This window comes from Pseudomonas sp. Marseille-Q7302, from assembly GCF_965111925.1.
Genome location: NZ_CBCOPK010000001.1, coordinates 1,064,998 through 1,107,500 on the forward strand (window position 1 = coordinate 1,064,998; position 42,503 = coordinate 1,107,500).

Sequence of the window (42,503 nt, forward strand, 5' to 3'; positions counted from 1 at the left end):
AAGAAGAACGCTTCGTGCGCGACAAGCATGCCAAGAATCGCATGCCCTACGAGTCGGCCAAGTTCTGCCTGGAGCAGGCCGGGATCATCCCCGCGGATGTCGACGTGGTGGCCATCCCCTATGCGCCCATCAGCCTCTTCGGTGAAGCCCGTTGGCACTACGCCAAGCGCTACGCCTATGCCCCGGATCGTGCCCTGGACGCCATCCTGTTCGGCAATCGCCGCTACCACCGCTACCAGAAGCGCATCGAGTGGTGCCTGGTGCAACTGGGCTTCGACCTGAAGAAGGTCAAGCTGGAGGCCGTCGAGCACCACCTGGCCCACGCGTCCAGTGCCTATCACTGCTCGGGTTTCAGCGAGAAGACCGCCATCCTCGGCATCGACGGCAAGGGCGAGTACGCCACCACCTTCTTCGGCTACGGCGAGAACGGCAAGATCCACAAGATCAAAGAGTTCTACGATCCGGACTCCCTGGGCGGCCTCTATGGCGCCCTCACCGAATTCCTCGGCTTCGAGATGCTCGACGGCGAATTCAAGGTCATGGGCATGGCGCCCTATGGCGACGCCAGCAAGTACGATTTCTCGCGCCTGGCAAAATTCGAGAACGGCGAGCTGATCATCAACACCGACTACGCCAACGTCATCGGCTTCCGTCGCTACAAGGAAAAGGGCAAGGGCTACTACTTCTCGCCCAAGCTCATCGAGTGGCTGGGGCCCAAGCGCGAAGGCGACATCGCCGACGATCCCTACATCCATTACGCCGCCAGCATGCAGGCGCTGTTCGAACGCCTGGCGCTGGAGATGATGGACTACTACCTGGGCGACATCATCCGCGAAACCGGCAAGATCGCCTTCGCTGGCGGCTGCGCGCTCAACGTCAAGCTCAACCAGAAGATCATCGCCCGTCCCGAGGTCAAGGAACTGTTCGTCCAGCCCGCGTCGGGCGATGCCGGTACCGCCGTTGGCGCCGCGGCCTACGTCTCCCACGCCCGTGGCGTGCCGGTGGAGAAGATGGAGCACGTCTATCTCGGCCCTGGCTACAGCAACGAAGACGTCATCGCCGCCTGCGCTCGTCACCCCAAGGCGCCCAAGTGGGAGCGGATCGAGAACATGCCCCAGCGCATCGCCGAGATCATGGTGGCCGGCAATCCGGTGGCCTGGTTCCAGGGGCGCCTGGAGTTCGGGCCGCGTGCCCTCGGCGGTCGCTCCATCATCGGTTGCCCCAGCGTGCCGGGCGTGGCCGACCGCATCAACGCCCAGATCAAGTTCCGCGAGCGCTGGCGCCCGTTCTGCCCGTCCATGCTCGATACCGTGGCGCCGCAGATGCTCAAGGTCGATCACCCTTCGCCCTTCATGACCTTTACCTTCGAGGTCAACGAGGAGTGGAAGAACCGGGTGCCCGAGGTGGTCCACGAAGACGGTACCTCCCGCGCCCAGGTGCTGGAGCGCCGCCATAATCCGCGCTGGTACGACCTCATGGTCGAGCTGGAAAAGCTCACCGGCAACGGCGTATCCCTCAATACCTCGCTCAACCGCCGCGGCGAACCCATGGTCTGCTCGCCTACCGACGCCCTGAACATGTTCTTCGGCTCGGATCTGCAGTACCTGATCATGGAAGATGTCCTGGTGATCAAGGAGGGGGCCGGCCTATGACGCGTTCCGCCGAACCGCGAGTGCTGCAGTTCTGTCATGGCTACGACGGTCCCTTTCTCGACTGCGCCCGCCAGACCGCCAGCCTCTTCGCGGGCAGCGGCTATCGCGTCACCACGGTCTTTCTCACCGGCACCGCCGATGCCGAGGTGGCCGCCGGCTGCGGCAGCGACGAGGTGCTGTTCCTGGAGTATTCCTCGCGCGACGTGCGTGGCCTCAAGCTCGGCGCCATCCAGGCGCTGCGCGAGATCGTCCGCTCGCGGGGCATCCGCTTCGTCATCGCCCATCGCTTCAAGCCGATCTGGATCGCCTGCCTGGCCACCAATCTGCCAGTGATCGGCGTCCACCACGCCTTTGGCGACTACGACCGAGTCGGTCGCCGGCTGTTCGCCAAGCTGATGAGCAAGCGCCTGACGCTCCTGGCAGTCTCCGATGCGGTGCGCGACGAGATCCGCCAGCGCCTCAAGGACTGGCCGGCCGAGCGTATCGAGACCCTCTACAACCGCCTGGATGTCGAGGCGGTGGAGCGTGAGCTGTTGCCGGCCGATCAGGCCCGCGCCGAGCTCAAGCTGCCCCAGGAGGCCTGGATCGTCGGCAACGTCGGCCGCCTGCACCCGGACAAGGACCAGGCCACGCTGCTGCGCGGCTTCGCCGCCGCCCTGCCGACCCTTCCGGCCAACGCCCTGCTGGCCATTCTCGGTAAAGGCCGCCTGGAAGACGACCTCAAGGACCTCGCTCGCGAACTGGCCATTGCCGATCGGGTGGTCTTCCTGGGCCAGGTGGAAGGCGCACGGCGGTATTTCAAGGCCTTCGATGTCTTCGCCCTGAGCTCTGATCACGAGCCCTTTGGCATGGTCCTGCTGGAAGCCATGGCCGCCGGCGTGCCGCTGATCGCCACCTCCTGCGGCGGCGCCCGCGAGATCGTCGAAGGCGTCGGCTTCCTCTTCCCCCTGGGGGACGCCGAAGCCCTCGGTCAGGGCCTGCAGCATCTGGGTCGGCTGGCGCCGAGCCAGCGACGCGCCTGTGTACAGCACATGCGCGAGCGCCTGGCCGAGCGCTTCTCCGATGAGGCCGTGCGCCGCGACTTCTGGCGTTTGCCCATGGTCGCCGCCTTCAAGGCCCCGGCGCCGTGAAAGTCCTGTTCCTGGTCCAGAAGGAGCAACGCATCCTGCTGGACCACTTCTATGCCAGCATCGCCACCCAGTGCGATTGCGATCTGCGCTGGCTGAGCGACGAGGAACAGGCCGATCTGCGCGGCTATTTCCGCCGTGCCGTGCCCCGGCCCGAGCAATACGATCGCATCCTGCTGTTTCTCAGATTCAAGAAACAGCTCAAGCAGGTCTCGTTCATCCGCAGCCTGCCCAATCTGGTGGAGCTGGAGCACGACGCCTACCAGAATTTCATTCCCTGCAAGTACACCGGCAAATTCAGCCGCTACTACCAGGCCATGCCCCACGTGCGCGTGCTGGTCTCCGGCGCCGGCGTGGCGCGCCGATTGCGGGAGGAGGGAGTGGATGCCGTCTTCGTGCCCAAGGGCTACGACGACAGCCGCCTGCGCGACCTCGGGCTCGAACGTGACATCGAACTGGGCTTCGTCGGCAGCCTGGGCAGCGTGGCCTACAGCGGGCGCAAGCAGCTGCTGGAAGATTTGGCCAAGGTCGAGCCGCTACTGATCACCAAGACCCGCTCGGGCGATGAATACCTGCAGACGCTCAATCGCATTCGCTTCTTTGTCGGCGCCGATGTCGGCATGGGCGAATACATGATCAAGAACTTCGAGGCCATGGCCTGCGGTTGCGTGCTCTTCACCTTTGATCAGGGCGAAGAAGAGAATCGCGCGCTGAAGTTCGAGGATGGCGTCAACGTGGTGCTCTATCGCTCGCTGGACGAGTTGCGCGAAAAACTCGCAAGGCTGCGCAGGGATCCAGCGCACGCGGCGGCCATCGCCAAGGCCGGAGAGGCCCTGGCACGTCACTCTTTCGCCTTCGGCCACTTGGGTGAGCGAGTGGTTTCGGCTATAACCCCAGCGCTGCGACCGGCAGTCGCCCCGGGGTTCCTGCGCCGCCTGCTGGCCAGGCTGGGACGCTGATGCGCCGCGCAAGGTCCGGCTTTCGACTCACCTGGCAGAAAGGGTAGAACGTGCAGTTTTCCGCCGACAGCGATATTTCCCTGGTCGTCACCAGTTGCGGGCGCTTCGACCTGCTCACGCAGACGCTGGCAACCTTCGATGAATTCAACACGGCCCCCATCCGCCGGGTCTTCATCACCGAGGACTCCGGTGACGAGCGGGTGCGCGACTGCATCCCGGCGCACTGGCGCGAGCATACCGAGTTCATCGTCAACAACCCCAAACTCGGGCAGATGCGCAGCGTCGACGCAGCCTATCAACGCGTCGAAACGAGCTGGATCTTTCATTGCGAAGACGACTGGGCTTTCTATCGCCCCCGTTTCATCGAGGATTCCCAGGCGCTGCTGGAGGCCGATCCCCAGGCGTTGCAGGTCTGGCTGCGCAGCCATGCCCATGACCTGGCGATCCACAGCCCCTATGTCTACCTCAAGCCCCGGCAGGTGCATGCCGGCATCGCCTTCCATGAGGTCGGCTCGCACAAGGCCGAATGGCAGGGCTTCTCCTTCAATCCCGGACTGCGGCGGCGTGCCGATTATCTGCTGCATGCCCCCTATGGCGAGTTGAGCGGTGAGAAGGAATTGTCCCGGCGCTATGCCGACGCCAATCGCCACGCCCTGATCCTGGAAAACGATGCCGTGCTGCATACCGGCTTCGGCCAGCACGTGGTCAGCGACAAGGATCTGGACGACAAGCAGCGTCGCCGTCGGCTGGACCGTATCAAACTGGCGCTGGCCTTCCTGGTCGGCGCACTCCTGGGAGCCCTGTTGTGGTGACACCCTTGCTCGATCGTCTGCAGCAGAGCCGCTACTTCACCCTGGCGGTGCTGGTGTTCCTGATCGCCTATCTGTGCATTCCCACGGCGAAGTTGATCAACAGCTACTACTACGCGGCGATCGCCCTGCCGGCGCTGATCCTCTTCGTCATGCGGCCGCGGCTGATCGACTGGCAATCACCCTTGCTGCTGCTCTGGCTGGTGTTTCTCGCCTGGTTCATCGTGCCGGGCGCCCGCGCCGAGGAAGGGCAGTTTTTCAAGCACATTCTCTATGTGCTGTTGTTTGTCCTCACCCTGGCCTGCCTGGTCGATGGTGACTTCTTTCGCCGGCCGGGGTTCGTGCGTCTGGCCTTCTGGGTGGTCTGCGCCTATGCCGTGGGTTCGAGTCTGGTCTTCTGGCTCACCGGCCACTATGCCGTCGGCCAGCGGGTCATCCACCTCCCCGGGCGGATCTCCAACCCCATCTATGTGAGTATCTGGATGGTCTGCCTGGGTGGACTCGCGGCGCCTACCTGGATTCGTGAGCGGCGCTGGGGCGAACTGCTGGCCGCGGTAGTGATCACCATCGTTGGCATCTCCTTCGCCCTGCAGACCCGTACCGGCCTGGTCGGGATCGGCTTTCTCGCCGCGTTGGGCGTGCTCTTCGCCTTTCCACGCTTTCCACTGCGTACCCTTGCCCTGGTCGTCCTAGTCAGCGCCCTGATCGCCGGGGTGGTCCAGGTGGTCCATACCGAAGCCTGGTTCGTCGCCTTCTGGGGACGGGCGGATTCCGGGCGCATCGAGCTGTTCCACTTCATGATCAAGGATTGGGAGGCTTGCGGCTGGTGGCTCGGCTGCGGTCTGGGCTATCAGAGTCACGATCTGCTGCATGGCACCGAGGCCATTCAGCACCCGCACAACATCTTCGTGTCCTTTGGCATCTACACCGGCCTGGTCTCGCTGCTGATCTTTGCCGTGCTGATGCTGGCTACCCTGGGCGCGGCCCTGCGCCAGCGCGATCCCTGGGGACTCTATCTGGCCGTGGCTCTGCTGATGCTCAACTTCGACGGGGCCAAGCTGATCGGCAATCCGGACGAACTCTGGCCGCTGGTGCTGTTGCCCGCCGCCATGATTGCCGGCGCCGAGGTGCAGCGTCGGCGCAAACTGGCGCTGGGACAGGCGCTGCCGGTCTAGTCCTGGAGCTGACGGTCGAGTTCGCGCCAGTCCAGGGGCTGGCGGCAGGCCTCGGCATAGGCCCGCAGGAAGGGTTCGCGGCCGGGTTCGAACAGCCAGTCGCGGTCCTCGCTGTAGCGCAGCAGGTGATGGAAGTTGCGTACCCGCAGGCGCAGCGGCAGGCGCCGGCTGTGGCAGCGCAGATCGGCAATGTCGATCAGGCCTAGTTCGCCTTCGGGGGTCAGCACCACGTTGCCCAAGTGCAGCGAGCGGAAGTAAACACCGCTGTCGTGCAACCCAGCGATAAAGCGACCCAGCGCCGGGCGCAGCGCCGCGGCCTGGCTTGAAGCGCGCAATTGGCGCAGGGTTTCACCGGGTAGCGGCGCATAGTGGACCAGATCGCGCTGCAGCGAGGCGGCACGATAGACCTGCAGCACCCGTGGACAGGGAATGCCGCGCTCGGCCAGCTGACGGGCGTTGTCGGCGAAGCGCTGGGCGTAGGGAAACAGCGCTGCCGAAGTCAGCAGTCGCTTGCGACGAAAGAGCTTGAGGTAGCTGCCATCGGTAAGGCGCAGGACCTTGTCGCCGTGATGATCGGCTTCCACTACCTGGGCGGCGTCGCGCAGTTCGAGATAGCGCGAATGTTCGAGAGGCTTCATGCAGGACCCGTCAACGTCAGGGCGTGCATGTTACCCGAAGGTGGCAAGCTGTGAAGTGACCCTTGCGACCTATCCGGGCGCTTGTTGCTAGAATCAGATTTTTGCCGGCAGCTTTACATGCGCCCCACACGTCAACTCCTGTATTTCGTCTACGGCGGTGCTCAGGCTTATCGGCAGGAGCTCAAGTTCAGCCTGCTCAGTGCCCTGCACTGGCGACAAGGGCAGGACATCGCCATCCGCATCCTGACCGATCGACCGCAGGATTATCGCGCCTGGCCGGTGGACGTGCTGCCGGTCGACAGCCTGACCTTGAAGGCGTGGCAGGGGCAGCACGGCTATCTGCACCGTAGCAAGGCCTGCGCCATCGCCTGGGCACTGCCCGAGGCCGACAAGACGCTGTTTCTGGATAGCGATACCGTGGTTCAGGCACCACTGGCGTCCCTGTTCGACAGCATCGATAGCCATCGCGGAATGATGGACCTCGAGGAATGGTCCTGGCGCAAGGCTCGTGTCCGTCCCGAATTCGTCCGTTTCGCCGCCGCGCTGGCCGAGCGCGGGCAGGAGCCGGCGGATGAGACGCGGCTCTACAATAGCGGCGTCTGCGGCCTGGCGCGGGTCCATCTGCCGCGGGTCGAGCGGGCGATCGCCCTGATCGACGACTGGCATGGGCACGACGACGAGGTCCATACCCTGGAGCAGATCGCCCTGTCGTTCAGCCTGGCCGATCTGTCCATCAGCGAGGCCCGGGGACCCATTCGGCACTACTACGCGGAAAAGCGCTTTCTGCACTTCATGCTGGCGCACTTCTTCGAGCGCTATGGCGAAGACTATTCGCCAGAGCTTGAACGCCATTGGCAGGAGGTGCCCCTGACCAAGCCGCTGCCCGATGTCTGGACGCGTCTGCGGGTGAAGTGGCAGCTGGCCGGACTGGACAAGCAGCGCGCGAGCCTGGGGCGCAAGTTGCTCTATGGCTGTCTGGCGCCCCAGGACAGCTATGCCCGCGCCTGTCGTCACGTCTGGTGGGAGAGGGCGCTCAGCGAGCGTCTCGGCGGTGGTGATCGCCAGGCCTTCGCCGAAGGCATCTGGCCCAACGATCTGCCGCGTCCGCATCTGGCCGACGAAGCCAGCGCGGCTCTCGACTACTTGCGCAAGCGGGTGCGCGGCTAGGCCGACGCCCTCTCAGGATTTTCTGCATGCGAACGCTCTTTCTCGTCGTCCTCTATGGTTTGCGCCCGAAGGAATCGGCCACGCTGAACAGTCTGCTGGCGCAGCCCGTCGCCAGCCTGCCGGCCGACAGTGCCCTGTTGGTCTGGAACAACGGGCCCCAGGCCCTGGAGGAGACGGAACGCCAGTGGCTGCTGGCCGCACCGGGCTGGGCGGAGGTGCTCATCCGGGAAGACCTCGGCAATCCGCCCCTGAGTCGGGTGTACAACGAGGCGCTGCGGCTGGACGCGAAACGCCTGGTGGTCTTCGATCAGGACACCGTGGTGGACGAGCGCTATCTGCAGGCGCTTGGACGGGAAGCCGAGTTGCTGGTGCCCCTGGTGCTGGGGGCGGGGGCCATTCGCTATCCTCACCAGTTCAAGACGGTGGTGACCGAGGAGGGGCCCCTGGATCCTCGGGCCACCGTCACCATCAGCTCTGGCTTGTGCCTGTCCCAGGGGTTGGCCGCGCGTATCGCTGCTCGCCATGGCGATGTCTTCGACGAGCGCTTTGCCCTCTATGGGGTCGACGTCTCCTTTTTCCTGAGGGTCCAGGCACTGGCCCGGGAAGCGTCCGTCGACTTGCTGTGTGCCGGCATACTGGATCATTCGCTATCCGAACTGGAAGCGGAAACCCCGGCCCAGCGGCGCTTTCGCGACATCGAGAAGTTCTACGTCGCCCTGCTGCTGCGGCTGCACTACAAGGGCGCCTCTCGCGGCAAGGTGCTGCGCTACCTCGGGCGGCAGTTGCTGGGCAACCGTCCCTATCTGTATGGCGTCCTGCCGCGGATGCTGCAGACCGTCTTCAGAGGCCGTCATCCCCGGGCGTAGCGCCGGGTAGCGGACGGATCACCGCCTCGTGGCGACTGTAGTAGAGGCTGTCGGCGGGGATGTCGCGCATGACCAGGGCACCGGCGCCAACCACCACGTTGTCGCCGATGGTCAGGTGGTCGCCAACGATGCAGACGTGGGCGCCAAGGCTGACGTTGTCACCGATGAAGATGCCCACCAGCCGCGCCGGATCGTCGCTCTTGATGCCTATGGTGGTGTGCTGACGGATCATCACGTTGCGCCCGATCACGGCCAGATTGGAGACACAGATGCCCATGCGGTGGGGGAGGCGCAGTCCCGGCGCGATGCGCGCGCCCAGCAGGATCTCGATATTGTGCTGGCGGATCAGCCGGCGATTGATCCGCTCGGCCAGCTTGCGGTAGTTGAGCAGGCCGCGTGGGCGGCAGTAGAGAAATTGCGCCAGGCGATACCAGAAAAGAAAGCTCGGGCTCTCTTTCGCCGCCACGCGCCGCAGCAAGCGCTTGATCCGGATTGGCTTGCCGGGCGCCTCGAGCACCTCCACGCGCCAATGGTCCTTGAGTTCGGCAAAGGTGGCGATGAGCGGTTGCATGACGGACGTTCCGGAGCAGGGGAGGGCAAGCCTAGCGGAAAATCCGGCCGCTGGGTCGGCGGCGGGTGCGTGTTAACATGGCGCTTTTGCGTCACGACGAGACCATGAGCCAAGACTCCCCTGCACAGACTTCCAGCCTGAAGATCTATTTCCGCCTGCTCGGCTACGTGCGGCCCTACATCGGCATGTTCGCCCTGAGTATCGTCGGCTTTCTGATCTTCGCCTCCACCCAGCCGATGCTGGCCGGCATCCTCAAGTACTTCGTCGATGGCCTGAACAATCCCAACGCCTCCATGTTTCCGGGCTGGCCCATCGTCGGTGGCCTGCACCTGGTACAAGCGGTGCCGCTGATGATCATCCTGATCGCCGCCTGGCAGGGTATCGGTTCCTTTCTCGGCAACTACTTCCTGGCGCGGGTCTCCCTCGGCCTGGTGCACGACCTGCGGGTGGCGCTGTTCAACCACATGCTGCGTCTGCCCAATCGCTATTTCGACGCCAACAACTCGGGCCACCTGATCTCGCGCATCACCTTCAACGTCACCATGGTCACCGGCGCCGCCACCGAGGCGATCAAGGTGGTGATCCGCGAGGGCATGACCGTGATCTTCCTGTTCGCATCCCTGCTGTGGATGAACTGGAAGCTGACCCTGGTGATGGTCGCCATCCTGCCGCTGATCGCCCTGATGGTGACCAGCGCCAGCCGCAAGTTCCGCAAGCAGAGCAGCAAGATCCAGTCAGCCATGGGTGACGTCACCCACATCACCTCCGAGGCCATCCAGGGCTATCGGGTGGTGCGCAGCTTTGGCGGCGAGACCTACGAGCAGCAGCGCTTCCTCGATTCCAGCATGGCCAACACCGACAAGCAGCTGACCATGACCAAGACCGGCGCGGTCTATACGCCCATGCTGCAGCTGGTGATCTACTCGGCCATGGCGGTGCTGATGTTCCTGGTGCTCTGGCTGCGCGGCGATGCCTCCGCCGGTGACCTGGTGGCCTATATCACCATGGCCGGCCTCTTGCCCAAGCCGATCCGCCAGCTCTCCGAGGTCAGCTCCACCATCCAGCGCGGCGTGGCCGGTGCGGAAAGCATCTTCGAACAGCTCGACGAGCCCGCCGAGCGTGACGATGGCCGCGAAGAGCGCGAGCGCGTCCAGGGTCGCCTGGAAGTACGCAACCTGACCTTCCGTTACCCGGGCACCGACAAGCCCGTACTGGAAGGGATCGACTTCGCCGCCGAGCCTGGGCAGATGGTGGCCCTGGTGGGCCGCTCGGGCAGTGGCAAATCGACCCTTGCCAATCTCATTCCGCGCTTCTATCAGCATGAAGAGGGCGAAATCCTCCTCGACGGCCTGGAGATCCAGGACTATCGACTGAACAACCTGCGCCGGCACATCGCCCTGGTGACCCAGCATGTCACCCTGTTCAACGACAGCGTCACCAACAACATCGCCTATGGCGACCTGGCCGGGGCGCCCATGGACCAGGTCAAGGCGGCGTCCGAGGCGGCCTATGCCGACGAATTCATCCAGCGCCTGCCGCAGCAATACGATACCCAAGTCGGCGAGAACGGCGTGCTGCTGTCCGGCGGTCAGCGCCAGCGTCTGGCCATCGCCCGGGCGCTGCTGAAGAATGCACCGCTCCTGATCCTCGACGAGGCCACCTCGGCGCTGGATACCGAATCCGAGCGCCACATCCAGGCGGCGCTGGACCGGGTCATGCAGGGCCGCACCACCCTGGTGATCGCCCACCGCCTCTCGACCATCGAGAAGGCCGACCTGATCCTGGTCATGGACAACGGCCGCATCGTCGAGCGCGGTAGCCACCACGAGCTGTTGGCGCTCAATGGCTACTACGCGCGCCTGCACGCCAAGCAATTCGAGGAAGTCGCCCCTGCGGCGCCCGCGTCCCATGCTGAATAGATTCCGTTTCTGGCGCGAACGCGGCTGGACGACGATTTCCGCCGCCGACTACGCCGCCACCTGGCAGCGCCATGGCGGCAGTGTCGCGACTCACCCCGAGATCATCGCGCGCCTGGCCGAGCTGGCCGGGATTCCAGTGCGTTACCTGGGCTGGCCCGGCGAGGATGGCTGGCAGGCCGCGGTGCCCTGTTGGGGGCGCGAACTGGCGCTCTCGCGCACCGTGCTGAAGAAACGCCGCCAGCGCGCCCTGTTCGACCTGGGCAACGCCGAGATCATCCTGCCTGCCGCTGCGGGCGCTGCTGCCCCCCTGCGCCAGCGCGCCTGCTACCTGTCGCCGCTGTGCGACGAGCGCTTCGCCGGTCTGCGGCGGCAGAGCGAAGAGCTGGCCATACTCCGCGAGCCGGAAGCCTGGTCGAAGAAATTCCGTTACAACCAGCGTCGCGAGCAGCGGCTCTTTGAAGATGCTGGCGGCCGCGCCATACCCATGGCCGAACTGGATAGCACCGAGCAGGCGCGGATCTATGCAGAGCTGTTCGAGGCGCGCTGGGGCTTCGAGGTGCCGGGCAAGGAGCGCCTTGCCGAGGTGTTCGCCCTGCTGCGCGAATTCATGACCGGTTCGGTGCTCATGCTCGGCGAGCGCCCCGTGGCCATCCAGGTGCTCTATCGGGTGGAAGCGCCCGAATGGATAAGCGTCGAGTACGTCAACGGCGGCGTCGATCCCAGCAGCAGCGACCTCAGTCCCGGTAGTGTCCTCACCTATCTGAACACCCAGGCCGCCTGGCAGGATGCCCGGACCCTGGGCAAGGCGCTACGCTACTCCTTCGGCCGTGCCGACCGCGATTACAAGGATCGCTGGTGCCACCGCGTCACCGTCTTCGAGAGCTGAGATGAGCGCCCGCAAACAAGCCTTGCTCAAACGTCATCGCCGGCACAAGCGGCTGGCCCTGCTGGTCATCGTCGGGGTGCTGCTCGGCTGTCTGCTGCTGGGGCCCTGGTGGAGCGCGCCGCTGCTGGCGCTGCTGGTCTGGCTCGGCCACGAGGCCTGGTTCGCCGATCACCTCTTCTATTCGCCGCGCGACAACTACAGCTACCAGTTCCCCGCCGATACCCTGGTGCTGGGCCTCCTTCTGCAACAGGGCCGGCTGGCGGCAGTGGAGTTGCCGCCGGGCGAGCTGACGCTTTTCATGGAATGCCGCCTGCGTGCCGGCTGGCTCGGCCGACTGCTGGATCCCCAGGTGCGGCTGCGGGCGGGCGACGATAGCGACCGTCAGGACTTCGAGCGCGGCGTGGCCGGACGTCGCTATGTCAATCTCAGCGGTTACGCCGAGGCCCTGCGCCGTGGCGACTTGCACCTCTGGACCTGCTTCTGTCGCCTGCAAGGCGAGCTGCGTCTGCACGTCTTCGCCCAGCCGGATTTCAGCACCAGGCGGGTGATGGTCATCGCGCCCCACGCCGACGACGCTGAGCTGGCCGCCTTCGGGCTCTACAGCCAGGCACGGGAAGCCAGCATCGTCACCCTGACCCAGGGCGAGATCGAGGCCGAGCACTACCAGCGCCTGGGCCTCGACCGTCAGGCAGCCGCCCGGCTCAAGGGCCGGCTACGCACCTGGGACAGCCTGGCCACCCCACTGTGGGGCGGGGTGCCGCCGGAGCGTTGCGTCCAGCTGGGCTACTACTGCCTGCAACTGCCGGCCATGCGTCAGGCGCCGGATGCCGCCTTCGGCTCCCGCGAGTCCGGTGACAGCGATGTTCGCAGCGCTCGTGGCCATAACGCCCTGAAACTGCCTGGGGATGCCGATGGCGCCCCGACCTGGCCCAATCTGGTGGCGGATCTGGTGGCCCTGCTGGAGCACTTCCGCCCCGAGGTGGTGGTGCTGCCGCATCCGGAGATCGATCCCCATGCCGATCACGTGGCCAGCACCCAGGCCCTACGCGAAGCCATGAGCGCGAGCGACTGGCAGCCCGAGTTCGAACTGCTCTACGCCAACCACCTGCACGACAACGATCGTTGGCCCATGGGCCCGGCCGAGGGCGGCATTGCCCTGCCGCCGGCCATCGAAACGCCCACGCCGCTGGTACCCTGGAGTCCATTGCTGACGCCCGAACGGCGGCTGGACAAGGCCATGGCCCTGGGCATGCAGCACGACCTGCTGGTGCCGCTGCCGGTCAAGAAACGGCTGCGCCGCGCCATCCAGTGGCTGCTGGCCGGGCGCCGCTGGCCGCGTACCGGCGAAGACGAGTTCTTCCGCAAGGCCGTGCGCCGTCACGAGCTGTTCTGGATCAGCCGCCGCACGCCTTGAGCGCCCGGCGTCCCCACTGGCAGGCGCTTCCGGGGCGCCTTGGCCCCTATGCTATGATCGCCGCCATTTTCGCGCTTTGGAGCCTGTCCCTATGAAGCTGACCATGCCTCGCTTCGATCTCGCGCCGGTCCTGGTGGTCGGTGACGTGATGCTCGACCGCTATTGGCACGGCACCACCTCGCGGATCTCTCCCGAGGCGCCGGTACCCGTGGTGCGCGTCGACCAGCACGAGGATCGTCCCGGTGGCGCGGCCAACGTCGCCCTCAATATCGCTGCCCTGGGCGCGCCAGCCTATCTGGTTGGCGTCACCGGCCAGGACGAGGCCGCCGACGCCCTCACCGACAGCCTGAGAGCCGCCCATGTGCAGGTGCGTTTCCAGCGCATCGCCCAGCAGCCGACCATTGTCAAGCTGCGCATCATGAGTCGCCATCAGCAGCTGATCCGCGTCGACTTCGAAGAGCCCTTCGACACCGATGCCCAGGCGCTGGCCTCGGACACCGCCGCCATGCTGGCCGGGGTGAAGGTGCTGGTGCTGTCCGACTATGGCAAGGGCGCGCTGAAGAACCATCAGGCGCTGATCCAGCTGGCCAGGGCGCGCAATATCCCGGTGCTGGCCGATCCCAAGGGCAAGGACTTTTCCATCTATCGCGGCGCCAGCCTGATCACGCCGAATCTGTCCGAATTCGAGGCCATCGTCGGCGTCTGCGCCGATGACGCCGAGCTGGTCGCCAAGGGTAATGAGCTAATGGCGCGCCTGGATCTGGGCGCCTTGCTGGTGACCCGTGGCGAGCATGGCATGACCCTGCTGCGTCCCGGCCAGGCGGCACTGCACCTGCCGGCCCGCGCTCGCGAAGTGTTCGATGTCACCGGCGCTGGCGATACCGTGATCTCCACCCTGGCCGCCGCCCTGGCGGCCGGCGAGGAGCTGCCCCAGGCTGTGGCCCTGGCCAACCTGGCCGCCGGCATCGTGGTAGGCAAGTTGGGTACCGCCGCCATCAGCGCCCCCGAGCTGCGGCGTGCGGTGCAGCGCTCGGAAGGCTCCGAGCGCGGTGTCCTGACCCTGGAACAGCTGCAACTGGCCATTGAGGATGCCCGCGCCCACGGCGAGAACATCGTCTTCACCAACGGCTGCTTCGACATCCTTCATGCCGGTCACGTGACCTATCTGGAACAGGCGCGTGCCCAGGGCGATCGGCTGATCGTGGCGGTCAACGACGACGCCTCGGTCACCCGCCTCAAGGGACCGGGTCGGCCGATCAACAGCGTCGACCGCCGCATGGCCGTGCTGGCCGGTCTGGGCGCGGTGGATTGGGTCATCCCCTTCAGCGAGAACACCCCGGAGCGCCTGCTCGAACAGGTACGACCGGATGTCCTGGTCAAGGGTGGCGACTACAAGAGCGTGGAAGAGGTGGTCGGTGCCCAGATCGTGCAGGGCTACGGCGGTGAGGTGCGCATCCTCGGTCTGGTGGAGAACAGTTCCACCACCGCCATCGTCGAGCGCATCCGCAACCGCACCTGACCATTGCCGGCACTCGGGTTAAGCTGGGCGCAGAACCGTTACGGAGCTGCGCCATGTCCTCGACGCCTCAGCTGATCATTGGTACCCGGCCCGATGGCCAACCCCTCGGTCATCCTCTCAAGCTGGCCAATCGCCATGGCCTCATCGCCGGGGCCACGGGTACCGGCAAGACCGTGACCCTGCAGCGCCTCGCCGAAGCCTTCAGCGAGGCGGGCGTCGCCGTGTTCGCCGCCGACATCAAGGGCGATCTCTGCGGCCTGGGTGCAGCCGGCACGCCCCAGGGCAAGCTGGCCGAGCGCATCGCTGTCCAGGGGCTACCGCATCAGTCCCAGGCCTATCCGGTCACGCTCTGGGACATCGATGGCCTGCGCGGCCATCCGCTGCGCACTACCCTGAGCGAGATGGGGCCGCTGCTGCTGGGCAATCTGCTGGAACTGACCGACAGCCAGCAAGCCGCCTTGCACGCCGCCTTCAAGGTAGCCGATCGTGAAGGCCTGCTGCTGCTCGACCTCAAGGATCTCAAGGCAGTCCTCAATCACTTGCGCGAACAGCCCGAAATCCTTGGCGAAGACCGCGCCCTGTTCACTGGCGCTTCGGCCCAGGCGTTGTTGCGGCGCCTGGCGACCCTGGAGCAGCAGGGCGCCGAGGCCTTCTTCGGCGAACCGGCGCTGCAACTGGAAGACGTACTGCGCCCCGAGGCCGATGGCCGTGGGCGTATCCACTTGCTCGACGCCACCCGGATGGTGCACGAGGCACCCAAGGTCTATGCCACCTTTCTGATCTGGCTGCTGGCCGAGCTCTTCGAGCAACTGCCTGAGCGCGGCGATGCCGAAAAGCCGGTACTGGCGCTGTTCTTCGACGAAGCGCACCTGCTGTTTGGTGATACGCCCAAAGCCTTGCGCGAGCGCCTGGAGCAGGTGGTGCGGCTGATCCGTTCCAAGGGCGTCGGCGTCTATTTCGTCACTCAGTCGCCTGCCGATCTGCCGGACGCCATCCTGGCCCAGCTGGGGCTGCGCATCCAGCATGGCCTGCGCGCCTTCACCGCCCGGGAGCAGAAGGCCCTGCGTGCGGTGGCGGACGGCTTCCGGCCCAATCCGGCCTTCGATAGCCTGCAGGTGCTGACCGAACTTGGCATCGGCGAGGCCCTGGTGGGCAGCCTGGAAGACAAGGGCACTCCCGCGGTGGTCCAGCGGGTGGCCATCGCGCCGCCACAGTCACGGGTCGGTCCGCTGGGCGAAGCCGAGCGCCAGGCACTGATTCGTCAGTCGCCCCAGGCGGGGCGCTACGACCGGCCGGTGGACCGCCAGTCGGCCTATGAGATCCTGCGCGACCGTCAGGCCGAGCGCCTGCCCGCAGAGGCACCTGTGGTCGAGACGGCGCCAAAAGGGCAGGGTGGTGCGCTGGGCGATCTGGTAGGCGAACTGGCTGGCCAGGCGATCAGGAGCGCGGCCCGGCAGGCGGCGAATCAGCTGGGTCGCCAGCTGGTGCGCGGTCTGCTCGGGTCCCTGCTGGGTGGCAAGCGCCGCTAGCAGGAACTGCGGACAAAAAAAGACCCCGCCTAGGCGGGGTCTTGTCGTCCTACGCAGAGATTACATGCGCGGGGCGACCGGGTTGGCGTCGTTGGAGATGGTCACTTCCACGCGACGATTCAGCGCGCGGTCGGAGGCGTTGCTGTTGCTGGCCACCGGGAAGGCCTTGCCATAGCCGCGGGTCTGGATGCGGCTCGGCTCGACACCGGCGCTGATCAGCGCGGTCTGGATGGCCTGGGCGCGACGCTCGGACAGCTGCTGGTTGTAGGAGTCGCTGCCGACGCTGTCGGTGTAACCCTCGACGATCACCTTGCGCTCGGGATTCTGCTTCAGGTACTCGGCCAGCTTCTGGGCATTGGCATAGCCTTGGGGCTTGAGTTCGGCCTTGTTGAAGTCGAACAGCACATTGCCGAAGGTCACCACGGTGCCGCGCTCGGTCTGCTTGGCCTGCAGGGCATCCTGCAGTTGCTTGAGCTGGGCGGTACGGGCATCCAGGCGGGCCTGGGTGCGCTCGGCGTCGACGTTCTGCATCTGGGCTTCGGTCATGCGCAGCTTGATGGTCTGCATGGCCGTCTGGATGCGCTGGTTGGTCAGGTAGGCCAGCTGGTCGACGGTCTTCTCGTTTTCACCGTCCTTGTAGGCCTTCTCGGCCTTCTGCAGCCAGGTACCGGCGTCCTTGGTCTCCAGGGCGGCCAGCTGGGCGGCCTGGGGCTGGGACTCCAGCGCGGAATAGTCGGACTTTGCCTGTTCCAGGTTGGGGTTGGGCGGCGTGGAGCACGCGGCCAGGGCCAGGCTGAGCAGCGACACGGCAGGGATCAGAATGTGTTTACGCATGATGGTCGTCCTTTGAATTCGTGAAGGGAGGAAAGGGGCGGTCGCTTACTGCTGGACCTTCTTCTGCAGGTTCTGCTGGAGCTGCAGGTTGATCTGACCTTCCTCACGGATCTGCTGGATGCTGTTCTGGGCATCCTTGAGTGCAGCGTCGGCCTTGGCGGCCTGGGTCTTGCGGGTGGCCAGGCGGGCATCCCACTCGGCCTGTTCGGCCAGCTGCTTGGCTTCGTCGTACTTCTCGTTGGAGAGCGCGGTCTGGGCCTGCGCCCACTTGTCCTGGGCCGACTTGGTCTCGATGGGGGCGAACTGGTTGCCACCGGAGCTGACGGCTTCGTTGACGGCGGACTGGGTCACGGCCATCTGCGCGGTCGGCGGGTTGCCGGCGCAACCGGCCAGCAACAGCGAGCTGCCCAGCGCGAGGGCTGCCAGTTTCAGGGTGCAGGCTTTGGACAGGGACTTTTGGGCAGTGGCACTCTTCATGGATTCAAGCTCCGTTGTTGATCCTAAAAGCACGCCGCCGCCACGGGCAGGGCGGGTGCCTTGTCAGTAAAAGCCGCAAGTGGAAGAAAGCCCTGCCCGGTCCTTTTTGGGGGCCGTAGTGGGCGCTGGTAACCAGCCCTCGTCCAGCGCTGCGGTCTGATCCTGTGACCGCTCATCCGCCAAGAATGTTCACTGGCTATCGAATTTCGCCGACGCCGAAGTGCTTGGCAGAGCGGTAGCGCCGTAGGTAAAGCTGCAGGTCGGCGTCTAGACGCCGTCTTTCGTCTGCAGCCGATGCAGGTGCTTGCGCGCCAGTTCGAGGAAGCGCGGCGTCGTCCCGGCGTCCGCGTACAGGGGGTCACCCAGTTCGTCCGTGGCGACCACCTCGTCCCCCTTGACGTAGGGAAAGCTGGCTTCGAGTTCCTCGAACGCCGCCGCCAGCAATTCGCTGAGCAGCGCTTCGGGGGTGCGCTGGGGGTAGAGCTCGCACAGGGCTTCGAGACGGGCAGCGGTCTCCAGCTCCAGGTCGAGACGGTAGCTGCGGGTCGCGCCGGATGCGGGGGTCTGCTGCTCCCATTGGTGAGCGAGTTCGCGAATCTTCATGGTATCTCCGGAAAGGTTAGGCAAAGGTCGGATGGTCAGCCCGATCACGGCTGGGCACCCTGCAAAAAACCGGGGCTTGCAACCGTGGCAGTAGGGTGCTGTCCTCTGCGCTAGACCGCAGCGGTTGCCGTGAGGTCCGAACCGGTACTTTCAAGGAGCACGAGATGGTGGAAATCGACGTTCGCCTGCGCGAGCAGGTGCGGTTGCTGGGTGAGCTCCTGGGGCAGACCATCGCCGACCAGCATGGCGCAGCCTTTCTCGACAAGATCGAGCGGATTCGCAAGGGCGCCAAGGCCGCCCGTGGCGGGTCCGCGGAAGGCGCCCGTCAATTGGGCGATACCCTGGATACCCTGGCCGAAGACGAACTGCTGCCCGTGGCGCGGGCCTTCAGCCACTTTCTCAACCTTGCCAACATTGCCGAGGAATACCACAAGGTCAGACGGCGCACCGAGGACGAGCCGCCACCCTTCGAGCAGCAGGTACTGCCCGAGTTGCTGGAGCGGCTGAGCGCGGCCGGTCATTCCGGCCAGGAGCTGGCCGAGCGCGTGGCGGCGCTGGACATCGACCTGGTGCTGACTGCTCACCCCACCGAGGTCTCCCGGCGCACCCTGATCCAGAAATACGACGAGATCAGCGCTCAGCTGGCCGCCCTCGATCATCGTGACCTGAGCGCTGCCGAAGTGGCCGCCATCGAGGCGCGGCTGCGCCGGCTGATCGCCGAGGCCTGGCACACCGAAGAGATTCGTCGCCAGCGCCCGACGCCGGTGGACGAAGCCAAGTGGGGCTTCGCGGTGATCGAGAATTCGCTCTGGCAGGCGGTGCCCAATCTGCTGCGCAATCTGGATGTCTGCCTGGAGGAACGCACCGGCCAACGACTGCCGCTGACGGCCGCCCCGGTACGCTTCTCGTCATGGATGGGCGGCGACCGCGACGGCAATCCCAATGTCACCGCCGCCATCACCCGCGAGGTACTGCTGCTGGCGCGCTGGATGGCCGCGGATCTCTATCTGCGCGATGTCGACCGGCTGGCCGCCGAGCTGTCCATGCAGGCGGCGAGTCCGGCCCTGCGCGAACAGGCCGGTGATCACCCCGAGCCCTATCGCAAGGTGCTCAAGGTGCTGCGCGAACGCCTGCAGATCACCCGCAGCTGGGCCGCCCATGCGATCACCGACCCCCATGCCGGCGCCCGTCACATCCTCAGCGACAACGCCGAGCTGATCGCCCCGCTGCAGCTGTGCTACGACTCCCTGCAGCGCTGCGGTCTGGGCGTCATCGCCGACGGCTCCCTGCTCGACACCCTGCGCCGGGCGCGTACCTTCGGGCTCTATCTGGTCCGGCTGGACATTCGGCAGGACGCCGCGCGGCATGCCGCGGCCATGGCCGACATCTGCCGCTACCTGAAGCTGGGCGACTACGCCGCCTGGAGCGAGGAGCAGCGCCTGGACTTCCTGCGTGGGGAGCTGAGTGGCCGGCGGCCGCTGTTGCCCCAGGACGCCGAGCTCGACGCCGATACCCAGGAGGTGCTCGCCACCTGTCGCGTCATTGCCGCCTCGCCGCCCGATGCCCTGGGCTCCTATGTCATCTCCATGGCCGGCGCGGCCTCCGACGTGCTTGCCGTGCAGCTGCTGCTGCGCGAATGCGGGGTGCGCCAGCCGATGCGCGTGGTACCCCTGTTCGAGACCCTCGACGACCTTGATCACGCCGGCACCGCCATCGCCAGCCTGCTGGACCTGCCCGACTATCGCGAGCGCCTGGCCGGACCCCAGGAGGTCATGATCGGCTATTCGGATTCGGCCAAGGACGCCGGCACTCTGACGGCCGCCTGGGCCCAGTACCGCGCCCAGGAGGCACTGGTGGAGATCTGCGCCAGCCGCGAGGTGGAACTGCTGCTGTTCCATGGCCGGGGCGGCACCGTGGGGCGGGGCGGCGGTCCGGCCCATGCGGCCATCCTGTCGCAGCCGCCGGGCTCGGTTGCCGGGCGGTTCCGCACCACCGAACAGGGCGAGATGATCCGCTTCAAGTTCGGCCAGCCGGCCATCGCCGAGCAGAATCTGGCGCTCTATCTGGGCGCCGTGCTGGAGGCCACGCTGTTGCCGCCCCCAGCCCCGGAGCCGGCCTGGCGCGAGCAGATGGATCGCCTGGCCCGCGACAGCTTGCAGTCCTATCGCGGCGTGGTGCGCGAGGATCCGCACTTCGTCACCTATTTCCGCCAGGCCACGCCGGAACAGGAGCTGGGCCGCCTGCCGCTGGGCAGTCGGCCGGCCAAGCGCCGCGAGGGAGGGGTGGAAAGCCTCAGGGCCATCCCCTGGATCTTCGCCTGGACCCAGACCCGCTTGATGCTGCCCGCCTGGCTCGGCTGGGAAGCTGCGCTGGAAGAGGCCGAGCGGCGGGGCGAGTCGCCACTGCTGCGCGAGATGCGTGAGCGCTGGCCGTTCTTCCAGACCCGCATCGACATGCTGGAGATGGTGCTGGCCAAGGCCGAGGCCGAACTGGCACGGCTGTATGACGAGCGTCTGGTCGAGGCGGACCTGCAGGTGCTTGGCAGCCAGCTGCGCGAACGGCTGCGCCAGGCGGGCGTGGCGGTATTACGGCTGACCGGGCAGGGGGAGTTGCTCGAACATCATCCGGAAACCCTGGTGTTCATCGCCGTGCGCAACACCTATCTCGACCCGCTGCACCTGCTGCAGATCGAGTTGCTGGCCCGGGCGCGGGCGGCGGGCGAAAGCCAGCCGGCGGCGCTCGATCAGGCCCTGCTGGTGAGCGTGGCCGGTATCGCCGCGGGACTGCGTAATACCGGTTGAACAGACTGTCGCTTTTGCCGGTGCCCGGGGTCGTCTGGACGGGCCCGGCACCTGCGACGCTTGGTAACTTGTGCGGCCAGGGGGCGCTGTGTATGGTTGGTCCCTTTGGCCGTCTCGTGTCGTCGACAACAATCATCGCGACAGCGCCCTGCGCGGGCTGCCAGTCCGAGACCATTCTAAGGAGCAACAGATGCGCGTAATCCTGCTGGGAGCGCCCGGTGCCGGCAAAGGTACTCAGGCCCGGTTCATCACTGAGAAATTCGGCATTCCGCAGGTTTCCACCGGCGACATGCTGCGTGCCGCGGTCAAGGCCGGCACGCCCCTGGGGCTGCAGGTCAAGGACATCATGGACAACGGCGGCCTGGTCTCCGACGAGATCATCATCGCCCTGATCAGCGAACGCATCCTGGAAGCCGACTGCGCCCAGGGTTTCCTGTTCGACGGCTTCCCGCGCACCATTCCCCAGGCCGAGGCGCTCGAAGCCGCAGGCGTCAAGATCGACCACGTGCTGGAGATCGCCGTCGATGACGAGGAAATCGTCCAGCGGCTGTCCGGTCGCCGCGTGCACCCGGGTTCGGGCCGCGTCTATCACGTCCAGCACAATCCGCCGAAGATCGCCGACACCGACGATGTGACCGGTGAGCCGCTGGTACAGCGTGAAGACGATCGCGAAGCCACCATTCGCAAGCGCCTGGAGCTCTATCATTCCCAGACCAAGCCACTGGTAGCGTTCTACCAGAAGCTGGGCGCCGCCCAGGGCACGCCCAAATGCAGCCGCATCGAAGGCGTGGGTTCGGTGGATGCCATCACGGCCAAGGTGCTGCAAGCCCTGAACTGATCCCGACTCCGACCGCCTGCGCCCGCAGGTGGTCCGCTCAAGACGCCGGCCTGGTGTCGTGAGCGATGGGCGGGTCCCCTTGGGTCCCGTCTTCCTCTAGAATGCGCAGCCCTCCTAATCGTTGCGGATTCGCCCCCATGTCCATCCTGCTCGCCCTCGACACCGCCACCGAAGCCTGTTCGGTCGCCTTGCATCTGGGCGACGAGATCATCCATCGCTACGAGATCGCGCCACGTCTGCATGCCCAACGGGTACTGCCCATGGTGCAGGAGGTGCTGGCCGAGACCGGCATGAGTCTGTCGCAGGTGGATGCCATCGCCTTCGGTCGTGGTCCTGGTGCCTTCACCGGAGTGCGGATCGCCATCGGCGTGGTGCAGGGCCTGGCCTTCGGGCTGGACCGACCGGTGCTGCCGGTGTCGAATCTGGCGATCATCGCCCAGCGCGCCTGGCGCGAGCGGGGCGTGACCCAGGTGGCCGCGGCCATCGATGCGCGCATGGACGAGGTCTACTGGGGTTGCTACCGCCTGGAAGGCGAGGCCATGGTCCTGGCAGGCGTGGAAGCCGTGCTGGCGCCCGAAGCCATCGCCCTGCCCGAGGACGCCACGGGTGACTGGTTCGGCGCCGGGACCGGTTGGGGCTACGAGGGTCGCATGGCCGTGCCGCTCGGCGAGAGGGATGCCACTCTGCTGCCCCATGCATGGGATCTGGCGGTGCTGGCCGCCGCTGGCTGGCAACGCGGCGAAGCCGTGTCGGCGGAGTCCGAGGCCGCGCAACCCGTCTATCTGCGTGACCGGGTCGCCACTCCTAAACAGTCGGTCTGATGGCAAGGAACCAGGGGGTAATGGTCAGACGTCTAAGATCTGAACGCCGCTCGTCCGCCCATCGTGACGGACGTCCGGCTCTTGATTGTCATAGTTTTCGACCCTACTTAGAGTAGCGTCATCCGTTCGGGACCTGCCATGCGCATCGACAGCGGCTATTCCTCCTCCGCCTACCCCCTGAATCGTTCTTCGCGCGCGGTTACACCCGTACGTGAAGTGGCGCGGGACGAGGACGCCCGGCAGAATGCCATCGCCAAGGAGGCGGCGGGCAATCCCCAACCCAATGTCGTACCTGTGCGCCGGGTCGAGGCGGCTGCTGCCACCGACACCAGCCGTGGCGATACCAATGGTCTGGTGCTCAGTGAACGGGAAGGCCGTTTCGCCAGCCAGCTCACCGGTCGCGCCCAGCAGGCCCTGGCCAGCTATGGCAGCACTGCTGCCTTTGGCGCAGAGCCCGATGGCTCTTCCAGCGTCGTGGGCCTCGATCTCTACGCCTGATGCTGCCGTACTTTCTCGGCTGTCCTTCCTGGAACGATAACGCCTGGCGCGAAAGCCTCTACCATGGCCTGCGTCCAGGTGACTTTCTGCCGCGCTATGCCCAGGTGTTCAATGCCGTAGAAGGCAATACCACCTTCTATGCCTGGCCCTCGGCGGACACCATCCGCCGCTGGGCCGAGCTGATGCCCAGCGGCTTTCGCTTCTGCGCCAAGTTTCCCCGGGACATCAGCCATGCCGAGGATCTGCGGGTACAGCTTTCCAGCGCCCGCACCTTTCTCGACCTGCTGGCGCCGCTGGGCGAGCGGGCCAGCCCGCTGTGGCTGCAATTGCCGGCCGGTTTCGGTCCGGACCGGCTCAATGAACTGAGGGTCTTTCTCTCGGCCATGGCCCCACGCTGCGCCCTGGCCGTCGAAGTCCGACACCTGGCCTTCTTCGACAAGGGCGAAACCGAGCGTGCCCTCAACCGGCTGCTCATGGAGCTGGGCGTGGAACGCGTTGGACTGGATTCCGCCGCCCTGTTCAGCGCCGACCCGAGTGAGCCGGCGGTACGCCTGGCCCAGGCCAAGAAGCCGCGAGTACCGGCGCGCGCCCTGGCATTCAGCGAGCAGCCCCAGGTACGCTTCATCGGCCGCCTGGAGCTGGCCGCCAACGACTACTATCTGGCCAAGTGGATCACCCGGGTAGCGGACTGGATCGAGGCGGGCAAGGCGCCCTATGTCTTTCTCCATACCCCGGACAATCGCCAGGCGCCCGAGCTGGCGCTGAGATTCCATGCCCAACTGCGCGAACGATTGCCCGGCCTGCCGGAGTTGCCCGCCTTGAGCACCGCCGACACCGAACAACTCGGCCTGCTCTAGTCCGCGCCCTTCGTCGCGATACGTTTGGCGACGTTTTCGCCGGCATTCCCGTGGTCCGCTCCGGTCAGATGAAGTCTCGCTCTTCGCGAACCTTTTCCGGCGCGCCGCATGAAAGCCAGACACCTGCTCGGTCTCGTCATCCTGCTCTATGGCGGTCTACACACCGCCTTCGATCAGGGCTGGCTGCGTATTCCGCCGGCCTACAATCCCTGGGCGCCACTGGACATCCAGGCATCCACCAACCCCGTCACCCGGATCAAGCTATGGCGCCTGCAAGCCGATGCCGACTATTGCGCGGCGTCCCTGGCGACCTCGGCGCTCAGCTATCGCGAGCTGCGCGGTAATCCCGGTTCGGCTGACTGTCCCCTGGAGCGGGCGGTGCGTGTCCAGCGCGGCGAAGGCGTAAGACTCAGCGGCAGCTTCCTTGCCAGCTGCCCCCTGGCAGTCAGCTTCGCGCTTTTCGAGCGGCAGGCGCTACAACCCGCCGCCGAAGCCGTCTATGGCCAGCGGGTGGCCGAGCTGGAGCACTATGGCAGCTTCGCCTGCCGCAACATCTATGGCCGGGCCAGCGGGAGGCGCAGTCAGCACGCCACGGCCAACGCCCTGGATATCGCCGGCCTGCGCCTGGCCGATGGCCGGCGGATCAGCGTGGCGCGGGACTGGAAGGGCGATCCCAAGGCGCAGCGCTTCCTGCGCCTGGTACGCGATGGCGCCTGCCGCGCCTTCAACACCACCCTGGGACCTGACTACAACGCGGCGCACCGCGATCATTTCCATGTCGACATGGGTGGCTTCCGCGTCTGCCGGTAGAATGACCGGTCTTCCCGCCATCGAGTCGCCCATGTCCACCGCCAGCCCCGCGCTTATCGTCGAAGCCTTGGAACCCGCTTACACGGAGGCTGCCGCTGCCTGGGCCGCGCGCCTGGGCTTGCCCCTGGGCACCGCCACGAGCGAGGACTTCGCCTTGCAGTTCGGCGCCCAGGGGCTGCAACTGGTCCAGCGCGGCCCGGATGCGCCAGGTCCGGTGCGGGTGGACTTCGTCGAGGGCGCAGCGGCTCATAGACGCAAGTTCGGCGGCGGCGCGGGCCAGATGATCGCGAAGGCGGTCGGGGTCGGGCCGGGCGTGCGCCCGCGGATCCTCGATGCCACGGCCGGCCTGGGGCGCGACGCCTTCGTGCTGGCGACGCTGGGCTGTCCGGTGACCTTGGTGGAGCGGCAGCCGCTCATCGCCGCCCTGCTCGAAGACGGCCTGGCCCGCGCGGCGCGGGACCCCGAGGCGGCCGGCATCGTTGCCCTGATGACCCTGGTACAGGCCGATTCCACCGCCTATCTGCAGGGCGGGGAGGGCGAGGTGCCCGAAGTGATCTATCTGGATCCCATGTTCCCCCATCGCGACAAGAGCGCTCTGGTGAAGAAGGAAATGCGCCTGTTCCGCCCGCTGGTGGGCGATGACCTGGACGCCCCGGCGTTGCTCGCCGCGGCCCTGGCCCGCGCCAGCCACCGGGTGGTGGTCAAGCGCCCGCGCAAGGCACCGGTCATCGAAGGGGTGAAACCGGGCTATGTGCTGGAGGGCAAGTCCAGCCGCTATGATATTTACCCGAAGAAGTCGCTGAAAGCCGCCGACTAGAAACGCCGCGGCCGGATCAGGGATCCGGCCGCGGGTGACAGGGCTGAGGCTTAGACCGCCGCTGCCTTGAGCTGACGCCGGCGACGCCAGATGCGCAGTACCGGTAGCAGCAGCATGATAACCACTACTGCCCAGATGCCCTGGGTGATACCACTATGGAAGAGGATGTCCAGGCTGCCGTTGGAGATCGACAGCGCGCGGCGCAGGTTCTGCTCCATCAGACCACCCAGGATGAAGCCCAGCAGCAGGGGCGACAGCGGGAAGTCCAGCTTGCGCAGGATGTAGCCGAGGATACCGACCGCGACCATCAGGATCAGATCGAAGGTGGTGGCGTGAACGGCGTAGGTACCGATCGCCGTGATGATGGCGATGGCGGGGGCCAGTGACCAGTTCGGCACGTTGAGGATCTGGGTGAAGACCTTGATCATCGGCACGTTCAGCACCAGCAGCATCACGTTGGCGATGAACAGCGAGGCGATCAGGCTCCACACCAGGTCCGGCTGGGTTTCGAACAGCAGCGGGCCGGGAGTGATGTTGTACAGCGTCAGGGCGCCGATCATCACCGCGGTGGTACCGGAGCCCGGTACGCCCAGGGTCAGCATGGGCACCATGGCGCCGCAGCAGGAGGCGCCGATGGCGGTTTCCGGTGCGGCCAGGCCACGGATGTCGCCCTTGCCGAATTCGCCCGAGCTGCCGGCAATACGCTTTTCAGTCATATAGGCCAGGGCGCTGGCCAGGGTTGCACCGGCACCCGGCAGGACGCCGATGATGAAGCCGCCCAAGCCACAGCGCAGGTTGATGAAAAACACCTGGCGCGCTTCTTTCAGATTGAACAGCATGCGCCCGGTGGCCTTGACCGCGACCTGACCCTGGTGGGTCTTTTCCAGCAGCAACAGCACCTCGCTGACCGAGAACAGGCCCAGGACCAGAACCACGAACTGGATGCCGTCGGCGACATGGATGCTGTCGAAGGTGAAGCGATAGACGCCGCTGTTGGCGTCGATGCCAATGGTGGACAGGAACAGGCCGAGCAGCGCCGCGACCAGGGTCTTCATCGGCTTGTCACCGGCCATGCCGGCCAGGGCGACGATGGCCAGCACCATCAGCACGAAGTATTCGGCAGGACCGAAGGCGATGGCCCATTTGGCCAGCAGCGGAGCGAACAGCACCATGCCGCAGGTGGCGATAAAGGCGCCGATGAAGGAGCTCCAGGCCGACAATGACAGGGCGACACCGGCCAGGCCCTTGCGTGCCATGGGGTAGCCGTCGAGGGTCGTCATCAGGGTCGAGGCTTCACCGGGGATGTTCAGCAGGATCGAGGAGATCCGGCCACCGTACTCACAACCCAGGTAGACCGCAGCCAGCAGGATCAGCGCCGATTCCGGCGGCAGCCCCAGGGCGAAGGCTACCGGAATGAGCAGGGCGACGCCGTTGATCGGGCCCAGACCGGGCAGCAGGCCGACCACGGTACCGATCAGGGTGCCGACCAGCGCGATGATCAGATTGGTCGGCGTCAGGGCGATGCCAAATCCTTGCGCGAGGAAATGTAGGGTATCCATCGATCAGAACTCCAGGCCGTTGAGAATGCCGAGCGGCAGCGGCACGTCCAACCAGCGGTCGAAGAGGATGTACAGCACTATGGCGAGCAGGCCATTGATGATGATGCTGGGCAGCCAGCGGCCACCATAGAGACGGGCCATGACAATGCCGGCGATGGCCGCGCTGGGAATGAAACCGAGCGGCTCGAACAGCATCGCGAACGCCAGCAGTACCAGGATGCAGAGTACGACCCTGACTGTGGTGGGGCCGTCGGTGGGCTCTTCCTCGGTGTGACCGGGCTTGATGATCAGGTAGATCAGGCCGAGGACGAGCATGCCCAGCACCAGCAGGGGAAAGGCGCGCGGACCGACCGGTTCGTAGGAGAAGGGTGCATGGTACTGCCAGCCGACATAGATCATCGCCAGGGCCGCCAGCAGCCAGACCACCAGGAAAAGACGTCTGAGAAGCATAGGAAAACTCCGCAGGCGACGCCCGGGGGCGCCGCCTTCGCCGGGTTACTGGATGAGGCCGAACTCTTTGGCCATGCCGCGATAGCGGGCGACTTCCTTCTGCACATAGGCATCCAGCTCGGGGCCGGTCATGGCGAAGGGGAAGAGTTCGCGCTGGTCGCGCAGCTTGGCGAAGTCATCGGAGGCCAGCAGCTTGTCGAAGCTGGTCTTCCACCAGTTGTAGTCTTCGTCGCTTACCTTCGGGCCGAGGTAGTAGCCACGCACCACCGGCCAGACGATGTCGAAGCCCTGCTCCTTGGCGGTGGGGATGTCCTTCATCGCCGGCTCGTCCAGACGCTCTTCGGCGAAGACCGCGAGCAGACGCATGTTACCGCTCTCGACGTGGGGCATGGAGTCGGAGATGTCGGTGCTGCCGACCTGGATGTGGCCGCCCAGCAGTGCGGTGGCGATCTCGCCGCCGCCTTCCAGAGCTACATAGCGCAGGTCTTTGGGATTGACGCCCGCCGCCTTGGCGATCAGCGCCGTCTGCATCCAGTCCTGGCTGCCCACGGTACCGCCGGAGCCGATCACCACCTTGCTCGGGTCCTTCTTCAGCGCCTCGACCAGGTCACCCAGGGTCTTGTAGGGCGAATCGGCCTTGACCGCGATGGCGCCATAGCTGGTGCCGACGGCAGCCAGCCACTTCACGGCCTTCTCATCGAAGCGACCGAACTTGCCCTGAGCCAGGTTGAGCAGCGAACCGCTGGAGAAGGCCACGATGGTGCCGCCTTCGGCCGGGCGCTGAGCCACCACGGTGTTGTAGGCCACTGCACCCACGCCGCCGGGCATGTAGGTCACGCGCATGGGCTTTTCCAGCAACTTGCTTTCCACCAGCGCGCTTTGCGCCAGTTTGCAGGTCAGGTCGAAGCCACCGCCGGGGGACGCCGGGGCGATACATTCGGGACGCTTGGGTTCGGCCATCGCTTGGGAGGACAGCAGCAGCGAGGCGGCGAGGGTCAGGGTGAGGTTGCGTAGCGTGGTGCTCATCGACATCTTCCTTTTGTAATTGTGTAGAAGCTGACAGGCGGACAGGGCTCAAGCTCGCCAGGGAGGCGATGCAACGAATGGACGGAATGAGGGTAGGCGAGGTGCCAGGAGGACGAGCATAGGTGCCGTTCCGCTTGTTATTGTTGTTGGCCGACCAGGGGTGGCGCTTGGGCAAGCAAGAGGCGGTGTGAGTACCGCTACTTTTCACTCTAGACCGCCAAGCTTTCACCAGCCTTTCAGTCTTGCAAGGCAACGAATGTGCGCGCCGGGCAGCAGGCCGGCGCGCCGCTATCCGGTAAACTCGAATCTTTTGAGCGGGAGCTGTCAGCGTGCGCATCCTACTGGTCGAAGATCATCCGCCACTGGCCGAAAGCGTCGCCCAGGCCCTCAAGAATGCCGGTCTCAACGTCGATCTGCTCAACGATGGCGTGGCCGCAGACCTGGCCTTGCAGAGCGAAAGCTATGCGCTGGCCATCCTCGATGTCGGCCTGCCGCGCATGGACGGCTTCGAGGTCCTGGCCCGGCTGCGCGAGCGCGGCGATCGGCTGCCGGTGCTGATGCTGACCGCCCGGGGCGAAGTCAAGGACCGGGTGCAGGGCCTCAACCTCGGCGCCGACGACTACCTGGCCAAGCCCTTCGAACTCACCGAGCTGGAAGCCCGGGTCAAGGCCTTGCTGCGTCGTAGCGTCCTGGGCGGGGATCGTCAGCAGCGCTGTGGTCCGCTGATCTACGACCTCAATACCTCGCGCTTCACCCTGGGCGAGGAGGCCCTGTCGCTCACGTCTCGCGAGCACGCCGTGCTGGCTGCGCTCATCGCCCGCCCCGGCCGGGTCATGAGCAAGGAGCAGCTGGCGGCCCAGGTCTTCGGCCTGGACGAAGAGGCCAGTCCCGAAGCCATCGAGATCTATGTGCACCGGCTGCGCAAGAAGCTGGAGGCCGGCGCCGTGCGCATCGTCACCTTCCGTGGCCTGGGCTATCTGCTGGAAGAGCAGCATGGCTGACGTGGTGAAGGCGGCGGGCAGCCTGCGTGGCCGGCTGCTGCTGCGTCTGGTCGTGCTGCTGGCGGTCATCCTGGCGATCAGCAGCCTGGCGGCCTATCTCAATGGCCGGCGCCTGGCCGACGTCGCCTATGACCGTACGCTGCTGGCATCGGCGCGCACCATCGCCGCCGGGTTGTCGGCCAGCAACGGCATCCTGCGCGCCGATGTGCCCTACATCGCCCTGGACAACTTCGCCTACGACAACGTGGGGCGCATCTACTACCAGGTCCTGGATACTCGTGGCCGGCTGATCTCCGGCTATGAGGAGATTCCCTCGCCACCGCCAGGTACCGCCCTGACTCGCGAGTATCCAGCGCTCGCTCGCTTCTACAACGGCAGCTATCGCGGCAAGGACGTGCGGGTGGTCAGCCTGGCTCAGCCGGTCAGCGAGCCGGACCTTACCGGCATGGCCGAAATCCGCGTCGCCGAGACGTCCGAGGCACGCGAAGACGTCGCCCGCAGCCTGCTTACCGACACCCTGATCCGGCTTGGCCTGCTGGGGCTGGGCGCCATTCTGCTGGTGTGGATGGCGGTGGGTGCCGCCTTGCGTCCCCTGGAGCGCTTGCGCCAGGCGGTGGAGGAGCGCGGCGTGGACGATCTGCGTCCATTACCCGAGGTGCGCGCACCCCAGGAGCTGTTGCCGCTGGTGCATGCCCTGGAAGGCTTCACCCTGCGCCTGCGGCGGCTGTTCGAGCGCCAGGCCGATTTCATCGCCAACGCCGCCCACGAATTGCGCACCCCGCTGGCGGCGATCAAGGCCCGGGTCGAGCTTGGCCTGCGCGAGCGGGAGCCCCACGCCTGGTACAGCACCCTGGAAGAGACCCGCACCAGCACCGACCGCCTGGCACGTCTGGCTAACCAGTTGCTGTCGCTGGCACGGATCGAGAGCGGGGCCCAGGCCATCGCCGAGGGTGGTGCCGAGCGGCTGGAACTCGGTGAGCTGGCGCGGGAACTGGCCATGGCGCTGGCACCGCTGGCCCATGCCAAGGGCGTCGCCCTGGCCTTCGAGCCCTTTGCCAAGGCATGGGTGATCGGCGAGCCCACGCTGCTCAACGAGTTGCTCTGCAACCTGGTGGAAAATGCCCTGGCTCACAGCGAGCCAGGCGGCAATATCGTGGTGCGGGTACTGGCACCGGCGGTTCTGGAGGTCGAGGACGATGGTCCCGGCATTCCGGCCAATGCCCGGGTAAAGGTCTTCGAGCGCTTTCAGCGCCTGGATATGCAATCCGGTGGCGCCGGTCTGGGCCTCGCCATCGTCGGAGAGATCTGCGCCGCGCACCGGGCACGCATCCAGTTGCTGGACGGCGCGCTCGGTGGGCTAAGGGTGCGGATCGAATTTCCCGCCGAGGACGTCTAGGGTCAGCCGAGCAGGGTGCGCGACTGTTCCACTGCGTCCCAGAAGGCTGGATCCTTGGCTGGGTCGGGCTGATTGTTCAGCCCCAGGCGGATGGCGGCAGGCAGCGTCTGGATCGAACCTTCCTGACCCTGGCGCTGGGCGTACAACTGAGTGGCGATCTGCACGATGTCGGCGTAGTCGGCCGTCGCGGGCTGACGCTCCAGTGCCAGGTACTCGCGGGGTACGCAGGCGATGTCCGCGGGAAAATCCCAGACCTTGAGGATGCGTTCGCCAATCTGCGAATGAATGCGTGCCGTCACCTGGTCGAGGGTGATGGCGTTGGCCAGCAGGTCTTCCTGCTCTTCGGCATAGGTCAGGATCGGCAGCACGCCGATCTGGTGTACCAGGCCGGCGAGCAGGGCGCGATCGGCCATCAGGCGCGTGTACTTCTTGCACAGTGCATGGCTGATGGCGGCGATCTCGGTGCCCTGGCTCCAGACCTCGCGCATCTTGCGATCCACGGCATCGCTGGTGGCCTGGAACATCTGCTGCATGGCCAGGCCCGTGGCCAGATTCGCCGTGTAGTTGATACCCAGCCGTCCCACCGCCATCTGCAGATCGGTGATCTCCTTGCTGGTCCGCAAGAGCGGGCTATTGACCACCTTGATCAGGCGCGCCGTCAGGGCCGCGTCCATGGCGATCACGCGACTCAATTCGGCGACGCCCACGTCGGGGTCTTCGGCCGCTTCTCTGACCTTCAATGCCACCTCGGGAAGCGTGGGCAACACCACGCGATCGGTGTCTATCGCGTGGAGAAGATCCTGAACAACTTTTTCAGCAAGAGGAGTCATGACATACCTGTGTGAGGAGCGGAAAGGCGATCCCAACCTTCAGCGCTTTATTTCACGATCGCTATCGAGTGAGTAGGGCAAATCGAGTAAACGGCAGTTTGGCCCGTCCGAGCTGCCGACCGAGACGCGGCCATCCTCGGCCGCATCGCCCTGAAGCACGGCCAGGAATTCGCAGCCTTCGCTGCTCGACGCGGCGAGCACCACCTCGCCCACGCTACTGCCGTGGACCGGCGAGAACAGCTCGGTACCCACGGCAGGGGGCTGCTCGCTGCCGGCCAGGCGGTAGAGCCGTCGCTTGAGCTTGCCCAGGTACTGCATGCGAGCGACGATTTCCTGGCCGGTGTAGCAGCCCTTGCGAAAGCTCACGCCGTCCAATGCCTGCAGGTTGATCATCTGCGGGACGAACAGCTCGTGGGTCGCGCCAAACACCTGGCCGACGCCGGCGCGCACCTGCGCCAACAGCCAGGTGTCGAGTCCGACCTCAGGCAGCTCGGGTGCGCTCGTCTCCGCGGTGAGCCAGAGCTCGACCCGGCCATCCTCCAGGCGCAGGGCGAAGCCGCCGTCTAGCGGCGCCACGGCATTGGCCTGCGCGCCCAGCGCCACAGCGGGATAGGCACTGGTAAAGCCGGCGGCGGAGAGACCCAGGCGTTGCCACTGGGCGCTTTCGTCGGCGAGCGTCGACTTGGAAAAGACCGCGTACTTCTTCAGGTCGGTCAGCAAGGGCTCGACCAGCTCCTGTGCCATCGCCAGCAGATAGCCATCGGCCTGCTTGACGATGCGGAAGCTGGACACCAGCCGCCCCTTGGGCGTGCAGCGACCCCCCAGGCCGGCCAGGTCGTCAGCGAGATAGTTGAGGTTGCAGGTCACCTGCCCCTGGAGAAACTTGGTCGCGTCGACCCCGCGGATGGCCAGGACGCCTTCGTGGGTCAAGCGGCAGAAATACGGCGAGTCGGCCATTGCGGCAGCAGCTCCGTGTCGAGTGAAGCCGCTCATCATAGGCGCGCCCGGGGTGAATGTCAGGCGCACTGCGCGGCGGGGCGCTTCGGGCTTATACTGCGCCGATTGTCGCAGGAGTCCCCATGAGTACCGAAGCTACCGAACTCAACAGATTGTACTGGCACAGCCGTCGCGGCATGCTGGAACTGGATGTATTGCTGGTGCCCTTCGTCAAGGAGGTCTATTCCTCCCTGGGCGCGGAAGACCAGGCCCGCTATCGCAAGCTGCTCGAGTGCGAGGATCAGGACATGTTCCACTGGTTCATGCAGCGCGGTGAACCGGAAGACGCTGACCTGCAGATCATCGTGCGCATGATCCTGGACCGTGTCCAGCCGGCTTGAGCCCTTCGAATGCCGGAGGAGCGCCTCCCCGGCGCTCCTCCGGCTGCACACCCTGGCTGCCTTCGCCGCGGGGGCCTGTCTCTGGCTCGCTGCCATACCCTGGACGCTCAAGCCTCTCCTGACGCTGCTGGTGCTCTGGTCCTGGCACCACGTGCGCTATCGCCAGCTCCAGCAGCGTCATCCCACGGTGCCCCGACGCCTGCGCCATGGCACGGAAGGTTGGCAGCTCTGGTCGCCCGCCAGCGGCTGGCAGGACGTCCAATTGCGTCCGGACAGCCTGGCGTTGCCGCTGCTGGTGGTCCTGCGCTATCGCCTGCCTGGCGAAAGATTCCCTCGCAGTCTCTGCATTGCCCGCGACAGCTTGTCGGCGGACGCCCACCGCCGCCTGCGCGTCAGGCTTCGCTTCGCGCCACGCCGGTTCGCGGCGCCAGGATAGTGTCCCGGGCGCAGCCGTCGGTCTGCGGATAATCCAGGGTGAAGTGCAGGCCACGGCTCTCTTGGCGGGTGAGGGCGCTCTCGATGATCAGTTCCGCCACCTGCGCCAGGTTGCGCAATTCGATCAGGTCACGGCTCACCCTGTAGTTGCTGTAGAACTCGTCGATCTCGTCCATCAGCAGCCGGATGCGATGGCGGGCGCGCACCAGCCGCTTGGTGGTGCGCACGATGCCGACGTAGTCCCACATGAAGCGCCGCAGTTCATCCCAGTTGTGGGCGATCACCACGTCCTCGTCGGAATCAGTCACCTGGCTGGCATCCCAGTCGGGCAGGTCGTGCGGCATCGGAATCCGCGCCTCCTGCGCCTGGATGTCCAGGGCTGCCGAACGGGCATAGACGAAGCATTCCAGCAGCGAATTGCTGGCCATGCGATTGGCGCCATGCAGGCCGGTGCAGCTGGTTTCGCCGATGGCATAGAGGCCGGCGAGATCCGAGCGGCCATGCTCGTCGACGCGGACGCCACCGCAGGTGTAGTGCGCGGCAGGCACCACGGGTATCGGATCGCGGGTGATGTCGATGCCCAGTTCGAGACAGCGGCGATAGACCGTGGGGAAGTGCTCCTGCACGAAGTCCGCCGGCTTGTGGCTGATATCGAGGAATACGCAGTCGATGCCAAGGCGCTTCATCTCATGGTCGATGGCGCGGGCCACTACGTCCCGGGGTGCCAGATCGGCGCGCGCGTCGAAGCGTGGCATGAAGCGCTCACCCTCCGGCAGGCGCAGAACGGCGCCTTCACCGCGCAGGGCTTCGGTGATCAGAAAACTCCGCGCATGAGGGTGGTAAAGGCAGGTCGGATGGAACTGGTTGAATTCCAGGTTGGCCACCGAGCAGCCGGCGCGCCAGGCCATGGCGATGCCATCGCCACTGGCGCTGTCCAGGTTGGTGCTATAGAGGTAGGCCTTGCTGGCCCCGCCCGTGGCCAACACGGTGAAGCGTGCGTGCAGGGTATCCACCTGACCACTGGTCCGGTCCAGCACATAGGCGCCCAGGCAGCGCGCGCCCGGACGACCAAGCTTTTCGGTGGTGACCAGATCCACCGCCACACGCTGGCTCAGCAACTGGATGTTGGGGCGACCTTCGGCGGTACGCAGCAGGGTGTCGAAGATCGCCATGCCGGTGGCATCGGCGGCATGGATGATCCGCCTGTGGCTGTGGCCGCCTTCACGGGTGAGGTGAAAGCCCAGGCCACCCTTGGCGGCATCCGGTTCGCGGGTGAAAGGCACTCCTTGGTCGATCAGCCACTGCATGGCCTCGCGACTGTGCTCCACGGTGAAACGCACGGCGGCTTCGTTGCACAGCCCGGCGCCCGCAACTAGGGTATCCTGAACGTGCGCCTCGACGGTGTCGCCCTCGTCCAGCACGGCGGCGACGCCACCTTGCGCCCAGTAGGTCGACCCCTGGGCCAGCTCACCTTTGCTCAGCACCGCGATCGACAGCGTTGCCGGCAGGTTGAGCGCGAGCGTGAGGCCTGCCGCGCCACTGCCGATTACCAGAACATCGAACTCCAGATGACGCGCCATGACGATTCCTTCTCAGCGAGACGGCGAGTATAGGAACAAGGTGGCTGACGGCATAGCCATCGCGCAGGTACGGTCAGGGAACTCGCAGGCTTCGTGTGCGGTCTATGTACAGATAATTGCCCATCCGTATGGCCGGAGTGCCTGAACGAGAATGGGACATCTGCCAAAGCTAAATCAGTGACACCCAGGAGCGATCAGCAGCCATCCAGCGCTCGCTCATCAACTGCTGTGGAGGGGAGAACTTACGTGCAACAGCCCAGTCTAGCAGCGCGCGTCGATAGTGAAAGCAAGGACGATACCGAGCTGCAAGCCAAGGACAGCAAGCAAGCCCTGCCCACGCAGGAGCAGGATCAACAACTTGTCGAGCGCGTGCAGCGCGGTGACAAGCGTGCCTTCGACCTGCTGGTGCTCAAGTATCAGCACAAGATCCTCGGTCTGATCGTGCGCTTTGTCCACGATACCCAGGAAGCTCAGGACGTCGCGCAGGAGGCTTTCATCAAGGCCTATCGCGCGCTCGGGAACTTCCGCGGTGATAGTGCTTTCTACACATGGCTTTATCGTATCGCCATCAACACGGCAAAGAATCATCTGGTTGCCCGGGGTCGTCGTCCACCGGACAGCGACGTCAGCGCCGAAGATGCGGAATTTTATGAAGGCGACCATGCTCTAAAGGATATCGAGTCCCCAGAGCGGTCCCTTTTGCGGGATGAGATCGAGGCCACCGTGCACCGGACCATCCAGCAGCTCCCGGAAGATCTGCGTACCGCGCTGACCCTTCGTGAGTTCGAAGGCCTCAGCTACGAGGACATTGCCAATGTTATGCAATGTCCCGTGGGAACGGTCCGGTCTCGGATTTTCCGAGCTCGGGAAGCGATAGACAAAGCATTGCAGCCCTTGCTGCGTGATGCATAGACAGCGGCGACAGCTTTTAGAGAGGTAATACGTATGAGTCGTGAAGCCCTGCTGGAATCCCTGTCCGCTGTTATGGATAACGAAGCGGACGAATTCGAAACCCGGCGTGTCATCGCCGAGGTCAGCAAGGACCCGGAACTGCGCGCCACTTGGTCGCGCTACGCCATGGTCAGTGCCGTGATTCGCGGCGAGCCCATGATGCCGAACTTGGACATCGCCAAGGGCGTCACCACCACGCTGGAGCGTGACGAAGCCGTTGTGGCTCCGGCAGCTCCCGTTGCTGCCCAAGTCAGCAAGGGTCGTTGGTCGAGCCTGGGTCGGGTTGCGGTAGCAGCCTCCGTGACCTTTGCCGTACTGGCTGGCGTGAAGGTATACAACCAGTCTGACGTTTCCACCCAGGGTCTGGCCCAGCAGGCACCCAGCCAGCTGACCGTGCCGCAACCCGCTCGTAGCCCGGCCGTACTGGCCAGCTTCAGCGAGGAAAGCACCAAGGCCAATGCTGAGGTCAAAGCTGATCAGTCTGCTGTAGGTGAAAAGCAGGAAACCCCTGCCCAGCGTTGATCCGCTGGCTTCACCTCGAAACGGTGTCCGGACGTCCAGTTCCGGGCACCGTTTTTTTTCGTCTGCAAGTTTTCCTTCAGGCAGCAAAATGCTTCGAAAGCTATCGTTCAGCAAGGGCGTGATATTCCTGCTGCCAGTCGTCTCTGACTGTGCTTCCCCTCGGGGCAGGGCAGTCCGCTAGCGATGTGTTCAAGTCATTGGATAGAGTGGAGCTGCATGCGCATGCGCAATTTCAAGCATTACACCGCTGCCCTGCTAGGGCTCTGGCTGATGGGACTGACGGCCATGGCTCGGGCCGATCTACCGGATTTCACTGGTCTGGTCGAGGCCGCGTCTCCCGCCGTCGTCAACATCAGCACCCGCCAAAAGATTCCCGAAGGCCGTGGCGTTGGCGCCATGACCATGCCCGACCTGGAAGGCCTGCCGCCAGGCATTCGTGAATTCTTCGAACGCAGCATCCCGCAGATGCCGCGCAGCCCGCGTGGCAAGCAGGAGCAGGCCCAGTCGCTGGGTTCCGGCTTCATCATCTCGCCCGATGGCTACATCCTGACCAACAACCATGTGGTCGCCGATGCCGATGAGATCCTGGTGCGTCTATCCGATCGCAGCGATCACACCGCCAAGCTGATCGGCGCGGATCCCCGGACCGACGTGGCTCTGCTGAAGATCGATGCCAAGGACCTGCCCACCCTCAAGTTGGGTAACTCCGATCAGCTCAAGGTTGGCGAGTGGGTACTGGCCATCGGCTCGCCCTTCGGCTTCGATCACTCGGTGACTGCCGGTATCGTCAGTGCCAAGGGACGCAGCCTGCCTAACGAAAGTTATGTGCCCTTCATTCAGACCGACGTGGCCATCAACCCGGGTAACTCCGGTGGCCCGCTGTTCAACCTGAAAGGCGAAGTGGTCGGGATCAACTCGCAGATCTTCACCCGCTCCGGTGGCTTCATGGGGCTGTCCTTCGCCATTCCGATCGACGTCGCCATGAACGTGGCCAATCAGCTGAAGACAGAAGGCAAGGTCAGTCGTGGCTGGTTGGGTGTGGTCATCCAGGAAGTGGACAAGGATCTCGCCGAGTCCTTTGGTCTGGATCGCCCTGCCGGCGCCCTGGTCGCCCAGATTCTGGACGACGGCCCTGCCGCCAAGAGCGGGATCAAGGTCGGTGACGTCATCCTCTCGGTCAACGGCCAGAAAATCGAAGAATCCGCCGACCTGCCGCACCTGATCGGCAATCTCAAACCGGGTGCCAAGGCCGACATGGAGATCATTCGCGAAGGCAAGCGCCAGAGCCTCAGCGTCACCGTGGGCGACATGCCCAAGGATGACCAGGCCGCTTCCGGTGGCGAGCCCGGCTCTGATCGTGCCAGCAATCGCCTGGGTATCGCCGTGGCCAATCTGACCCCTGAGCAGAAGAAGGCCATGGACCTCCAGAGTGGCGTGGTGATCAACAAGCTCAGCGGCGATGGTCCTGCCGCAGCCATTGGCCTGCGTCCGGGCGATGTCATCACTCACCTGAACAACCAGCCCATCGATTCGGCCAAGGCCTTCGAGAAGATCACCTCTGCCTTGCCGGCCGGACGTTCCATCTCGATGCGCGTAGTGCGTGATGGCCGCGCCAGCTTCATCACCTTCAAGCTGCCGGGCAAGTAACGGCAAGGCAGGAGAGCAGGGGCGGACGACCGCCCCTTCTTTTTGTCCGCTCGAACGGCGGAGTCTCCCTTGTTTGCCGCATTCAGGTAAACTCCCCCGCTATTTTCCCGGCGGATGTTCCGCCGCTGGCTATTCGAGTGCTGATTCGTGAGTGATCTGAGCCATATCCGCAATTTCTCCATCATCGCCCACATCGATCACGGCAAGTCGACGCTTGCGGATCGGTTCATCCAGATGTGTGGTGGTTTGAGCGACCGAGAAATGGAGGCCCAGGTCCTGGATTCCATGGATCTCGAGCGTGAGCGCGGCATCACCATCAAGGCCCACAGCGTCACGCTGTATTACAAGGCCGAAGACGGTAAGACCTACCAGCTCAACTTCATCGATACCCCTGGCCACGTCGACTTCACCTATGAAGTCAGCCGCTCGCTGGCCGCCTGCGAAGGTGCGCTGCTGGTGGTGGACGCGGGGCAGGGCGTGGAAGCCCAGTCGGTCGCCAACTGCTACACCGCCATCGAGCAGGGCCTTGAGGTCATGCCGGTGCTGAACAAGATGGATCTGCCCCAGGCCGATCCGGACAAGGTCAAGGCCGAGATCGAGCACATCATCGGCATCGATGCCACCGACGCCGTGCCCTGCAGTGCCAAGAGCGGCATGGGCGTACCCGAGGTGCTGGAGCAACTGGTCAAGGTCATTCCGCCGCCGGAAGGCGAGATCGACGCGCCGCTGCAGGCACTGATTATCGACTCCTGGTTCGATAACTACCTGGGCGTCGTCTCGCTGGTGCGCGTCAAGCACGGTCGGGTCAAGAAGGGCGACAAGATCCTGGTCAAGTCCACCGGCAAGGTGCACCAAGTCGACAGCGTCGGCGTCTTCTCGCCCAAGCACACCGAGATGGCTGATCTGAAGGCCGGTGAAGTAGGCTTCATCATCGCCGGTATCAAGGAAATCCTTGGTGCTCCGGTCGGTGATACCCTGACCCTCAGCGCTACGCCGGATGTCGCCATGTTGCCGGGCTTCCAGCGGGTCAAGCCGCAGGTCTATGCCGGTCTGTTCCCGGTCAGCTCCGACGACTTCGAGGATTTTCGCGAAGCGCTGCAGAAGCTCACTCTCAACGACGCGGCCCTGCAATACGAGCCGGAAAGCTCCGAGGCCCTTGGCTTCGGCTTCCGCATCGGCTTCCTCGGCATGCTGCACATGGAGATCATCCAGGAACGCCTGGAGCGCGAATACGATCTCGACCTGATCACCACCGCGCCGACCGTGGTCTTCGAGGTGGTGCTCAAGGATGGCAGCACCATCTATGTCGACAACCCGTCCAAGCTCCCTGACCTCGCCTCCGTCGCCGAGATGCGCGAGCCCATCGTGCGCGCCAACATCCTGGTACCCCAGGAGCACCTGGGCAACGTCATCACCCTGTGCATCGAGAAGCGTGGCGTCCAGCGCGACATGCAGTTCCTCAGCAGCCAGGTGCAGGTCAGCTACGACCTGCCGATGAACGAGGTGGTGCTGGACTTCTTCGACCGCCTGAAGTCGGTGAGCCGCGGCTATGCGTCGCTGGACTACAGCTTCGATCGCTTCGAAGCCGCCAGCCTGGTCAAGCTCGACGTCCTCATCAACGGTGAGAAGGTCGATGCCCTGGCCCTGATCGTCCATCGCGACAAGGCGCACTACAAGGGTCGCGCCCTGACCGAAAAGATGAAGGAGCTGATCCCGCGGCAGATGTTCGACGTGGCGATCCAGGCGGCCATCGGCGGTCAGATCGTCGCCCGTACCACCGTCAAGGCACTACGCAAGAACGTTCTGGCCAAGTGCTACGGTGGTGACGTCTCCCGTAAACGCAAGCTGCTGGAAAAGCAGAAGGCGGGCAAGAAGCGCATGAAGCAGGTCGGTAGCGTGGAGATTCCTCAGGAGGCCTTCCTGGCCGTGCTCAAGGTGGATAGCTAAAGCCCATGTCTTTGAACTTCCCTCTGTTGCTGGTACTCGCCGTCGCCATCTGTGGCGCCCTGGCGCTCATCGATCTGCTGGTGCTCGCGCCGCGTCGGCGCAAGGCGATCCAGACCTACGGGCAGCAGGTCGGCGAGCCTGATCCTGCAGTACTGGAGCAGTTGAACAAGGAGCCGGCGCTGGTCGAGTACGGAAAGTCCTTCTTTCCCGTACTGGCCATCGTGCTGATCCTGAGGTCGTTCCTGGTCGAGCCCTTCCAGATTCCTTCGGGATCCATGAAGCCGACCCTGGAAGTGGGCGATTTCATCCTGGTGAACAAATTCGCCTATGGTATTCGCCTGCCGGTGGTCGACCTCAAGGTCATTCCGATCGGGGACCCGCAACGGGGTGACGTCATGGTGTTCCGCTATCCCAGCGATCCCAGCGTCAACTACATCAAGCGCGTCGTCGGCGTGCCAGGCGACAGCATCCGCTACACCAGCGACAAGCAGCTGTACGTCAACGGCCAACTCGTCAGCAAGCAGCTGGTGGGCGACGAGCCGGGGTCCCTGGGCAGCGTCAAGTTGTTCAAGGAGCAACTCGGCAAGACCGAGCACCTGATCCGCGAAGAAATGACCCGCTACCGCATGGAGCCCGACCACGAATGGAAGGTGCCGGCGGGGCACTACTTCATGATGGGCGACAACCGCGACAACTCCAATGACAGCCGTTACTGGGACGATCCCAACATTCCCCGTGATCTGCTGGGCATGGTTCCGGACCGCAACATCGTCGGCAAGGCGTTCGCCGTCTGGCTGAGCTGGCCTGAGCCCAAGCTGCAGAGCATGCCCACCCTGTCCCGTGTAGGTATCATCAGATGACTGAGCGCAGAGTGCCTCGCCTTCCGTCCCGCCAGCAGGGGCTGTCGTTTCTGGGCGGTCTGCTCGCACTCTGCGTCATTGCCTTCCTGGCCAGTACGGCCATGAAGCTCGTTCCCCATTACCTGGACTACAATGCTCTGACCAAGGTCATCGAATCCATCGGCGACAATCCCGATAACCAGATTCGCAGCGTGTCCGACGTCTACAGCTACGTGGGGAAGGGTATGCAGGTGAACGACATCCGTGATCTCGATCTGCAAAAGGCCATGCGCGTCGAAGCCGACGGCAACCATCTGCAGATCCGCCTCGACTATGAAAAACGTGAACACCTGATCCGCAACATCGATCTGGTCGTTCGTTTCAATCGTGATTTCCGTATAAATCTCCCGTGACTTTATCTCTAGATCGCCTCGAGCGTCGGCTGGGTTATACCTTCAAGGACCCGGACCTGATGCTGCTCGCCCTTACGCACCGCAGCTTTGCCGGTCGTAACAATGAACGCCTTGAATTCCTCGGCGACGCCATTCTCAACTTCATCATCGGTGAAGCCCTCTACGATCACTTCCCCCAGGCTCGCGAAGGCCAGCTGTCCCGTTTGCGGGCCAAGCTGGTGAAAGGCGAGACCCTGGCGCTGCTCGCCCGCAGCTTCGAACTGGGCGATTACCTGCGCCTGGGTTCCGGTGAGCTGAAAAGTGGTGGCTTTCGCCGCGAGTCCATCCTGGCCGATGCCATGGAAGCCCTGATCGGCGGCATCTATCTGGATGCCGGCATGGATGCCGCCAAGGACCGGGTAATGGCCTGGCTCGGCCCCCAGTTGCGCGAGCTGACGCCGGTGGATACCAACAAGGATCCCAAGACCCGACTGCAGGAGTTTCTCCAGGCACGTGCCTGTGACCTGCCGCGCTACGAAGTGGTCGCCATCGAAGGCGAACCGCACTGCCGGGTCTTCTTTGTCGAATGCGAGATCGCCATGCTCAATGAAAAGACGACAGGGCAGGGCGCCAGCCGCCGGATCGCCGAACAGATAGCCGCCTCGGCGGCCTTGATCGCCCTGGGCGTGGAGAATGGTCATGAATGATGAGCTGAAGGCATCGCGCTGCGGCTATGTGGCCATCGTGGGTCGTCCCAACGTCGGCAAGTCCACGCTGCTCAATCATATCCTCGGGCAGAAGCTCGCCATCACGTCGCGCAAGCCGCAGACCACTCGTCACAACATGCTCGGCATCAAGACCGAGGGTGAGGTGCAGACCATCTATGTGGACACTCCCGGTCTGCACAAGGAAAACCAGAAGGCGCTCAACCGCTTCATGAACAAGACGGCCGTCACCGCGTTACGCGATGTGGACGTGGTGGTCTTCGTGGTCGACCGTACGCG

General features: G+C 64.9%; 42 protein-coding genes (2 of these 42 only partly in view). 31 read left to right on the forward strand and 11 right to left on the reverse strand.

Annotated features, from left to right (window positions below):
* The 5 genes in view from ACWPW1_RS04985 to ACWPW1_RS05005 are tightly spaced (at most 50 nt apart) and all read left to right on the forward strand, a layout consistent with a single transcriptional unit that may run on beyond the window.
* On the forward strand, positions 1–1,652 hold the 3' portion of the coding sequence (locus tag ACWPW1_RS04985) for a carbamoyltransferase family protein (protein ID WP_454252470.1). It extends 91 nt beyond the left edge of the window; 1,652 of the gene's 1,743 nt are visible here — the last part of the coding sequence; its start codon lies beyond the left edge, outside the window; it ends in the stop codon at positions 1,650–1,652.
* Positions 1,649–2,782, forward strand: coding sequence for a glycosyltransferase (locus ACWPW1_RS04990; protein ID WP_059313721.1), 1,134 nt, complete (start codon positions 1,649–1,651; stop codon positions 2,780–2,782). Before ACWPW1_RS04985 ends, ACWPW1_RS04990 begins: the two co-directional genes overlap by 4 nt.
* Positions 2,779–3,738, forward strand: coding sequence for a glycosyltransferase family protein (locus ACWPW1_RS04995; RefSeq protein ID WP_454252471.1), 960 nt, complete (start codon positions 2,779–2,781; stop codon positions 3,736–3,738). Before ACWPW1_RS04990 ends, ACWPW1_RS04995 begins: the two co-directional genes overlap by 4 nt.
* 50 nt (positions 3,739–3,788) lie before the next feature.
* A complete protein-coding gene (locus ACWPW1_RS05000; RefSeq protein WP_313647435.1) occupies positions 3,789–4,550 on the forward strand; it encodes a glycosyltransferase family 2 protein in 762 nt (253 codons plus the stop codon).
* 5 nt (positions 4,551–4,555) lie between these two features.
* Positions 4,556–5,722, forward strand: a complete 1,167-nt coding sequence (locus ACWPW1_RS05005; protein WP_313647434.1) for an O-antigen ligase domain-containing protein — start codon at positions 4,556–4,558, stop codon at positions 5,720–5,722.
* Here the strand turns inward: ACWPW1_RS05005 and ACWPW1_RS05010 are convergent.
* Entirely contained in the window at positions 5,719–6,360 is a 642-nt protein-coding gene (locus ACWPW1_RS05010; protein WP_434775853.1) for a lipopolysaccharide kinase InaA family protein, read from the reverse strand. The two genes, ACWPW1_RS05005 and ACWPW1_RS05010, sit on opposite strands and share 4 nt — an antisense overlap.
* A gap of 117 nt (positions 6,361–6,477) precedes the next feature.
* Between ACWPW1_RS05010 and ACWPW1_RS05015 the strand changes: the two genes are divergently transcribed.
* On the forward strand, positions 6,478–7,527 hold the full coding sequence (locus ACWPW1_RS05015; RefSeq protein ID WP_454252472.1) for a hypothetical protein: 1,050 nt from the start codon (positions 6,478–6,480) through the stop codon (positions 7,525–7,527).
* A gap of 26 nt (positions 7,528–7,553) precedes the next feature.
* Complete coding sequence (locus ACWPW1_RS05020) at positions 7,554–8,393, forward strand: hypothetical protein (RefSeq protein WP_454252473.1); 840 nt, start codon at positions 7,554–7,556, stop codon at positions 8,391–8,393.
* On the opposite strand, the gene ACWPW1_RS05025 is transcribed toward ACWPW1_RS05020, so the two are convergent.
* Entirely contained in the window at positions 8,368–8,964 is a 597-nt protein-coding gene (locus ACWPW1_RS05025) for a serine acetyltransferase (RefSeq protein ID WP_434775856.1), read from the reverse strand. The genes ACWPW1_RS05020 and ACWPW1_RS05025 overlap by 26 nt on opposite strands.
* Positions 8,965–9,068: 104 nt before the next feature.
* Here ACWPW1_RS05025 and msbA point away from each other — a divergent pair, with 104 nt between their 5' ends.
* The 5 genes from msbA (at position 9,069) to ACWPW1_RS05050 (ending at position 16,231) form a co-directional block, all read left to right on the forward strand.
* Complete coding sequence (gene msbA, locus ACWPW1_RS05030) at positions 9,069–10,883, forward strand: lipid A export permease/ATP-binding protein MsbA (protein ID WP_454252474.1); 1,815 nt, start codon at positions 9,069–9,071, stop codon at positions 10,881–10,883.
* A complete protein-coding gene (locus ACWPW1_RS05035) occupies positions 10,873–11,769 on the forward strand; it encodes a GNAT family N-acetyltransferase (protein WP_454252475.1) in 897 nt (298 codons plus the stop codon). The genes msbA and ACWPW1_RS05035 overlap by 11 nt, the downstream gene beginning before the upstream one ends.
* Position 11,770: 1 nt before the next feature.
* Positions 11,771–13,183: a PIG-L deacetylase family protein gene (locus tag ACWPW1_RS05040; protein ID WP_454252476.1), complete on the forward strand. Its 1,413-nt coding sequence runs from the start codon at positions 11,771–11,773 to the stop codon at positions 13,181–13,183.
* Positions 13,184–13,274: 91 nt separating this feature from the next.
* Positions 13,275–14,702, forward strand: a complete 1,428-nt coding sequence (hldE, locus tag ACWPW1_RS05045; RefSeq protein WP_271653995.1) for a bifunctional D-glycero-beta-D-manno-heptose-7-phosphate kinase/D-glycero-beta-D-manno-heptose 1-phosphate adenylyltransferase HldE — start codon at positions 13,275–13,277, stop codon at positions 14,700–14,702.
* Positions 14,703–14,755: 53 nt separating this feature from the next.
* Entirely contained in the window at positions 14,756–16,231 is a 1,476-nt protein-coding gene (locus ACWPW1_RS05050) for a helicase HerA-like domain-containing protein (protein ID WP_454252477.1), read from the forward strand.
* 60 nt (positions 16,232–16,291) lie between these two features.
* Here ACWPW1_RS05050 and ACWPW1_RS05055 read toward each other — a convergent pair whose 3' ends face one another.
* The 3 genes from ACWPW1_RS05055 to ACWPW1_RS05065 all read right to left on the reverse strand — a co-directional run bounded on the left by ACWPW1_RS05055 (position 16,292) and on the right by ACWPW1_RS05065 (position 18,145).
* Positions 16,292–17,065 (reverse strand): OmpA family protein, encoded by a 774-nt coding sequence (locus ACWPW1_RS05055; protein ID WP_454252478.1) that lies wholly within the window; start codon positions 17,063–17,065, stop codon positions 16,292–16,294.
* Between the two features lie 45 nt (positions 17,066–17,110).
* Entirely contained in the window at positions 17,111–17,542 is a 432-nt protein-coding gene (locus ACWPW1_RS05060; protein WP_454252479.1) for a DUF4398 domain-containing protein, read from the reverse strand.
* Between the two features lie 267 nt (positions 17,543–17,809).
* Entirely contained in the window at positions 17,810–18,145 is a 336-nt protein-coding gene (locus tag ACWPW1_RS05065; protein WP_323149310.1) for a pilin assembly protein, read from the reverse strand.
* 164 nt (positions 18,146–18,309) lie between these two features.
* On the opposite strand from ACWPW1_RS05065, the gene ppc reads away from it, so the two are divergent.
* The 7 genes from ppc to ACWPW1_RS05100 all read left to right on the forward strand — a co-directional run bounded on the left by ppc (position 18,310) and on the right by ACWPW1_RS05100 (position 25,587).
* Positions 18,310–20,946, forward strand: coding sequence for a phosphoenolpyruvate carboxylase (gene ppc, locus ACWPW1_RS05070; RefSeq protein WP_271653997.1), 2,637 nt, complete (start codon positions 18,310–18,312; stop codon positions 20,944–20,946).
* Between the two features lie 190 nt (positions 20,947–21,136).
* Complete coding sequence (gene adk / locus ACWPW1_RS05075; protein WP_059313731.1) at positions 21,137–21,784, forward strand: adenylate kinase; 648 nt, start codon at positions 21,137–21,139, stop codon at positions 21,782–21,784.
* Between the two features lie 137 nt (positions 21,785–21,921).
* A complete protein-coding gene (gene tsaB / locus ACWPW1_RS05080; RefSeq protein WP_454252480.1) occupies positions 21,922–22,605 on the forward strand; it encodes a tRNA (adenosine(37)-N6)-threonylcarbamoyltransferase complex dimerization subunit type 1 TsaB in 684 nt (227 codons plus the stop codon).
* A gap of 138 nt (positions 22,606–22,743) precedes the next feature.
* Positions 22,744–23,103, forward strand: a complete 360-nt coding sequence (locus ACWPW1_RS05085) for a hypothetical protein (RefSeq protein WP_323149313.1) — start codon at positions 22,744–22,746, stop codon at positions 23,101–23,103.
* Complete coding sequence (locus tag ACWPW1_RS05090; RefSeq protein WP_271654000.1) at positions 23,103–23,960, forward strand: DUF72 domain-containing protein; 858 nt, start codon at positions 23,103–23,105, stop codon at positions 23,958–23,960. Before ACWPW1_RS05085 ends, ACWPW1_RS05090 begins: the two co-directional genes overlap by 1 nt.
* 108 nt (positions 23,961–24,068) lie before the next feature.
* Complete coding sequence (locus tag ACWPW1_RS05095) at positions 24,069–24,770, forward strand: extensin-like domain-containing protein (protein WP_454252481.1); 702 nt, start codon at positions 24,069–24,071, stop codon at positions 24,768–24,770.
* Positions 24,771–24,801: 31 nt separating this feature from the next.
* Positions 24,802–25,587, forward strand: a complete 786-nt coding sequence (locus ACWPW1_RS05100) for a class I SAM-dependent methyltransferase (protein WP_454252482.1) — start codon at positions 24,802–24,804, stop codon at positions 25,585–25,587.
* Positions 25,588–25,637: 50 nt separating this feature from the next.
* Here ACWPW1_RS05100 and ACWPW1_RS05105 read toward each other — a convergent pair whose 3' ends face one another.
* From ACWPW1_RS05105 to ACWPW1_RS05115, 3 genes are read right to left on the reverse strand one after another with little or no spacing between them, the layout of a single operon-like run.
* Complete coding sequence (locus ACWPW1_RS05105; protein ID WP_208694167.1) at positions 25,638–27,146, reverse strand: tripartite tricarboxylate transporter permease; 1,509 nt, start codon at positions 27,144–27,146, stop codon at positions 25,638–25,640.
* Positions 27,147–27,149: 3 nt separating this feature from the next.
* The gene (locus ACWPW1_RS05110) at positions 27,150–27,596 is read right to left on the reverse strand and encodes a tripartite tricarboxylate transporter TctB family protein (protein WP_271654003.1); all 447 of its coding nucleotides are present in this window, start codon (positions 27,594–27,596) and stop codon (positions 27,150–27,152) included.
* 45 nt (positions 27,597–27,641) lie between these two features.
* Entirely contained in the window at positions 27,642–28,622 is a 981-nt protein-coding gene (locus ACWPW1_RS05115; protein WP_208694169.1) for a Bug family tripartite tricarboxylate transporter substrate binding protein, read from the reverse strand.
* Positions 28,623–28,951: 329 nt separating this feature from the next.
* On the opposite strand from ACWPW1_RS05115, the gene ACWPW1_RS05120 reads away from it, so the two are divergent.
* Positions 28,952–29,623 carry a response regulator gene (locus ACWPW1_RS05120; RefSeq protein ID WP_007161984.1) on the forward strand — a complete coding sequence of 224 codons (672 nt, stop codon included), beginning with the start codon at positions 28,952–28,954 and terminating at the stop codon, positions 29,621–29,623.
* Positions 29,624–29,627: 4 nt separating this feature from the next.
* Positions 29,628–31,019 (forward strand): sensor histidine kinase, encoded by a 1,392-nt coding sequence (locus tag ACWPW1_RS05125; protein WP_271655901.1) that lies wholly within the window; start codon positions 29,628–29,630, stop codon positions 31,017–31,019.
* Positions 31,020–31,021: 2 nt separating this feature from the next.
* On the opposite strand, the gene ACWPW1_RS05130 is transcribed toward ACWPW1_RS05125, so the two are convergent.
* Positions 31,022–31,849, reverse strand: a complete 828-nt coding sequence (locus ACWPW1_RS05130; RefSeq protein ID WP_454252483.1) for an HDOD domain-containing protein — start codon at positions 31,847–31,849, stop codon at positions 31,022–31,024.
* Between the two features lie 39 nt (positions 31,850–31,888).
* Positions 31,889–32,806: a CAF17-like 4Fe-4S cluster assembly/insertion protein YgfZ gene (gene ygfZ / locus ACWPW1_RS05135; protein ID WP_454252484.1), complete on the reverse strand. Its 918-nt coding sequence runs from the start codon at positions 32,804–32,806 to the stop codon at positions 31,889–31,891.
* A 122-nt stretch (positions 32,807–32,928) separates the two neighbouring features.
* Here ygfZ and ACWPW1_RS05140 point away from each other — a divergent pair, with 122 nt between their 5' ends.
* Positions 32,929–33,186: an FAD assembly factor SdhE gene (locus ACWPW1_RS05140; protein WP_027603054.1), complete on the forward strand. Its 258-nt coding sequence runs from the start codon at positions 32,929–32,931 to the stop codon at positions 33,184–33,186.
* Positions 33,170–33,622 carry a protein YgfX gene (locus ACWPW1_RS05145; protein WP_454252485.1) on the forward strand — a complete coding sequence of 151 codons (453 nt, stop codon included), beginning with the start codon at positions 33,170–33,172 and terminating at the stop codon, positions 33,620–33,622. Before ACWPW1_RS05140 ends, ACWPW1_RS05145 begins: the two co-directional genes overlap by 17 nt.
* Here ACWPW1_RS05145 and nadB read toward each other — a convergent pair.
* Positions 33,579–35,201: an L-aspartate oxidase gene (gene nadB, locus ACWPW1_RS05150; protein ID WP_454252486.1), complete on the reverse strand. Its 1,623-nt coding sequence runs from the start codon at positions 35,199–35,201 to the stop codon at positions 33,579–33,581. The two genes, ACWPW1_RS05145 and nadB, sit on opposite strands and share 44 nt — an antisense overlap.
* A 330-nt stretch (positions 35,202–35,531) precedes the next feature.
* Between nadB and rpoE the strand changes: the two genes are divergently transcribed.
* The 8 genes from rpoE to era all read left to right on the forward strand — a co-directional run.
* Positions 35,532–36,113, forward strand: coding sequence for an RNA polymerase sigma factor RpoE (rpoE, locus tag ACWPW1_RS05155; protein WP_026083736.1), 582 nt, complete (start codon positions 35,532–35,534; stop codon positions 36,111–36,113).
* A 33-nt stretch (positions 36,114–36,146) separates the two neighbouring features.
* Complete coding sequence (locus ACWPW1_RS05160; protein WP_059313745.1) at positions 36,147–36,674, forward strand: sigma-E factor negative regulatory protein; 528 nt, start codon at positions 36,147–36,149, stop codon at positions 36,672–36,674.
* A 222-nt stretch (positions 36,675–36,896) separates the two neighbouring features.
* A complete protein-coding gene (locus ACWPW1_RS05165) occupies positions 36,897–38,321 on the forward strand; it encodes a DegQ family serine endoprotease (protein WP_454252487.1) in 1,425 nt (474 codons plus the stop codon).
* A 147-nt stretch (positions 38,322–38,468) separates the two neighbouring features.
* Positions 38,469–40,268 carry a translation elongation factor 4 gene (gene lepA / locus ACWPW1_RS05170; RefSeq protein WP_454252488.1) on the forward strand — a complete coding sequence of 600 codons (1,800 nt, stop codon included), beginning with the start codon at positions 38,469–38,471 and terminating at the stop codon, positions 40,266–40,268.
* A gap of 5 nt (positions 40,269–40,273) precedes the next feature.
* Complete coding sequence (gene lepB, locus ACWPW1_RS05175) at positions 40,274–41,128, forward strand: signal peptidase I (protein ID WP_059313747.1); 855 nt, start codon at positions 40,274–40,276, stop codon at positions 41,126–41,128.
* Positions 41,125–41,520: a DUF4845 domain-containing protein gene (locus tag ACWPW1_RS05180; RefSeq protein ID WP_059313748.1), complete on the forward strand. Its 396-nt coding sequence runs from the start codon at positions 41,125–41,127 to the stop codon at positions 41,518–41,520. The genes lepB and ACWPW1_RS05180 overlap by 4 nt, the downstream gene beginning before the upstream one ends.
* A complete protein-coding gene (gene rnc / locus ACWPW1_RS05185; protein ID WP_007161997.1) occupies positions 41,517–42,206 on the forward strand; it encodes a ribonuclease III in 690 nt (229 codons plus the stop codon). The genes ACWPW1_RS05180 and rnc overlap by 4 nt, the downstream gene beginning before the upstream one ends.
* On the forward strand, positions 42,199–42,503 hold the 5' portion of the coding sequence (gene era / locus ACWPW1_RS05190) for a GTPase Era (RefSeq protein WP_454252489.1). Its footprint extends 601 nt past the window's final position; 305 of the gene's 906 nt are visible here — the first part of the coding sequence; the start codon lies at positions 42,199–42,201; the stop codon falls past the right edge of the window. Before rnc ends, era begins: the two co-directional genes overlap by 8 nt.

Excerpts from the sequence above, each read along its gene's own strand:
- ACWPW1_RS04990 (WP_059313721.1), top strand. The coding sequence starts at position 1,649 with ATGACGCGTTCCGCCGAACCGCGAGTGCTGCAGTTCTGTCATGGCTAC.
- ACWPW1_RS05010 (WP_434775853.1), bottom strand. The coding sequence starts at position 6,360 with ATGAAGCCTCTCGAACATTCGCGCTATCTCGAACTGCGCGACGCCGCC.
- ACWPW1_RS05015 (WP_454252472.1), top strand. The coding sequence starts at position 6,478 with ATGCGCCCCACACGTCAACTCCTGTATTTCGTCTACGGCGGTGCTCAG.
- ACWPW1_RS05020 (WP_454252473.1), top strand. The coding sequence starts at position 7,554 with ATGCGAACGCTCTTTCTCGTCGTCCTCTATGGTTTGCGCCCGAAGGAA.
- ACWPW1_RS05025 (WP_434775856.1), bottom strand. The coding sequence starts at position 8,964 with ATGCAACCGCTCATCGCCACCTTTGCCGAACTCAAGGACCATTGGCGC.
- msbA (WP_454252474.1), top strand. The coding sequence starts at position 9,069 with ATGAGCCAAGACTCCCCTGCACAGACTTCCAGCCTGAAGATCTATTTC.
- ACWPW1_RS05035 (WP_454252475.1), top strand. The coding sequence starts at position 10,873 with ATGCTGAATAGATTCCGTTTCTGGCGCGAACGCGGCTGGACGACGATT.
- ACWPW1_RS05040 (WP_454252476.1), top strand. The coding sequence starts at position 11,771 with ATGAGCGCCCGCAAACAAGCCTTGCTCAAACGTCATCGCCGGCACAAG.
- hldE (WP_271653995.1), top strand. The coding sequence starts at position 13,275 with ATGAAGCTGACCATGCCTCGCTTCGATCTCGCGCCGGTCCTGGTGGTC.
- ACWPW1_RS05050 (WP_454252477.1), top strand. The coding sequence starts at position 14,756 with ATGTCCTCGACGCCTCAGCTGATCATTGGTACCCGGCCCGATGGCCAA.
- ACWPW1_RS05055 (WP_454252478.1), bottom strand. The coding sequence starts at position 17,065 with ATGCGTAAACACATTCTGATCCCTGCCGTGTCGCTGCTCAGCCTGGCC.
- ACWPW1_RS05060 (WP_454252479.1), bottom strand. The coding sequence starts at position 17,542 with ATGAAGAGTGCCACTGCCCAAAAGTCCCTGTCCAAAGCCTGCACCCTG.
- ACWPW1_RS05065 (WP_323149310.1), bottom strand. The coding sequence starts at position 18,145 with ATGAAGATTCGCGAACTCGCTCACCAATGGGAGCAGCAGACCCCCGCA.
- ppc (WP_271653997.1), top strand. The coding sequence starts at position 18,310 with ATGGTGGAAATCGACGTTCGCCTGCGCGAGCAGGTGCGGTTGCTGGGT.
- adk (WP_059313731.1), top strand. The coding sequence starts at position 21,137 with ATGCGCGTAATCCTGCTGGGAGCGCCCGGTGCCGGCAAAGGTACTCAG.
- tsaB (WP_454252480.1), top strand. The coding sequence starts at position 21,922 with ATGTCCATCCTGCTCGCCCTCGACACCGCCACCGAAGCCTGTTCGGTC.
- ACWPW1_RS05085 (WP_323149313.1), top strand. The coding sequence starts at position 22,744 with ATGCGCATCGACAGCGGCTATTCCTCCTCCGCCTACCCCCTGAATCGT.
- ACWPW1_RS05090 (WP_271654000.1), top strand. The coding sequence starts at position 23,103 with ATGCTGCCGTACTTTCTCGGCTGTCCTTCCTGGAACGATAACGCCTGG.
- ACWPW1_RS05095 (WP_454252481.1), top strand. The coding sequence starts at position 24,069 with ATGAAAGCCAGACACCTGCTCGGTCTCGTCATCCTGCTCTATGGCGGT.
- ACWPW1_RS05100 (WP_454252482.1), top strand. The coding sequence starts at position 24,802 with ATGTCCACCGCCAGCCCCGCGCTTATCGTCGAAGCCTTGGAACCCGCT.
- ACWPW1_RS05105 (WP_208694167.1), bottom strand. The coding sequence starts at position 27,146 with ATGGATACCCTACATTTCCTCGCGCAAGGATTTGGCATCGCCCTGACG.
- ACWPW1_RS05110 (WP_271654003.1), bottom strand. The coding sequence starts at position 27,596 with ATGCTTCTCAGACGTCTTTTCCTGGTGGTCTGGCTGCTGGCGGCCCTG.
- ACWPW1_RS05115 (WP_208694169.1), bottom strand. The coding sequence starts at position 28,622 with ATGAGCACCACGCTACGCAACCTCACCCTGACCCTCGCCGCCTCGCTG.
- ACWPW1_RS05130 (WP_454252483.1), bottom strand. The coding sequence starts at position 31,849 with ATGACTCCTCTTGCTGAAAAAGTTGTTCAGGATCTTCTCCACGCGATA.
- ygfZ (WP_454252484.1), bottom strand. The coding sequence starts at position 32,806 with ATGGCCGACTCGCCGTATTTCTGCCGCTTGACCCACGAAGGCGTCCTG.
- ACWPW1_RS05140 (WP_027603054.1), top strand. The coding sequence starts at position 32,929 with ATGAGTACCGAAGCTACCGAACTCAACAGATTGTACTGGCACAGCCGT.
- nadB (WP_454252486.1), bottom strand. The coding sequence starts at position 35,201 with ATGGCGCGTCATCTGGAGTTCGATGTTCTGGTAATCGGCAGTGGCGCG.
- ACWPW1_RS05160 (WP_059313745.1), top strand. The coding sequence starts at position 36,147 with ATGAGTCGTGAAGCCCTGCTGGAATCCCTGTCCGCTGTTATGGATAAC.
- ACWPW1_RS05165 (WP_454252487.1), top strand. The coding sequence starts at position 36,897 with ATGCGCAATTTCAAGCATTACACCGCTGCCCTGCTAGGGCTCTGGCTG.
- lepB (WP_059313747.1), top strand. The coding sequence starts at position 40,274 with ATGTCTTTGAACTTCCCTCTGTTGCTGGTACTCGCCGTCGCCATCTGT.
- ACWPW1_RS05180 (WP_059313748.1), top strand. The coding sequence starts at position 41,125 with ATGACTGAGCGCAGAGTGCCTCGCCTTCCGTCCCGCCAGCAGGGGCTG.